The organism is Nonomuraea jiangxiensis, assembly GCF_900099965.1.
Lineage (GTDB): Bacteria > Actinomycetota > Actinomycetes > Streptosporangiales > Streptosporangiaceae > Nonomuraea > Nonomuraea jiangxiensis.
Map to the genome: position 1 here is coordinate 1 of NZ_FNDJ01000007.1, position 57,671 is coordinate 57,671.

Below are 57,671 nucleotides of genomic sequence, written 5' to 3' on the forward strand. Positions count from 1 at the left end.
GGGCCTTTCCGCTCGACTTGCATGTGTTAAGCACGCCGCCAGCGTTCGTCCTGAGCCAGGATCAAACTCTCCAAACAATGTCTGGAGGGATTTGAAAATCCCAACCTCAAAAAGGAATCCGTCAAAAATGACGGGGTCATACATGTGTCATACATGCACTGGCTTTTAACACACTGTTGAGTTCTCAAGAAACAGACGCGTTCACCAGATCCGTGAAACCCTTGCGAGTCCCGCACCCGGCGGCGTTCATTTCGTTGTGCCTTAAGTCTTTCAGCCGTTCAAGTCTCTGTCAAATTGACTCGACTCGCACAACCTGCAGAAATTAAGTCGCGCCCCGTTTCCGGGACAACCCCTCAAACTTACCAGCCCGTCCGAGTGGTCACGTAACCATCCGAACGGCCCAGAAGGGAGTGGGATTTGCCGGGGATCCGTGGAGTTCGAGGAACCCCTTGACCGCCCTGCGCGGAAGCAACTCTAGCAGCCCGCGGCACCCACTTCGCCCCACACAGGTAATCACGAGGTTGTTCCCTCGTCACCTAACGCTCAAACCTACCCATCTCATCCCAACGAACTCCCAGGACGACGCTTCGATTCAAGCCGACGGCAAGCCATCCGCAATCAGCCCTCGGTACGAAGTACCCACGAGCAGACTGCGCTCTCGGAGGTTCCGCTATGACCAGGTCAGAGTTCGACGACATCCGTGCCTTCCTCGCCGACGAGGCGACCCAAGCCGGAGACCTGTTGCGTGTCGCCAGGACCCTGATCGACGACCTGGAACATTGCCGCACGCGCGAGGCCGTCCTGCGTACCCATTACCTGCGCCTGCTCACCGCGGCGAGGGCGACCGTGGCGGCGGAGGCGGCGGAGGAGCCCGACCCGCTGTCGTTCCTCAAGCGGGAGCTGACCGAGCGGGGCCAGATGCCCGAGGACGGCGAGGCCGTGCGGCGCATTCTGTCCGACGCCCGGACGGCGGCCGCGCTGCTCGCCTGCCTGGAGCAGTCCGTGCCGCGGCGCCCGAGCGGCATGCGCCTGCGCCGGTGTGTCGGCATGGGCCGCACTCTCCCCAGGTAATCCCGGCATCCCGCTGACCCGGCGACAACTCCGGACATACTCGGCCTTGGGCAGCCGGGTGTCAGACTGCGCGTATGTTGCAGCGGGGGTTGAACTGGGCGGCAGTTGCCCTGGTCGGAATATTCGGCCTGATGTGGGCTGGCGTCGTCATTTATGCGGATCAGTCCTCCGCCTTGTGGATGCGCATCACCCAGGTCGTCTTCGGCATCCTGCTGTTCGGCTGGGCCGTGCAGAAGGCCGTGCTGATGATCACCAAGGGGTGACCACCCCGGATCAGGACGGCTGGAACCGGTAGCCCATCCCGGGCTCGGTCAGCAGGTGCACCGGATGCGCGGGGTCGCGCTCAAGCTTGCGGCGCAGCTGGGCCATGTACTGCCGCAGGTAGTGCGTCTCCTTGAGATAGGCGCTGCCCCAGACCTCGGTCAGCAGCTGCCGCTGGCTGATCAGCTTGCCGGGGTTGCGCAGCAGGATCTCCAGAAAGTGCCATTCCGTCGGCGTCAGGCGTACCCCGCCGGAGATCGTCTTGTTGGCGAGGTCGATGAGGTGGTCGCCCAGCCGTACGGAGGCGAGTTCCTCTTCGTGCTGGCCGGTGCGGCGGGTCACGGCGCGGATGCGGGCGAGCAGCTCGTCGATGCCGAACGGCTTGGTCACGTAGTCGTCGGCGCCCGCGTCGAGCGCGTCCACCTTGTCGGTGCTGTCGGCGCGCCCGGACAGGACGATGATCGGGACCGAGGTCCAGCCGCGCAGGCCCTCGATGACCTCGACGCCGTCGAGATCCGGCAGGCCGAGGTCCAGGATGACCAGGTCGGGATGCCAGTCGGCGGCCTGGCGCAGCGCCGAGCCGGCGTCGGGCGCGACCGCCACCTCGTACTGGCGCGCGGCCAGGTTGATGCGCAGGGCGCGCAGGATCTGTGGCTCGTCGTCCACCACCAGCACCCGGGTCACGGGGCTCTCCGCAGTGAGACGGTCATGGTCAGTCCCCCTCCGGGCGTGTCCTCCGGGACGAGCGTGCCGCCCATCGCCTCGGTGAGACCGCGTGAGAGCGCCAGGCCGAGCCCCACGCCGGCGTGGTTGTCGCGGTCGCCGAGCCGTTGGAACGGCATGAACACTCTTTCATGTGCTTCGGGTGGAATGCCCGGCCCCCGGTCGATGATTCGCACTTCCACGTTCTCGCCGTGCCAGCTGGCGGCGATGAGGAGTTTCTCGCCCGGGGGGTGGTAGCGGGCGGCGTTCGCGATCAGGTTGACGAGCACCCGTTCCAGCAGCGCGGGGTCGGCCATCAGATCGGGGACGTCGGGCGGGACGTCGACCTTGATCCTGTCGTACGGAAGGCCGAGGTCGTCGATGGCCCGCGGCAGGATGTCCTCGATCGCCACCGGCTCCAGGGTCACTCCGAGGGCGCCCGCCTGCAAGCGGCTCATGTCGAGCAGGTTGGAGACCAGCCGGTTCAGCTTGATCAGCGACTCGTCGGCGGTGGCGAGCAGCTCGGCGCGGTCCTCCTCCGACCAGGCGACCTCCGTGCCGCGCAGGCTCTCGACCGCCGCCATGGCCGAGGCCAGCGGGGTACGCAGGTCGTGGCTGACGGCGGCGAGCAGGGCCGTACGCATCCTGTCGGCCTGGGCCAGCGGCCTGGCCCGATCGGCCTCCTCCCGCAGCCGCTGCTGCCGCAGCGCGACCGCCGCCTGCGCCGCGAACGCCTCCAGCACCCGCCGGTCGCTGGCCTCCAGGACCCGCCCGTCGGCGGTGAGCACCAGCGAGTCGTCGATCACGACATCGATGTCCGCCATGCCCGGGCTCGTGCACGGCACCCCACCCGAGGTGGACACGATCTTCCAGACGTCGGGGAAGCTCTCGCCCTCGGCCGCGTCCCCGCACGAGCGTTCGAGCAGGGTCACCGAGGTCAACCCGAACGTCTCGCGCATGCGACCCAGCAGCGACGGCAGCGCCGACTCGCCCCGCAGCACGTGACCCGCCAGCGTGGACAGCACCTCGGCGTCGGTCCGGGCGTGCGCGGCCTCCCTGCTGCGCCTGGCCGCCAGGTCGACGACCCCGCTGACCATGGCCGCCACCAGCACGAAGATGACCAGCGCGAGCACGTTCTCCGGCCTGGAGATCGTCAACGTGTACAGCGGCGGCGTGAAATACCAGTTGAGCAGCCCGAACCCGAGCACCGCCGCCGTCAGCGCGGGCCACATGCCGCCGGTCAGCGCGACCCCCACGACCAGCAGCAGGAAGAGCAGGATCTCGCTCGGCAGCAGCAGGCTCATCGGCCGGAGCGCGATCGTGAGCAGCGGCATGCCGAGCAGTGCCAGTCCCCACCCGATCAGCCGTCGCCTGCGGGTCAGCGCGGCCTGGCTCCGCGGACGTTGCCGGCCCTTCCTGATCGCCTCGTGGGTGACCATGTGCACGTCGATCGACCCGGACTGGGACGCCGCCGTCACCCCCACGCCGCGCGAGAGCAGCTGCGCGAACCGCCCTCGCCGGGAGGCCCCCAGGACGAGCTGGGTCGCGTTCACGCCGCGGGCGAACTCCAGCAGCGCTCGCGGGACATCGTCGCCGATCACCTGGTGGTAGGTCCCGCCCAGGTCCTCGACGAGGGTGCGCTGGCGGACCAGGTTCGCCGGGTCGCCGCCCGAGGTCAGGCCGTCGGCCCGGGTGACGTGTACGGCCATCAGGTCCGCGCCCTTGCTCCTGGCCGCGATGCGCGCGGCTCGCCGGATGAGCGTGTCGCCTTCCGGGCCTCCGGTCAGGGCGACGACCACCCGTTCGCGGGTCTCCCAGGTGCCGACGATGGCGTGTTCCGCGCGGTACTGGTCGAGTTGCTGGTCCACCTTGTCGGCCACCCAGAGCAGGGCGAGCTCCCGCAGGGCGGTCAGATTGCCGACGCGGAAGTAGTTCGCCAGCGCGGCATTGACCCGTTCCAGCGGGTAGACGTTGCCGTGCGCCATCCGCCGGCGCAGCGCCTCCGCCGACATGTCGACGAGCTCGATCCGGTCGGCCCGCCGTACCACCTCATCGGGTACGGTCTCCCGCTGCGGCACCCCGGTGATCTGCTCGACCACGTCGTTCAGCGATTCGAGGTGCTGGATGTTGAGCGTGGAGACGACGTCGATGCCGGCGTCGAGGATCTCCTCGATGTCTTCCCAGCGCTTTTCGTTGCGGGAGCCGGGCACGTTCGTGTGGGCGAGCTCGTCGATCAGCGCGAGCGCCGGGGCGCGCTCGATCACCGCGTCGGGATCGAGCTCGGTGAAGGTCGTGCCCCGGTAGGACAGGGTCTTACGCGGGACGATCTCCAGCCCTTCGAGCAGCTGGGCGGTGAGGGCACGGCCGTGGGTCTCGACGAAGCCCACCACCACGTCCTTGCCGCGCTCGCGCGCCCGGTGCGCCTCACCCAGCATGGCGAACGTCTTGCCCACCCCGGGTGCCGCGCCCAGGTAAACGCGCAGCCGTCCGCGGGAAGTGCCCTGCATTACTCCAGGTTACGGCCCGTAGCGGGGCTCACGGCGCGACCCGGGAGCCGTGTCGGAAGAGCCGGATAAACGACAAAGTCCCCGGCTGCCGGATGATCCGGTGGCCGGGGACTTTGAAACTGGTAGCGGGGACAGGATTTGAACCTGCGACCTCTGGGTTATGAGCCCAGCGAGCTACCGAACTGCTCCACCCCGCGTTGGTGTGTGCTTTAACTATAACACGCTCCCAGGTTCCTTTGACCATGGGAACGATCACGTGGCCGCCGGAACGATCAGAGGCCCGGGTTCCGTTTCCGGATCCCAGGCCTCTGAAACTGGTAGCGGGGGCAGGATTTGAACCTGCGACCTCTGGGTTATGAGCCCAGCGAGCTACCGAACTGCTCCACCCCGCGTCGTTGTGTCTCAACACTATCGGTGGTGCGGGGTGGGCGCAAACTCAAGCGCTAGGACGAGCCTCCCGCTTGTGTGTCCGTCTGTGGCCCGGTCGGCGACGCGCTCGGGGACGCGCTGGGTGTGGCCGGTGGGGACGCGGACGGCGTGGCCGACGGGGCTGCCGATGGGCTTGCTGACGCCGAGGGACTCGCCGACGGCGCCGGCCGCGGCACGTTGGCCCCTTCGAGCGACTTCAGCGCGTCCTGCAGCCGCTTCTGGGCGTCACCGTAGGCCTCCCAGTCCGGCGGGTTGGCCTGCAGCGCCTTCTGGGCGTCGTTGTATGCCTGCTGGGCATTGGAGATCGCCGTGCTGAGCGCCGCGTTGGCCTGGGTGGATGTGGTGGTCTGCCCCTGCTCGGTGGTCTGCTGTTGTTGCTGCTGCTCACCCCCGAAGACCTCCTTGAGGGCCTCGTCCAGCGTGTGAGCCACACCGATCTTGCTGCCGAACGACACCAGCACCCGCTGCAGGATCGGGTACGGCTCCTGCCCGCTGCCCGCGGCCACCTGGATGTAGACAGGCTCGATGTAGACGAGCCCGCCCGCGTACGGAAGTGTCAGCAGGTTTCCGTATCGCACCGACGAGGCACCGACGCCCAGCAGGTTGAGTTCACCTGCGAAGCGGCTCTGGAAGGCATTCTGTGCCTGGCCGGGACCCGGGATGGGAGTGCTGGACGGCATGCGCAGAATGCGTAGCCGCCCGTATCCGGAACCGCCCGACGAGTCGACCGCCATGAACGCCGCCAGGTTGGGCCCCTGACGCGGCACGAACGTGGTCGTCAACGAGAACGTCGGCGTCGGCGTGCCGCCCGGCATCGTGGTGGTCAGGTAGTAGGGCGGCTGCTTGACGTTCTTGTCGCCCTGCGTCGGGTCGTTGGGGACGTTCCAGAAGTCCTGGCCGCTGTAGAAGGCGGCCGGGTTGGTGATGTGGTAGCGCGACAGCGTGTAGCGCTGCACCTTGAACAGGTCTTCCGGGTAACGCACGTGGCTGCGCAGGTCGGCGCTCATCTCCGAGACCGGGCGGATGACGCCGGGGAAGGCGTTGCTCCACGTCTTGAGCACCGGGTCGTTGGCGTCCCAGGCGTAGAGCTTGACCGTGCCGTCGTAGGCGTCGACCGTGGCCTTGACCGAGTTGCGGATGTAGTTGACCTTGTCGCTCGGCTGCTGGGCGATCACGCGGCGGTCGGTGGTCGTGTCCCGCGTCATGTCGCCGAGGCTCTCGCTCTGCGAGTACGGATAGTCGTTGGACGTGGTGTAACCGTCGACGATCCAGGTGATGCGGCCGTCGATGATCGCCGGGTAGGGGTTGCCGTCGAGCGTGAGGAACGGGGCGACCTTCTGGATCCGGTCGCGCGGGTTGCGCTCGTACAGGATCTTGGAGTTGTCGTTGATGTCGCCCGACAGCAGGATGTTGATCTCGCCGTATTTGGCGGCGTAGAGCATCCTGTTGAGGAACGAGCCGACCGGGACGCCGCCGCCGGTGTAGGTGGTGTTCTTCTGGCCGGTGCCGCCCGTCTCCGGATAGTCGAGCTCCTGCGGGTTGTTGGGGTTGCCGCCGGCGATGACGTATTCGGCCGAGGCCGGGTCCTCGCCGAAGTAGACGCGTGGCTCCTTGAGCTTGGTGCTCTCGACCAGCGGGCCGCTGACCGGCATGTCCTTGGCGTCGTAGGCGGGCAGGCCGCTGGAGTCGACCTGGTTGCCCGGCGCGGCGACGAAGCCGTAGCCGTGGGTGTAGACCAGCGCCCGGTTGATCCAGTTGTTCTGGCCGTCGGGCGGCGAGGTCAGCTCGCGCACGCCCACGATGTGGTCGACCAGCTTGCCGGTGCTGTCGGGGTAGCGGTCGACGTCGAGCGGCTCGGGGAAGCTGTAGAAGCCCCTGATGCGCTGCGTCTGCTCGTACGTCGACGACACCAGAGCCGGGTCGAGCAGCCGCACGCCGGACACGGAGGTGTCGCCGTCGGTGTGGACCTTGCTCGGGTCGGCCTGCGCGTTGTAGGTCTCGACCTCGGTGTTGGCGACGTTGTAGGCGTCTCGGGTGGCGTTGATGTTGCGCTGGATGTAGGCGGCCTCCTTGCCCTGCTGGTTGGGCTTGACCTGGAACTGCTCGACCAGCGCCGGGTAGACGCCGCCGATCAGGATGGCCGAGAGCACCAGCAGTCCGAAGGAGACCCCGGGCAGCATGCCCCCGGGGCGTACGACACCGGCGAAGAACAGCGCGGCGCAGATCAGTGCGATGATCGCGAGGATGGTCTTGGCCGGCAGCACGGCGTTGACGTCGGTGTAGGAGGCGCCGTGCACGAAGCCCCGGTCGGAGAAGACCAGGCCGTAGCGGTCGATCCAGTAGGCCACCGCCTTGAGCAGCACGAAGATGCCCAGCAGCAGCGACAGGTGCGTCCTGGCCGCCCTGGAGGCGTGCACGCCGGGCGACTGCAGCCGGAACCCGCCGTAGAGGTAGTGCGTGATCGCCGCCAGCACGATCGAGATGATCACGGCGGTGAACAGGAAGTTCAGCACCATCCGGATGAACGGATAGTCGAACATGAAGAAGGAGATGTCCATCTGGAACAGCTCGTCCCGCTTGCCGAACGAGGCACCGTTGACGAACTGCAGCCACGTCTTCCACTGCCCGGCGAACGAGGAGCCCGAGAAGAGAGCGAGCAGCCCCATGCCGACGATGAAGATCAGCTTGCGGTGGGGGTCGAGCGCCATGCGGTAGCGGTCGGCACCACTGCCCCCACCGAACGTCGCCGGCCCGAACATCGGCCGCAACCGGAACGCCAGCAGCATGTTGCCACCGGCGATGGCGACTATCAGCAGAGCTCCGACCAGGAACAGCACGATCTGGGTCAGCACCACACCGGTGAAGACCGCCGTGTAATCGGCTGCGTCGTACCACAGGTAGTCCGTATAAATGCCGGAAAAGAGAAAGAACAGCGCCACGATCGCCACCAAGGCGATCGCCACCGGCAGAAGCAATCGAGGGCGACGGGGCAAGCGCATCGCCCTGCCGGCTCCTGGGGTCCGGAAGCTCAAGGCCAACCCCTCGTCGTAATGAAGAAACGGTCCGTGTCAGGCAACCTACACTGATGTGGCAGCCCTACGGCTAACGTATGGCGGGCGCCAGAAGTTTCATCCGGCGGCGCACGCGGGCACGCTTCCCTTCCCCGTTCGCAGCGCGTCGAGCGCCAGCACGGCGTTGTGCAGCGTGTCGGCCTTGACCAGCCGGAGGCCGTCGGGCACGGCTTTCATGGCCTCGGCGCAGTTGTCGGCCGGTGTCAGGAAGACGGTCGCGCCCGAGTCTTTCGCGCCGACCATCTTCTGCGCGATCCCGCCGATCGGTCCGACCTCGCCGGCCGGGTTGATCGTGCCGGTGCCGGCGATCTTCTTGCCGCCGGTGAGCTCCCCGGGCGTGAGCTTGTCGAGTATGCCCAGCGAGAACATGAGCCCCGCGCTGGGCCCGCCCACGTCGCCGACGTTGATGTCCACGTCGAACGGGAACTTGTAGGCGCCCGTCATGGTCACGCCGACGACGGATTGCCCCTCGGTGCCGGCCACCGTCTGCAGCGTGACGTCGAGCTTCTCCTTTCCTCTGGTGATGTTGAAGACTACGTTTTCGCCTGCTTTGTGGGACTTGACCGTGTCGCTCACGATGTCGACGTTGCCCGCGGGCTTGCCGTCGACAGAGTTGATCACGTCGCCCTTCTGCAGCTTGCCCTCGGCCGGCTTGCCCTTCTCCGCTGCCACCACCGACACGGTCATGCCGTACGGGATCTTGAGCTCGTTGAGCGCGGCGGCCGTGGCGGAATCCTGGGAGTTGGTCATCTCGACCGAGTTTTCCTGCTCGACCTCTTTGGGGTCGCGGTCGGGCGCGAAGATCGTCTCCTGCGGGACCACCGCGACCGTGGGATCGATCCAGCCGCGCAACGCCGTCAGCAGGTCGATCTGGGCGGCGGGCCCGCCCTGGTAGGCCACCGTGACCAGGCTCAGCGCGCCGGCGGTGGGATAGGTCTCGTGCCCCTTGATCGAGATCACGGGCTTCTTGTCGACCTCGCCGATCGTGTTCTCGGTCGGCCCGGGGCTCAGCACGACGTACGGAACCGGCCTGAACGCGCCCACGACGCCGAGCGCGAGCACGAGAAACCCCGCGAGCAGGAGGGTCAGAGCGCGTCGTGACATGATGATGAGCTTATTCGCCGGCACCGACCCACTCGGTCGCGCCGTCGGCGAAAAGCTGGTGTTTCCAGATCGGCACCCGTGCCTTGAGGTCGTCGATCAGCCTGCGCGCGGCCTGGAACGCCTCGTCCCGGTGCGGCGCGGCGACCGCGACGACGACGGCGGCCTCGCCCAGCTCCAGGTCGCCCACGCGGTGGACGGCGGCCAGCGCCGTCACGGGGAAGTCGGCGGCCACCTTCTCGGCCACCTGCCGCAGCTCGGCCTCCGCCGAGGGGTGCGCAGAGTAGGAGAGTTCGGTGACCTGCTTGCCATGGTCCTGCTCGCGCACGGTGCCCACGAAGAACACGGTGCCGCCGGCGGCGTGGTCGCCCACGGCGGCCAGCACCTCGTCCACGGAGAGCGGGGTGTCGCGAATGCCGAGCAACCGGATGACGTCCACGCAAAGAGCCTACCAACATCAACGCCGCCCGCCGCCTTGCCCCTTGCCGTCATGCCTGGTCAAGGGCATGACTGCAGCCCAGCCGGCAGTTCGCGGCGGGCTTACTGGCGGCGCTTCTTGCGCACCTGGCGGACGATCGCGGCGGTGCCGATGACGGCGACGGTGGCTCCGGCGGCGGTGAGCGTGGCCTCCTTGACGGGAAGCCGGCGGCCGACCACGGTCGTCCTGTTCTCGCGCAGTTCGAGCAGCTGCTCGAACGCGGCCTCGTTGGTCCAGACGGGCTTCCAGCCGGCCTCGCGGAGCGTCGTGCATTCGACGACCCACGGGTAGACGACGTAGTGCAGGTCCGTGGCCGGGGCAGGGGTGATGCCGAGCCGGTGCAGCCGCTGCGCCGTGCCGAACGTCAGCCCCGCGGGCAGCTCGAACCTGCGCAGGCCCGACATCTCCTCGACCTGCTCCTGCTCCATCCACCCGTCGGAGCCGACCGCCACCACGCCGGTCACGACGCCGCGCGCGGCCAGGTCCAGGGCCGAGACCAGGTCCTCGACGTGGCAGAACTGCCAGTGCGGGTTGCAGCCCTTGACCGTCAGGAGCCGGGGGGACTCGAAGTGCCGGGTGATCACCGTGTCGACGCCGGGACCGACGACCGCGGCCGGGCGCAGCACGGTGACCTCCAGGCCGGGGTGGCTGCGCAGTGACCTGCGTACGAGGGACTCGATCTCCAGGAAGTCGCCCACGAGCCCGGTGTCGGGCTCGGCGGCCACCGGGGCGTCCTCGGGCAGCGGGATCTCGTTGTCGGGCGCGGCGCCGTACACCATGGCGCTCGTCACCAGCACGACACGCCGCACGCGGGCGGCGGCGCTGGCCGTCAGCACGGTCTGGGCGGCCCGCAGGTTGTACGCCCGGCGCTCCCCCGGGTCGGAATCGACCGCGTAGTCGCCCGCCAGGTGGACGATGACGTCGATGTCGGAGATCCGGTTCGCCAAGAGCGGATCTCGTACGTCGATGACTCTCCACGTGGCTTCCCGAACGTCGCCGCGCTGATCGTCGATGGCCACCACTCTGCGGAAATCCGCGGCCGATACGAGCTTCGTGAGCAGCTCGCGGCCGATTCCTGAGGCCGCCCCCGTGACAGCTACGACGGGTTGGCGCGGGCGTTTCGAGGTAGGCACCAGGTCCTCACTTTGCACTGATCCGCCGTAGGACGACTAACGTGGCGGATGTGGACTCCTCCATCCTGCACGAGGTAGAGCGGTGACTGACCTGCCAGGTCGCGAAAACGACCCTAACGAGAACCCGTTCGCCATGTTCGGCGACCCTGAGCAGATGGCTCAGGCGATGCGCCAGTTCGCCGACATGCTGTCGGCGCCTCAGGGTTCCGGCCCTGTCAACTGGGACATGGCGAAGAACATCGCCCGGCACGCCGTGGTCGCCCAGGGCGACCCGAGCGTCATGGAAGGCGAGCGACGCCAGATCGTGGAGGCGCTCAGCCTGGCCGACCTGTGGCTCAACGAGGCGACCACGCTGCCCAGCGGCGTGTCCGCCCCGCAGGCCTGGAGCCGGTCCGAGTGGATCGAGAACACGGTCCCGGTTTGGCGAAAGCTTTGCGAACCCATCGCCGCGCGCATGGTCGAGACCATGGGCGGCGCCCTCGGCGGCTCCGGCCTGCCTCCGGAGGCGCAGCAGATGGCCGGCCCGCTGATGGGCATGCTGAGGCAGATGGGCGGCATGATGGTGGGCCAGCAGATCGGCCAGGCCATCGGCTCGCTGGCGCGCGAGGTGATCGGCACGACCGACATCGGCCTGCCGCTGTCCGACACGGCCGCGCTGCTGCCCGGCGGCATCGCCTCGTTCAGCCAGGGTCTGGAGATCCCGGCCGACGAGATCAGGCTCTACCTGGCGCTGCGCGAGGCCGCGCACCACCGGTTGTTCCAGCACGTCCCGTGGCTGCGCTCGCACCTGCTGGGAGCGGTCGAGGAATATGCCAAGGGCATCACGGTCGACACCTCCGCGCTGGAGGAGCAGATCCGCGGTCTCGACATCAACAACCCGGCGGCCATCCAGGAGGCGCTGAGCGGGGGCAACCTGCTCAAGCCCGAGGAGACCGAGCGGCAGAAGGCCGCCCTGTCGCGCCTGGAGACGATGCTCGCCCTGGTCGAGGGGTGGGTGGCCACGGTGGTCGACCGGGCCGCCGAGGGCAAGCTGCCCTCGGCCATGGCGCTGGCGGAGACCGTACGCCGGCGCAGGGCCACCGGTGGGCCGGCCGAGGTGACGTTCGGGACGCTGGTGGGGCTGGAGTTGCGGCCCCGGCGGTTGCGCGAGGCGGCGGCGCTGTGGCGGTCGCTGGAGAGCGCGCGCGGGATCGACGGGCGCGACGCGCTGTGGGGTCACCCCGACCTCATGCCGACGGCCGACGACCTCGACGACCCCGAGGCGTTCGTACGCGGTGAGGCGGCCTGGGACATCTCGCAGCTGGAGGACAAGCCCGGCGAGGACGACGAGAGTTGAGCCTGCACCGCGACGCGGTGGCGGTTCTGTCCGCCTGGACCGCGCCCACGCCCGAGGAAGAGGGCCTGCGGACGGAGTTCTTGCACCATTTGCGGTCGTACGAGAATGCGATGTTGCGGGAGTGTGTGCCCGGGCATCTGACGGCGACGACGGCAGTGTTGTCGCATGACGGCTCGCAGGTGCTGCTCACGCTGCATCCGAAGGCGAAGATGTGGCTGCCGATGGGTGGCCACTGCGAAATTTCCGACATGTCGCTCGCGGAGGTGGCTCTGCGGGAGGCACGGGAGGAGTCGGGAATTTCCGGCCTTGAGCTGCTGCCGGGACCGCTCGCGGTGGACAAGCACGCCGTGTGGTGCCATCCGCCGCGGAGCTGGCATCTCGACGTCGAATACGCGGCCGTGGCTCCCCCTGGGGCCGAGGCGGTGATCAGCGACGAGTCCCTGGACCTGCGCTGGTTCCCGGTCGACGACATCCCCGAACCCTCCGACGAGGCGACGCGGCGCCTGGCCTCACGTGGCCGGAGCCTGCTTATTACGGGCTCACACGCGTACGGCTAGAGTCCGCTTGCGTCGTTCCAAAATAGGGGGTTGCGTGGAGGAAACTGCCGTTGGCGGCACGATCGTGACGCCCGTCCGGAAGCGACGCAAGTTTCCCGCTGCCACGGTGACGTGGCTGGCCGTGACGCCCTTCGCGGCGTGGGCGGTGGCACGGGTGGCCGGGCTGGAGCGGGGTTCGCTGCCGACGCAGCTCATGACCGCGACCCCGTACGCGGCGGCCGGCTCGCTGGTCCCCCTGCTGATCGCCGCGGTCGGGCGACGGCGTGCCGCCACCGCCGTCGCGCTGCTGGCCACGGCCGCGCTGGGGTTCAGCGTGCTGCCCAGGGCGCTCGGCACGGCGGAGGCCGCGACCGGCAGGCCGTTCCGGGTCATGACGATGAACATGCTGTTCGGCCGGGCCGACCCCGCGACCATCATGCAGCTGGTACGCGAGTTCTCCCCGGACGTGCTGAGCACGCAGGAACTGACCCCCGGGGCCGTGGCCGACCTGGACGCGGCCGGGCTCAAGGAGCTGATGCCGTACCGCGTGCTGCAGGACGAGTGGAACGCCAGGGGGAGCGGGCTCTACTCCAAGCACCCGCTGCAGGAGATCGCGAACGTGATGCCGCCGGTCGGGCACCACATGCCGGGGGCGATGATCTCGTTGCCCGGCGGGGATCCGATCGAGTTCATCGACGCGCATCCGTTTCCGCCGCTGGGCGGGCAGGTCGTCAACTGGAACGAGGCACTGGCGGCGTTCCCCTCGGCCTCGCCCGACCGGGTGCGGGTCATCGCGGGTGACTTCAACGCCTCGCTCGACCACGCCGCCATGCGCGGGCTGCTGTCGCGTGGCTACAAGGACGCGGCCGACCAGGTGGGGGCCGGGCTCATTCCGACGTGGCCGGCCAACAAGCGGGTGCCGCCGATGATCACCATCGATCACGTGCTGGTGGACCGGCGGGTGGGGGTGCAGGAGGTCAGCGTGCGTGACGTGCCGGGGACCGACCACCGGGCCGTGCTGGCCGAGCTCACCGTGCCCAGAACCGTGTAGCTCTATCGGGACGTGAGCAGGGCTCTGGTGTTGTCCCAGCCTTCGAGACCGGGGTCCAGGCGCTGGACGTCTTCGTGGGTGCGCAGGCGGTGCCAGCCCGGGGTGGTGGCCACCCTTCTGGGGCCCGGGGCCTGGGCGCGCAGTGTCGCCACCAGGTCTCTGTCGTCCAGGTCGGGGTCGGCCCAGGAAGGGGCGGGGAGCGCGCAGGCCAAAGCCACGGCGCCGCCGTGCTCCGCGGGGCAGACGGTGATCTCGGCCCTGCCGAGCTCCCTGAACAGCTTGCCGACCAGCAGGGCCGGCAGGTCGGGGGCGTCGGCGGCGATGACGGCGACCTGGTCGGCCTGGAGGCGGGCCAGGGTGACCTTCAGTGGCTCGTCGTCCTCGATCGCGATGATCTCGGTGCCCGGCCAGACGATCTCGTCCAGACCGGGGACGCTGGTGATCAGGACGGGGGTGACGAGTTCGAGGCCCGCGACCATCTCGTAGGTGTCCTCGGCCACCGCCTCCAGGAACTCCCCCGGGTCCACGCCTGGGGGTGCGGCTTGTGCCATGTGCTGTCGTACGAGGACCGCGGCGATGCGCGTCAACACTCCTCCGGTGCCGTGTGGGCCGCCGCGGAGAAGCCTTCGAGAAACCCGCGTGCCCGCTCCGCCTTGGGATACTGTTCTACCAGCGCCCAGAACTTGGCCCCGTGGCTGGGCACCAGCAGGTGCACGAGCTCGTGGATGATCACGTAGTTGATGACCCATTCGGGCAGGCCCTTGAGCCTGGTCGAGATCCTGATCGTGCCGTTCTCCGGGGTGCACGAGCCCCAGCGGTGCTGCTGGTTGTCGACCCAGCGGACGCTGACGGGCTCCGGCTCGCCGTCGAGATATCTGGCCGAAAGCTCCCTTGCCCGCTCCAGCAGGGCCTCGTCGGTCGGGCGTCGCCGGCGTTCCTTGGCTGCCAGCCGATCCAGCATCCGGCTCACCCATTCATCCGCGTCTTCGCCACTTAGCCAGGCGGGCAGGAGCACGATCGTTTTGTCGCCGTCGCGGTAGGCGGAGACCGTACGCCGGCGACGAGAACTGCGACGAACCTCGACTGTCTCGGGGGGCACATATGCACGTTAGCCGAGACTGACGGAATTCCACAGGGGGCGGACGTTGTATCTGCTGGTCAGATGATTAAGAGCCGGTGAATTTGGGCATGCGCCTTTCCCGATGGGCGGCGAGGCCCTCCATCATGTCAGATGATGCCATGGTCACGGGCTGAGCCAGAGATTCCCACCTCAGCGCGGCTTCCAGGTCTTGATGATCCTGGTTCAGGGCTACTTTGGTGAGCCTTGTGGCAATGGGGGCGTTGTGGGCGATCTTCCCGGCGATCTCCCGTACTTGCGGCATCAGATCATTTCTGGGGAAAGAATCATTTACCAGACCTTTAACGGCGGCTTCCGCTCCCGTGAAGGCGCGCCCCGTCAGGAGCATCTCCCGGGCCAGTCCGGCGCCCGCCCTCCTGGGCAGCAGGTACGTCGCCGCCATACCCGGGTGCAGGCCCAGCGACGTGAACGGGGCCAGCAGCTTGGCGTCGTCGGCGGCGTACACGAGGTCGCAGGCCAGCGCCAGGCACAGACCCGCGCCCACGGCCGGGCCGTTGACGGCGGCGATCGTCGGGATCTCGAGCTCGGTGATCGCCAGCCAGGTGCGGTAGAAGGTCAGCATCCGGTCACGCAGCGGGGACACGACCTCCGCGCCGCGCTCACCGATCCACGTCAGGTCGCCACCCGAGGAGAACGCGGTCCCCGCCCCGGTGACGACGACACAGCGGGCGTCGCGGTCGGCGGCGAGATCGGACATGGTCTGCCGCCACTGGGCGGTCATGGCGTCGGTCATGGCGTTGCGCCGGTCGGGGTGGTTGAGGGTGAGGAGTACGACTCCGTCGTCTGCGCGGTCAACCAGGAGCTCGCTCATGCGGGGAAGCGTATCCGGGGGTGGTGAACGGTGGCTTGCCGGCGTGCACCCCTCGAAACGCGACCTCAGCCTTTCGCTTGGTCGTATCGATGTGTCCCGGTGTTCGTCCACAGGGCGAGCCATGTGGGCGGAGTTATCCACAGCACCGGCCGAACCGGCTCGGGATCTTGCTTTGACGTGGAAACCTTCCCGCCATGAGGCCACGTGTGAAGCCCGCCCTCCGGCGCATCATCCGCGACGAACACACCGTGCAATACGGCGTGCACCCTCTGAGGGCCGTCATGCTGAGCGGCCTGACGCAACCTGTCCGCCAGTGGATCGAGCGCCTCGACGGGACCCGGGATCTGAAACGCGTCCTGCGGGATGCGAGCGACGCGGGTCTCGACGAGCTCCGCGCCCGCTCCCTGCTCGATCAACTCGCCGCACAAGGCGCCTTGCACGACGCCGCCACCAGCAACGCGCCCCTCAGCGACCTTCCCCTGGCCGAGCGGGATCGCCTGAGACCGGACCTCGACGCCCTCGACCTCGCCTCGACCGCCCCGGACGGCGGGATCGCACTCCTGGCCCGCCGCAGGAAACTGCGGGTGCGGGTCTATGGCGCGGGACGGGTGGGGGCACAGATCGTGACCCTGCTCGCGGCCTGCGGAGTGGGCAACATCCGGGTCATCGACCCGGGCCAGGTCCGCCCGTGCGACATCGCCCCTGGCGGGCTGACCTGGGCGGAGATCGGCCTGACCAGGGAGGACGGTGCGGCGGCGGTCGCGAGGAGGCTCGCGTACACCGGCCCCGAGCCCACCGAAAGCGACGAACCCACCTACCCCCACGAATCCGCCGACTCCCCCCAACCCGCCGAACCGTCCCAACCGACACCCCCACCTCCCCGGACCGCCGCCTCCATCCGAACACCCACCGCCACCCGCAGTCCCACACCCAGCGCCACCCGCCGCCCCAGCGCCACCGCCACCGCCACCGCTAATGGCAGTCCCAGCCCCGATGCCAAGGGGCAACTCGCCGGCACCGACGCCGGGCAGCCCTCCAGCGCGTTCACCACACCGGCTCCCTCATCGCCAGCCGCCGTGCGAAGTACGGCCCTCACCACACGGGCCGCTTCCGCGACGGCTGGCGTGCGGCCCGCCTCTTCGGGGTCCAGCGGCGTGCGGACCGCTGCGTCGTCGTCCGTGGTGCGTTCTTCCGGCCCACCCGATCAAGCAGCTCCAACCACAGGTCCGACCGAGCCGGCGATGGATCGAGGCTCGAAGCGTGGGCAGGAAGGGGGTCGTAAGGTCCGCACCCGCGCTGTGGGCAAGCCCGGGACCGACCTAACCTCCACCTCTCGCCCCGACCGCGCTTCGAGGCCCGCCCTTGGGGCAGATCCCGGTCTCGGGAGTGAGATGGAGGAGCTGATGACGAGGCCGTCGTCCGTCAACGTGCTGGCGGGTGGGTCCTACCTGGGTGACAGGTCGGAGACGATCGATCTCGTCATACTGGCTCCCGTCGGCCCGCTGGACGGAGTGCTGGTCAACGAGCTGACCGTCCTGGGGATCCCCCACCTGCTCGCGTCCGCCTTCGAAGGCCACGGGATCGTCGGCCCACTGGTCCTGCCGGGCAAGACGGCGTGCCTGCACTGCCTCGACCTGACCCGCCGGGACTACGACCCCGCCTGGCCGATGGTGACGGCCAGGCTGGGCGGTTACCCGCCGGGCGAGATCGCCTGCGACGCGACCCTGTCGGCCCTCGTAGCCGCCCAAGCGGTCGGCCATGCGCTGGCTCACCTGGACGGCAAGGAGTCCGTTGTGACCAACGGCACAATGGACGTAACCCCTGATTGGCGCTGGAAAAGACGGTCCTGGAACGTTCACCCGCAATGTCGTTGTATGCGAAACAATCCATATTCGCTAACAATGGTTAGTGCACCTAACCACGACTGACGTGCTCAGGGACTACCGCGAGGGGGGGAAGCGGCATCTCCGTGGAGGTACCGCGCATCAGTGTGAGCGATCTTCCGCGTCGAGCTGTCACGCGTTCGGTGAAGCTGGCCACCCTTCCGCTCGGTTTCGCCGGTCGTGCCGCCCTGGGGCTGGGCAAGCGTATCGGGGGCAAGTCCGCCGAGATCGTGGCGCAGGAGGTTCAGCAGCGTACCGCGGAGCAGATCTTCAAGGTGCTCGGCGAGCTCAAGGGCGGCGCGATGAAGCTCGGGCAGGCACTGTCGATCTTCGAAGCGGCGCTGCCTCAGGAGATCATCGGGCCCTACCGCGCCACGCTCACCAAGCTGCAGGACGCCGCTCCCCCACTGCCCGTCTCCACCGTGCACAAGGTGCTCACCGAGCAGCTGGGCGACGACTGGCGGGAAAACTTCCTGTCGTTCGACGACCAGCCGACGGCCGCCGCCTCGATCGGCCAGGTGCACCGGGCCGTGTGGCACGACGGCCGGGAGGTGGCCGTCAAGATCCAGTATCCGGGGGCGGGCAAGGCCCTGCTCGGCGACTTCGCCCAGCTGTCGCGGCTGGGCAAGCTGTTCGGCGTGCTGTTGCCCGGTCTGGACATGAAGGCGGTGCTGTCCGAACTGCGCGAGCGGGTGGCCGAGGAGCTCGACTACCTGCGTGAGGCCGAGGCACAGCACGCCTTCGCCCTTGAGTTCGACGGCGATCCCGACTTCCACATCCCCGATGTGGTCGCCGCCAACGAGATGATCCTGGTGTCGGAGTGGATGGACGGCACCCCGTTGTCACGCATCATCACCGAGGGCACCAAGGAGGAGCGCGACAGAGCCGGGCTGCTCTTCGTACGGTTCCTGTTCTCCTCGCCCGCGCGGGTCGGGCTGCTCCACGCCGACCCGCATCCCGGCAACTTCCGCATGCTGCCCAACGGGAAGCTCGGCGTCCTCGACTTCGGTGCCGTCAATCGTCTGCCCGACGGTTACCCCAAGGTGTTCGGGCAGTTGATGCGCATCTTCAACGAGGGCGACATGGACAACGTCATGACGGGCCTGCGCCGGGAGGGCTTCATCCGCGACGACATCGAGATCGACCCGGACGCCCTGCGCGCCTTCCTGGCTCCTTATGTGGAGCCGACGGCGGTGGAGGAGTTCACGTTCAGCCGGGAGTGGCTCCAGGCCCAGGTGGCCAGCGTCACAGATCTCCGCCCCACCAACGTGGTCCGGCAGCTCAACCTGCCGGTCTCGTACGTGCTCATCCACCGGGTGCACGCGGCGGGCGTGGGCGTGCTCTGCCAGTTAGGGACAACGGCCCGCTTCCGGGACGAGGTGATCCGCTGGGTCCCGGGTTTCGCCGACGACACCAACGACGAGCCGCTGCCCATCAGCTGACGGCAGCCGGCTCCGTCGCTGGCTGTCGTGAATGTGGGTGTTCGGGCTGATGCGGGACTCCATGACGGCGGCGAATTTTGGAACGCGCCATACCTGACGACTACTCTGTGTAATTATACGAGTGCAAGTCGTTACTCTCTTGGGAGGATCCCCATGCATCGATCCGCGCGCCTGCTCGCCGTCGTACTGGCGGCCGGAGGTCTCCTCGCTGTTGCCCCCGCCGCACACGCCGTCGTCGATCCCGCCATCATCGCCGAGTGCCTGACCGCCAGCATCGGAGAGGTCCCCACCCTTGTGGACCCGGCCGCGCCCTCACTCCCTGCCGAACTCCCCGCCGTTCACTGCCTCGCTCCCTGATCGTCCTGCTCATTGAGCACACCCCCTGCCGTGGTGCCGAGCTTCGTCCCGAGCGGGTCCCGTTCAGCGGGGTCGTGGGCATGACATAGGCACGTACACACCGAGTGACCACACGGGACTGCCCGCCGACCCTCTTCTTGGATGTTCGCCGCCCTACACGGGGCTGCGGGGGGAGGGTCGGCGGGCAGCGCTGTGGAGGGGCAAGGTCGGGTCCGAAGGTCAGGTGGAGTTCGGGTCCGAGGCCCGGGAACCGCGGTCGTGGTCGCGGGCGGGGGGCCGCGGGGTTGGGGGTGGTGTTCGGGATCGCGGAGGGGGTGTGCGTCGTGGGGGTGGTGGGGGAAAACGGGAGCCGGGCGCTTGTGGGCGCCCGGCTCTTTGAGGAGGGTCTGCTGCGTTGGTGGCGGGTGGGCCGGGTTAGAGCTGGTGGTTCAGGGCCCGGTGGAGGCGGTCGGTGGCCTGCTTGAGCTTGCGCCTCGCGCGCGCCACGCGGGCGACGCGCTGGATGAGGCGTTGCTCCTCCGCCTCGCGATGGAGGGTTTGTATTCGGTCGTTGACCAGTTCATGGATGAGATCCGGCACTGCGAGGCTCCTGGTCGGGTGAGTTCTCATTGGTTTTCGCTTTCTTGCTCGTAGGTACGGGTGATCAGGCAGCGACCGGGTGCTTGCGGGGACGCCCGCGCGGACGCTTGCGGGGAACGATGGTTCCCCTGAGGATCAGTTCGCCGCCCCAGACGCCCCAGGGCTCCTCGCGCTCAAGCGCGCGGGCCAGGCAGGCCTCCCGGATCGGGCAGCCGCCGCAGAGTGCCTTGGCGAACTCGACGTCCTCCGGCGACTCGGCGAACCACAGGTCAGGGTCGGTACGACAGGGGATCTTGGCTTCGTCGATCAGGTCCATGATCGTCTTCGCCCCCATCTGCTTTCTCCTTCTGATCGAGCTTTTGATCGTTGGGTCGGACACCTCGTGGGTGGTTGGGGATCACGGACAAACAAGAAGGCCGCGGATCCTGTCTGTGGATCCGCGGCCTGGGGGCTGCTGTTGCCGGTCAGGTTATGACCGGTGCATCCCTCCAGGGTTGCGGACCGCACAGTCCACCCTTGGTGAGCTGGTAGGCCGGCAGTTCGATACGTGCTCCGTTGACAGGAGCTGCTTGCGCGCTGAAGTGGGCTCGCGCAAAGAAGGCGGCGGCCTGGCTACGGGCAGACTTCTGCTGCCGTGGCTTGGCCGGGCCATCGACGAGCCTCACCGAGTCACGGCATGCGGAAGCGAGCCACTGCATGGCCGGCATCTTGATGCTGATCACAGGGACTCACCTCCACTCTCGGGATCGTCGGAACAGTAGTGCCCGACTTGCTTGACCAAGACCCTAACCGGGAACTTCGGAAGGGGCAACATATTTTCTACCTGCGATTTTGTAACAACAGGCCGGGTTCTTCAGGCCCGTCCAAGGGCCGGATTCGGGGCCTGCGGTGGACCGGATTCGGGCCGTGCGCGGAGGCTGGTTTCCGGGTCCGGGTCGGCCGCTGTCACGCCTACTTCGTGAGGCGGATCATGGCCTCCTGGACGACGGAGACGACCAGATCGCCCGACGCGGTGAACATCTCGCCCCGCGCGAGTCCCCGCGCGCCGCCGGACCAAGGGGACTCGTGCGCGTAGAGCAGCCAGTCGTCGGCCCTGAACGGGCGGTGGAACCACATGGCGTGGTCGAGGGAGGCGCCCACGATGTTCGAGGCGCCCCAGGCCATGCCGTGCGCCAGCAGGATCGTGTCGACCAGCGTGAAGTCCGAGGCGTACGCGGCCAGGACCACGTGCAGCAGCGGGTCGTCGGGCAGATCGGCGTCGTAGCGGAACCACACGTTCGTCTCGGCGCTGCGCAGCTCCGGGTTCTGGTGCGCCTCCCAGGTGAGCGGCGAGGCGTACCGGGCCTCGACCGGGCGCGGGCGTGACAGCCACTCGCGCAGCTCCGCGTTGTCGCCCACCAGCTCGTACATCCTGTCCTGGAACGTGGGGAGCGTCTCGGGGTCCGGCACGACGGGCATCACCGAGGCCTGGTGGGCGACGCCCTCCTCCTCGATGTGGAACGACGCGGACATCGTGAAGATCGCCTTGCCGTGCTGGATGGCGACGATCCGGCGGGTGGTGAACGAGCGGCCGTCGCGCAGGCGTTCCACGTTGTAGACGATCGGGACGGAGGGGTCACCCGGGCGGATGAAGTAGGCGTGCAGGGAGTGGACGTTCCGGTCGCCCGGCACCGTGCGGCCGGCCGCGACGAGGGCCTGGGCCGCCACCTGGCCGCCGAAGACGCGTTGGATGCGCTCTTCCGGGCTCCTGCCGCGGAAGATGTCGAGCTCGATCTGCTCGAGGTCGAGCAGGTCGAGCAGCTCCTTCAGCGCCTCGTTCACAGGTCTGTCCCCCTCGTGGTGTCCGGTTTCTGGGACAAGTGTGACGTGTCTTCCTTACACCGCCAAAGGCGCCCTCCATCGCCGTGGGTCAGGCGTCGTTGCCCTGGCAGAGGGAGAGGACGGCCTGGCCGTAGCGGTCCGCCTTGACGCGGCCGATGCCGGGGATCGACAGGAGCTCCTGCTCGGTCGCCGGGGCGCGCTCCGCGATCGCCTGCAGGGTCACGTCGGTGAAGATGACGTATGGCGGGATCTTGGCCTCCTTCGCGGTGGCCGTGCGCCAGGACTTGAGGCTCTCCAGGAGGGCCTCGTCGTAGTCGGCGGGGCAGGTGGTGCAGCGGCCGAGCTTCTGTTCGGCGGCGGCCACCAGGGTCTTCGCGCACACGCGGCAGCTCACCGGGGCCGCCACGGGGCGGCGCTCGCGGTTGGCCGGGGACAGGCGGGGCGGGGCGGAGGTGCGCCCGGTGAGGCCGTCCAGGAAGCGGGAGGGGCGGCGGGACTTGCGGCCGCCCGGGGCGCGGGCCAGGGCCCAGGACAGGGAGAGGTGCTCCCTCGCCCTGGTGACGCCCACGTAGAGGAGGCGGCGCTCCTCCTCGATCTGCTCCGGGGTCTCGGCGTAGATGATGGGGAGCATGCCGTCCGTCAGGCCCACCAGGAAGACGGCGTCCCACTCCAGGCCCTTGGCCGCGTGCAGGGAGGCCAGGGTGATGCCCTCCACCGGCGGGGCGTGCTGCTCGGCGGCCCGGCGTTCGAGCTCGGCCACGTAGGCGAGCAGGTCGGCGCCCTCCGCGGCCATGTCCTCGGCCAGGTCGGCCAGTGCCTTGAGGGACTCCCACTTCTCCCTGGCCTTGCCGCCGCCGGGCGGGGTGGGGGTCAGGCCGATGCCGGCCAGGATGTGGTGGACCTCCGAGGCCAGCGGCTCGCCGGCGGCCGAGCGGGCGGCGCCGCGGAGCAGGACGACCGCGTGGCGCACCTCAGGGCGGTCGAAGAAGCGCTCGGCGCCGCGCAGCATGTAAGGGATCTCGGCCTTGGACAGGGCCTCCTCGTAGGACTCCGACTGGGAGTTGACCCGGAACAGGATGGCTATCTCGCGCGACGGGACGCCCTTGTCCAGGAGTTTCCTGATCGCGCGGGCCACCCCGGCGGCCTCGGCGGGCTCGTCGTCGTAGTCGGTGAAGACGGGCCTCGGGCCGTCAGGGCGCTGGGCCACCAGCTCCAGGCGGTGCGGGGACCTGCCCTTGGCGATGACAAGGTTGGCCAGGTCGACCACCTGGGGGGTCGAGCGGTAGTCGCGGACCAGCTTGATGACGGCCGCCTGCGGGTGCTCCACGGCGAAGCTCGTCAGGTAGCGGGGGCTGGCGCCGGTGAAGGAGTAGATCGTCTGGTTGGGGTCGCCGACCACGCAGATGTCGTCGCGACCGCCGAGCCAGGTGTCGAGCAGCAGCTTCTGCAGCGGGTTGACGTCCTGGTATTCGTCGACCACGAAATAGCGGTATTGCTGGCGGATCTGCCCCGCCACCTCCTGGTGCTCGGTCATCACGGCGGCGGTCAGCTCCAGGATGGTCTCGAAGTCGACCAGGTGGCGCTCGCGCCGGAGCTGCTCGTAGGCCTCATAGAGGCGGGCCACCTCCTCCGGCTGCACGGGAGGCGTGCGGTGGTGTTTCGCGGCCGCCTCCACGTAGTCCTCCGGGCCGATCTGGGTGACCTTGGCCCACTCCACCTCGGCCGCGATGTCCCGCAACTCGGACCGCTCGTGATTTTTCCGGAGCCGGCGGGATGCCTCCCCGAGGACCGGCAGCTTCGACTCGATGACCGACGGCGCCTCCCCACCGATCACCCGCGGCCAGAAGTAGGTGAGCTGGCGCAGCGCCGCCGCGTGGAACGTGCGGGCCTGCACGCCGGGCGCGCCGAGCGCCCGCAGCCGCTGGCGCAGCTCCCCCGCCGCCCGGGTGGTGAAGGTCACGGCCAACACGCTCTGGGCGTCCACGACGCCGCTGCGGACCGCATGAGCGATGCGGTGGGTGATCGCCCTCGTCTTGCCCGTCCCCGCGCCGGCCAGCACGCACACCGGCCCGCGCACGGACTCGGCCACGGCCCGCTGCTCGGGGTCGAGGCCGATCAGGACGTCTTCCACTTTGCTCACCACTACATCCTCCCAGCCGCTCGCGCCCCGGCAACTTATTCTGGCAACACGAGGGCGGACGTATCTTCAGAGCGTTCGAGATGCGAAGAACTGGTCTCTTCCCCCACAATGGGGCCCGACCATCGTGCATGGGTGAAAGGAAGGCCGTGCGAACTGCGGTTTCCGCGAGCGTACTCGCGCTCGCTGCCGTTGTGCTCACACCGATGGCCGCGACCGCGGCCAAGGAGCCCACACCGGCTCCCCAGGTGCACAACCTGATCGGTCCTGACGGGCTCGGCGGAATCTCGATGGAGACCGTCTCGTACGGCGCCCACAAGCGTCAGGCCATGGACGTCTGGTGGACTCCCGACGGGCAGCAGCGGCCCGGAGTCTTCCTGATCCACGGCGGCTGGTGGTCCGGCGGCGACAAGAAGTACATGAAGGAGATCACCCGCAGCTTCGCCAACCTCGGTTACACGGTCTTCAACCTCAACTACCGCCTCTCCGGCGACGCGCCGTGGCCCGCGCAGCGCACCGACGCGCTGGACGCCATCACCACGGCCCGCAAGAACGCCGCCAAGTGGGCGTTCGACCCGGCCAACTACGTGGTGGTCGGATTCTCTGCCGGGGGGCACATCGCCGCGTCCGTGGCCACGTACGGGGACGGGATCAACGGCCTGAAGGGTGTCGTGGGCCTGTCGCCGATCATCTCGCCGCTGCAGGCCTACAACGACGGCGCCGACTCCGCCGACCCCAGCAAGCGCAAGCTCCGTACGGCCGCCATCAAGCTGGCCGGCGGCTGCTCGCCCCGGGGCAAGTGCTCGCGGGTGTGGGCCAGCATGGAGGTGGCCTGGCACGCCAGCCGCAACGACGCGCCGATGCTGACCGTGCACTCGAAGGACGAGTTCGTGCCGCCGGCGCAGAGCCTGCTCATGAAGAAGATGCTGGGCCAGGTGGGCGTGCCCGTGACGGTGCTCACGAAGCCGGGCATCAACCACAGCAACCCTCTCTACCGCGAGCCCGGCGTGGCGGAGCAGGTGCAGGCCTGGATCGCCCAGCGCGTCGGTTAAGGGATTAACCACGGGGCCGCCGTTGTTGCACGTGGCGCATGTTTTCCTGATCTCGGAGGGATTCCCCAACATGGCGCTCACGGTTTACAGCACTACGTGGTGCGGCCCCTGCAAGCGGCTCAAGTCCCAGCTGGCCCGCGAGGGCATCAGTTTCAATGAGGTCGACATCGAGCGGGACCCCGCGGCCGCCGAGTTCGTGATGAGCGTCAACAACGGCAACCAGGTGGTGCCGACCGTGGTGATCGAGACGCCCGGCGGACGGGTCGTTCGCACCAACCCGTCCGCCCGCGAGGTCAAGGAACTGCTCGAAGCCGCCTGATCACCAGTCGCCGGTGAGCTCGCCGCCGTACCACGTCTCGATGAGGCGGCGGGCTATCGACACCGGCGGCGGCAGGCGCAGGTCGCCCGACTCCAGCGCCGCCGCGAGCTCCTCGCGGGTATACCAGCGCGCCTCGGCGATCTCCTCGGAGTCGGGCGTCAGCGTGGTCGTGGTGGCTTCGGCGAAGAAGCCGAGCATCAGGCTGCGCGGGAACGGCCAGGGCTGGCTGCCGAGGTAGCGGGGGTTGACGGCGGTGACGCCGACCTCCTCCGCCACCTCGCGCACCACGGCATATTCCAGCGACTCCCCCGGCTCCACGAACCCGGCCAGGATCGACAACCGCCCCTCGGGCCACTGCGGGCCGCGGGCGAGCAGGCAGCGATCGTTCTCGTCGCGGACCAGCATGATCACCGCGGGGTCGACGCGGGGGAAGTGCTGGCTCTGGTCGCGCGGGCAGATCCGGACGTGGCCGCCCGCCACGACGTCGGTGCGGCTGCCGCAGCGCGGGCAGTATTCGTGAGTCGTGTGCCATGCCTCCAGCGCCACGGCGTAGACCAGCAGCCCCGCGTCGCGGTCGCCGAGCAGGCCGCCGACCTGGCGCAGCCCGGCCGCGACCGGCTCGCCCTCGGGCGTGTCGCGCAGGCTCATCGGAACCGTCACGCGGCCGTTGACGTCACCCTTGGGGGTGTCGGGCAGCGGCGCCGCCACCGCGAAGTAGGCGACGCCGGCCTCGACGCCCAGCAGGTAGCGCTGGCCCGGCGGCGCGTCCGCCGTGGTGAACAGCACCGCCTCCACCTCCTCGCCCACCCGGCGCACCAGGGTGTGACCGTTGTCGATCACCAGCACCCTGGTCGCGGGATCGGACCAGGCCCGCTCCAGCCACCGCTCGTCGGTGCGCAGCGCCGAGGATCTGTCGATCGTGCCGCGGGCCAGCAGTAGAGGCCCTATGAGTTGCTCTTCAGCGGTGGTCTCCACTGGCCGCCCCCTCCAAAGTCCGATGTCATCCTATGACCTCGCAGTTAGCCGCCGATTACGGTATCCGGGCCCCACAGTGATCGCTCCGAGGTTAAGATCATCGAGTTAGGTTAGCCTTACCTGATTCTTCTTCGGGGGTGCCATCGCAGTGCGGCTCTACGTGACGGCGCTCAAGCCGACCGACTCCGTGACGGACGGCTTCCTGCCGGCGGCTCGCGCGCTGGGGTGCGAGGTGACGATCCTGACGGATCGGCCGGAGCGGCATCCGCACGCGGTGCGGTGCGACGTGCGCGACCCGCGGGCCCTGATCGACGCCATCGAGGACCTCGGCCGGCCGGACGCGATCTTCTCCAACTCCGACCACCTGCAGGTGGAGACTGCGCTGGCGGCGTCGTATTTCGGGCTGCCCGGCAAGGACTGGCGGGCCTGCGCGGCGGCCAAGAACAAGTTCCTGATGCGACGCCGGCTCCTCCAGGCGGGGGTGGAACAGGTCTTCTCGGTACGGCTCGCGCCGGGTGACCCGGTGCCGGCGCGGGTGCCGTACCCGGTCGTGTTGAAGCCCCGCGAGGGGGTGGCCAGCGAGGACGTCATGCTGGTCGAGCGGGACCTTGCGAGCGCCGTGGCCGAGGTCGGGCGGCGGCGGCCGGGCGAGGCGCTGGTCGTGGAGGAGTATCTCGAAGGGCCGCTGCGCACGCTGGAGACCCTGGGGGACGCCGACGGGGAGCGGGTGCTCGGGGGGTTCCAGACGACCTTGGGAGCCCTGCCGTACTTCGTGGAGGAACGGCTGGACTGGGCGCCCGACGGGCCGCATGAGCACGTGCTGGCGGCGTTGCGGGCGTTGGGGGTGGGGTTCGGGGCCTGCCACACCGAGTACGTGGTCACCGCCGGCGGACCTCGCGTCGTCGAGGTGAACTACCGGGCGATCGGGGATCATTGCGACTTCCTGCTGGGGGAACTGCTCGGGGTGCCCTTGTTCGAGTGGATCCTGCGGGTGCATCTCGGAGAGCCCGTACCTCCGATCCCCGAAATATCCGGGCATGGGAGCGCGGTCAGCGTGCTCGCGGACCGGCCGGGCACGGTCAAGGCGGCCCCGGGGCACGAAACCGCCGTCAGCGGTGACGTGCGGTTGTGGCACCGGCCGCTGCTCGGCGTGGGCGACCCGGTCTCCATCACCCATACGAACCGGGACTATCTGGGCGTCGTACGAGCGGTCGGGCCCGATCGGGAGCGGGTGGACGCGGCCATCGAGGATTACCGGGCCGCCCGGCCCTGGGTGGTCGAATGAGCGGCCGCGAGGCCTATCTGGCGGCCCGGGTGCTGGACGCCCTGCTGCGCGAGAACTACGGCGGGCTGGCCGCGCGGATCACCAGGACCAGGGACGGCGTCGGGCTGCCGCTGGCGGACGGGCGGTGGGTACGCCTGTCGCCGGGCGTGCTCTTCCAGGACTTCGTGGTCGCGCAGGACGAGCGGCTCGGGCTGGAACAGGTCCTGGAGACCCTGGTGGAGGTGGCCGACCCGGCCGACGCCGACGGGGTGGCCGCCTTCTTCGAGGAGTGCCTGGCGGCCCTGACGGCCCTGGAGCTGCACGACGCGCGGGCGGGTGAGGTGCTCGGTGGGCGGCCCTCCTTGGAGACGCTGGCCGCGTGCCTCGATCATCCGGTCTACCCGACCTCCCGGGCGCGGGTGGGGCTGTCGGAGGACGAGCTGCTGGCCTACGCGCCCGAGTTCGCGCCCACGTTCCGGCTGCGGTGGGCGGCGGTGCCGCGGCGGGCGCTCGCGCCGGGCTCCGCCGACCGCCTCCCGGACGACGTGGCGCCGGGTTGGGCGGTCGGGGACGACGAGGTGCTGTTCCCGGTGCATCCGCTGGCCGTGGCCGAGGTGCGGAAGATCGCCGGGGTGCGGGTGCTGACGGAGGCCGCGGTCGGCGTGCGGCCCACCCTGTCCATGCGTACCGTCGAGGTCGGGCCCCGCCTCCACCTGAAGCTGCCGCTGCCGATCAGCACGCTGGGGGTCCGCAACCGGCGCTCGATCAGGCCGGGCACGCTTGCGGACGGGGCCAGGGCGGAGTGGCTGCTGCGCGAGCTGGCGGACCCGGACGTGCTGGTCGCCGACGAGCAGACATATGCGCAGGCCGGGCACGAGTTCCTGGCCTGGATGGTCCGGCGGCTGCCCGAGGGGCGGATCGTGCCGGTCGCCGCGCTCAACGCCCCGGGGGTGCTCGACGAGCTGAGCGACGTGCTGCCCGGCTACCTGCGGCTGCTGCTGCGCTGGAACGTACGGCTCTTCGTGCGCTACGGCGTGGCCCTGGAGGCGCACCAGCAGAACCTCGCCCTGGTCCTTTCCGGCGACCGTATGCGGCTGCTGGTCAAGGACAATGACGGGCTGCTGGCCGCGCCGTCGCGACTGGCCGCCGCCGGGATCGCGGTGCCGGAGTTCGCGGACCGGCGGATGCTGAACGACGACCCGCACGCGCTCGCCGACGTGTTCGTCACGATCACGCTGCACCTGGCCGCGGCCTCGGTGGTGTTCGGGGCGATGCCGCGGGCCAGGGCGGCGGCGCTGCTGCGCGACACGCTGGCCGAGGCCCTCGACGAGTACGGCGACGACCCCATGGCCAGGCTCCTGCGGGCCAGGACACTCGACGCCGCCCGGCTGACCGGCAAATCGATGATCACCGCGGGGACCCTCGTGGCCAAGGAACGTTCGGGCGCGCGCGACGTCAACAAGTTCTACGGCACCAGCGGGCCCAACTACCTGAGGAGAGCTTGAATGCCTGGACTGGCCATCGACGCGCCCTCCGCCGTGGCCGAGGAGGCGACGCTGGCGGCCCTGCTGCGCTGTTGCGTGCGGGAGGTGGCCGGGCCGCGCGGCCTGGTCTGGCCGGCGCCGCCGTACGTGCTGCTGCGGGTGGCGGGCGTGCTGCTGCGGGCCCGTACCCACGGCGGCGCGGCACTGCGCTTCGACGGCGCGCCGGAGCGGCTCGACGGCGGGGCCTGGCGGCCGCTGACGACCGGCGAGCTGATCGGATTGGCCGAGACCGACCTGCGGGAGACCACGGGGCACAATGCGGAGTTCGCCGGGCAGGTGGCCGCCAGCAGGGACGCGATGGCCGCGATCCTGTCGGCCCGCGCCGGGCGGATGCCGCCGGCCGATCCGTGGCTGGCCTCCGAGCAGGCGCTCGTGTTCGGGCATCCCTTCCATCCCAGTCCCAAGGCGCGTGGCGGGGACGGCTGGTTGCGGTACGCGCCCGAGACCCATGCCGAGTTCCCCCTCAGGCTGCTCGGCGTGCGCGAGGACGTCGTGGCGGCCGACGGGGACGTGTCCGCGCTGGACGCGCTGGGGGACGCGCCCGCCGGGTTCCGGGTGCTGCCCGCGCATCCCTGGCAGCTCGAACTGCTGCGGCCCGCGCTCGGGGCCGAGCTGGTCGATCTGGGACCGGGGCCGGTGGCGCGGCCGACCTCGTCCGTACGGACGGTGTACGTGCCGGCGGCGGAGGTGTGCCTGAAGTTCTCCCTGGACGTGCGGATCACGAACTGCGTGCGGAAGAACGCCTGGTACGAGCTGGCCGGGGCGGTGGACCTGACCGCACGGCTCGAACCGATCTTCGAGAAGGTGGCCGGGGTTCATCCCGGGACCCGCTGGCTGCCCGAGCCCGGCTACCGCACGGCGGCCCTCGGCACGAGGCTGCACGAGGGTCTCGGGGTGATCGTCAGGCGGAGCCCCTGGTCGGTGTGCGGGCCCGGCGTCACCCCGGTCCTGGCCGCCGCGCTCACCCTGGACGCCCCGGCCGGGGAGCCGTTCGCCTGGTGGTCGGCGTACGTCACCGTGGTGGCGTTGCCGGTGCTGGAGCTGTACTTCACGCACGGTGTCGTGCTGGAGTGCCATCTGCAGAACGTCCTGGTCGGCCTGGACCCGGCCGGGATGCCGGCGCGGGCCGTCTTCCGTGACCTGGAGGGCGTCAAGCTCGTCGCGGGCCGCCACGACCTCGGCGGCCTGCACCCCGACGTAGCCGGAGCCCTCACCCACGACGCCGAGCGCGGCTGGGCCAGGGTGGTCTACTGCCTGCTCGTCAACCACCTCACCGAGATCGCCGCCACCCTCGCGGGCCCCGACGACGAACTGCTGCGCGAATTGTGGCGGATCGCCCGCGGCCTGCTCTCCCGGCAGGCCGACGCGCTGGGCCGGCCGCCGTGGCTGCTTGACCTGCTGGCCGGGGCGCCACTGCCGGCCAAGGCCAACCTGGGCGTGCGCTGGGCCAGGGCGGCCGATCGGACCGCCGGTTACGTGCCGATCGGGAATCCGCTCGCATGATCGGCCCGCGCGTCCTGGACGCGGCTTTGCGCCTGCCCACGGCCCCCGCCTACCTCTACGACCTGCCGGCGCTGGACGAGCACGCCGCGGCCGTGCGGCGGGCGATGGGGGCGACCGAGCTGTACTACGCCGTCAAGGCCAACCCGGACGCCGAGTTGCTGCGGGTGCTGGCCGCGCACGTGGACGGGTGGGAGGTCTCGTCGGGGGGCGAGCACGCGCACGTCACGAGCCTGTTCCCGGGCATGCCGGTGGCGCTGGGCGGGCCCGGCAAGACCGACGCCGAGCTGCGCCTGCCACACCACCGCATCCACGTCGAGTCCCCGAACGAGCTGCGCCGCCTGGTCGCCACCGGCCTGCGGGCCGACGTGCTGCTCCGGCTGAACCCGGACCTGCCCGTCGAGGGCGCGGCGCTGACCATGAGCGGGCCGTTCGGCATGGACGAGGACGGCGCGGCGGAGTGCCTGGCGCTCTTCACCGACCGCGTACGGCTGCGCGGCCTGCACACCCACCTGGCCAGCGGTCTGGACGCGGGGCAGCTGATCGGGCTGGCGGGCGCGTTGCTGGACGGCGACTACGAGGAGGTCAACCTGGGGGGCGGCATGGCGGTCTCGTATGCCGCGCCCGACACCCGGTTCGACTGGGAGGCGTACGGGGCCGGGCTGGCGGCGCTGCGCGGCGGGCGGCGGCTGCGGATCGAGCCGGGCCGGGCGCTGACCGCCTACTGTGGCTACTACGTCACCAAGGTCGTGGACGTGAAGCGGGTGCGCGGCCAGGCGTACGCGGTGCTGCTCGGCGGCACCCATCACCTGCGGACCCCGGTGACCAAGGGCCACGACCAGCCCGTCACCGTCGTCCCCACCGGCCTGGGGCGGGGGCCGGCCGACGAGCCGGTCACGTTCGTCGGCCAGCTGTGCACCCCGAAGGATGTTTTCGCCCGAAATATCGTGACGACTGTCCGCGTCGGGGACACCGTGGTCTTCGAGATGGCCGGCGCCTACGCCTGGAACATCTCCCACCACGACTTCCTCATGCATCCGAAGCCGGCGTTCCACTATCTAGCGGGGTGACCGCCTCGATGAGCGCGACCAGGCCGTCGGCGTCGAGCAGGTCGACCGGGCGCACGGTCCGGTTGGCGCGGACGTAGTGAAAGGCCGCCCGCACCTTCTCCAGCGGCACGCCCGCCAGGTGCGACCAGGCCAGCCGGTAGGCGGCCAGCTGCACGGTGGCGGCCCTGGCGGCCTTGCCCCTGGGCGGGGTCCCGGTCTTCCAGTCGACGACCTCGTAGCCGCCGTCGGGCAGCTCGAACACGGCGTCCATCCGGCCGCGCACCACCCGATCGGCGATCATGGTCTCGAACGGCACCTCGAGATCCACCGGCCGCTGGTCGGCCCACTCGCTCTCCTCGAACCGCTCCTGCAGCTCCGCCAGGCGTACGTCGGCCTCTTCGAGCTCGTCGTACAGCTCGATGTCGTCGATCAGCCGCTGCTGGTCCCAGCGCGTCTCCAGCCACTTGTGGAACGACGTGCCGCGGCGGGCCAGCGGCGCGGGCTTGACCGGGACCGGCCGGCGGATCCTGCGGGCCAGCTCGCGCGGGTCGGCGGCCAGCGTGACCAGTGACGACACGGTCAGCTTGGCCGGCAGCTCGACGATCGTGGCGGGCTTGCGGCGGTGCATCTCGCGCTCGCGCAGCAGCAGCTCGGTGTCGCGTTCCCAGGCCCGCAGGCGCTCCTCTTCGTACGCCCGCAATGGCTCCTCCTCGTCACCGGTCGCGAGCGTGCCCGCCAGGGCGTCCTCGACCAGCCGGGCGCCGTCGAGCACGGACTCGTAGCGCAGGCCCTCGGGCGTGACCGGCCAGATGGCCTCGGCGGGCTCGGCGAGCAGCGGGTTGGTGGCGCCCTCCGCCAGGTCCTCGGCCCAGAACGCGACCCGGTCGGCGGTGTCGCGGATCTCCAGCAGGAAGTCGGAGGGCTCCAGCGGCTTGGTGGCGGTGCCCCAGCGGTAGCCGGAGGCGATCAGGTGGTAGTGGGCGCGGGTGACGGCCACGTAGGCCAGCCTGCGCTCCTCCATCAGGTCGCGGTCGCGGCACTGTTCGTCGAACGCGGCCAGCTCTTCCTTGCTCAGCCCGGCCAGCCGGGGCAGGTCGGCGGCGTCGCCGCGCAGGGCGTAGGGCAGCTTGCGGGGATTTTCGGTCCAGCGGCTGTTCATCACGGGGGTGGCGGGGAACATGCTGCCCGTCGCGATCGTCCCCTTCGAGCTGACGAGCTGCGACAGGCCCGGCACCACCACGATCGGCCACTCCAGGCCCTTGGAGGCGTGCACGGTCATCAGCTTGACGCTGTTGCTCTCTCCCACCCGGCCCGCCTCCAGGCCGAACTCCTCGGTCTCCGCCGCCTGGAGATAGGCCAGGAACGCCCCGAGCGTCGGATCCTCCGCGTCGCCCGCGAACCGGGAGGCGGAGTCGAGGAACGCGTCGAGGTCGGCCCGCGCGGCGAACGCGCCGGCGTTGCCGCTGCGGGCGGCCACCTCGACGTCCAGGCCGAGCCTGCGCTCCACCTCGGTGATCAGGTCGGGCAGCGGCTGCGCGGTGTGGGCACGCAGCTGGCGCAGCTCGTGGGCGAGCGGGACGAGCCGGGTGCGGGCCAGCGGCGAGAGCGGCTCCAGCCACTCCGCCCGGTCGGGCAGCTCGTCCAGGGCGTCGATCAGGCTGCCGCGTTCCCCGGCCATGTCGGCCACCACCTGGTCGAGCGGGTCCTCCTCGCGATGGCTCTCGCTCAGCTCGCGGGCCAGCTCCCTGGCGTGCTCGCCCAGCACCCGCAGGTCGGCCGGGCCGATCCGCCAGCGCGGCCCGGCCAGCAGCCTGGCCAGCGCGTCGCCGGCCGTCGGGTCGTACAGGACGCGGAGCGTGGCGACGATGTCGTTGACCTCGGGCACGGTCAGCAGGCCGCCGAGACCGACCACCTCGACCGGGATGTCCCGCGCTTCGAGCGCCCGGCGCAGCGCCGGGAACTGCGAGCGTTTCCTGGCCAGGATCGCCACGTCCTGGGGCTGGACGGCGAGCGTCTTCTTCCGCTCCTTCTCGCCCCACGGCATGCCGTCGGGGGCGACCTCCTGGCCGAGGATCCTGGCTATGCCGTCGGCGATCCAGCCGGCCTCGTCGTCGGCGGTCTCGTGGAAGGCGCAGGTGACGCGGCCACGCTCCACCCGGTTGGGGCCGGGGACCAGGACGGGGACCTCGCGGGCCTCCATGCGGAGCGGCAGCTGCACGCGGGCGGCGACGTCGAGGACGCGGTCGCCGTTGCGGAAGCTGACGCTGAGCTGGCGCACCTCCGCGGGATCGCCGGTGCTGGTCCGGAAGTCCCTGGGGAAGCGCCGCAGGTTGCCGGCGGAGGCGCCGCGCCAGCCGTAGATCGACTGGCACGGGTCGCCGACGGCCGTGACCGGGTGGCCGCCGCCGTAGAGGGAGCGGAGCAGGACGAGCTGGGCGTGGCTGGTGTCCTGGTATTCGTCCAGCAGGACCACGGAGTAGCGCGAGCGTTCCATCTCGCCCACCTCCTTGTGGTTCGCGGCGATCCTGGCGGCCAGCGACATCTGGTCGCCGTAGTCGATGACCTCGCGGCCGCGCTTGAGCCGCTCGTACGCCTCCACCAGCGGCAGCAACTGCTCCCTGGCCGCGTGGACGCTGACCGGCCGGCCCTGCGCGGCCACCCGCCGGCCCGGCAGGGCGTCGTAGCGCTCCCGCAGCCACTCCCCCACCCGGCGCACGTCGGAGGCGGTGCGCAGGTGCTCGGACAGCTCGCCGGCCAGCTCCAGCACGGCGGCCGTGACCGAGGGCGGGCCCAGCTCGATCTTGTCCATCGGCCCGTCGTACATCGCCACCACCCGCGAGGCGAGCTGCCACGACACGGCCGGGGTGACCAGGCGCATGGTGGGCTCCAGGCCCTCGCGCAGCGCGTGGTCGGTGACCAGGCGGGCGGCGTAGGCGTGGTAGGTGGAGACGGTCGGCTCGTTGTCCACCGTGCCGGGCTCGGCCAGACCAGCCTCCGCCAGGCCGTTGAGCCGCTCCCTGACCCGGGTGGCCAGCTCGGCGGCGGCCTTGCGGGTGAACGTCAGGCCGAGCACGTTTTCCGGCTTGACCAGGCCGTTGGCCACGAGCCAGACCACCCGTCCCGCCATGGTCTCGCTCTTGCCCGAGCCGGCGCCCGCCATGACGACCATCGGCTCCAGCGGGGACTCGATGACCTCGGCCTGCTCGCGGGTGGGGGGCAGGATGCCGAGCTTGTCGGCGAGCTCGACGGGGGTCAGCACACCTGGCCCCCGTTGTCGTTGACCGGGCAGCTCGCCCTGGCCGCGCACGTGCGGCAGCCGTCGTTGACCTTGGCCTGGAAGAACGGGCCCGACATGCCGGTCGCCACCGTGTCGACCAGGTCCTTGGCCCAGCCAGGGTCCCTGTCCTCGGCCAGCGCGCCCTGCGTCTGCTCCAGGGCGGCGTTCTTGCCCGCCGCCTTGCCGAGCTGCACCAGCGCGGCACCGCCCGGCTCGGTCATGCCGTGCCGGGCGAAGGCCCCGAGCAGCGCGGCGAGCTGGTAGACGCCGAGCTGCGGGTGGCGGTCGAGATCTCCGGCCTTGGGCTTGGAGCCGCCGGTCTTGAGGTCGATGATCACCGCGCGGCCGTCCTCGTCGCTCTCCACGCGGTCGACCCGGCCCTTGATCTGCACGCCTTCGGAGACCATGGCGATGAAGGACTCCTCCAGGGCCTTCAGCTCGCGCGGGTTGTCCTTCTGCCAGCGCAGGAACTTGCCGATCATCTGCTCGGCGACCTGGCGCTGCTTGCGGTTGTACCAGGTGCCGCCGAAGTCGAGCTCGCCCCAGATCCGGTCGAGGCGGTCGCCCAGCAGGTCCTCGCTGGGCAGGTCGGTGGCGGCCAGCACGGCCAGCGCGTGGATGACGTTGCCCAGGCCCTGCGCGGTGCTGGTGCCCGCGGCGCCGACCGCGGTCTCCAGGAGCCAGCGCAGGCCGCACTTGGTGAAGCTCTCGACCGCCGAGGGCGAGATGCTCACGATGTCGTCGGGCCAGCTCAGCGGGCGGTCGTCGGAGATGGGGGTCAGGGCGTACCAGTCGTTGGGGTGGGCGCCCTGGACGCCGGCGGCGGCCAGGCGGGCGAGCTGCCGCGCCGCCTCGCGCCGGACCGTCGCGGGCTTGGTGGGGTCGGTCACCGCGCTGCGGAGGTCGGCGACCAGGGCCGGCATGTTCAGCCAGCGCGCCCGGTCGTCGACCGTGGCCGACTCGACGGCGCCCGGCATCAGCTCCGTCAGGAACCTGGACGGCCGCTCGTCGGTGTCCTCGCCGCCCACCGCCGTCACCACCAGCCGGCGCCTGGCCCTGGTGACGGCCACGTAGAACAGCCTGCGCTCCTCGGCCAGCAGCTTGGAGGTCAGCGACGCGGCGCTCGGCTCCGCGCCCTCGACCACCTCGACGAGGTCCTCCACACCCAGCATCGACCCGCGCAGGCGCAGGTCGGGCCAGACCCCTTCCTGCACGCCGGCGACCACCACGACGTCCCATTCGAGGCCCTTGGAGCGGTGGGCGGTCAGCACGCGTACGGCGTCGCCGTCGGGAGCCCGGTCGGCCAGCGTGTCGCCGGGGATCTCCTGGGCCGCCAGGTCGTCGATGAACACCTCCGGCCCCGCCTTGGGCATCCGGTCCACGAACCTGGCCGCGTGGTCGAACAGCGCCACCACGGCGTCGAGGTCGCGGTCGGCCTGGGCGCCCCTGGGGCCGCCCGACAGGCTCAGGTCGGTCCAGCGCTGGGCCAGGCCGCTGCCGTGCCACACGGCCCAGAGCAGGTCCTCCGCGGTGCCCTGCTCGCGAACGGCCTCCTTGGCGGCCTGCAGCAGCCTGGCGACGCGTTCGGCGGGCAGGGCGACGTGCGGCTCGATCCGGGTGAGCTCGCGCGGGTCCTGCACGGCCGCGACGAGCAACTCCCCGGACGACCGCGCCCCGGCACGGGAACCACCGTCGCCGGGCAGCGGCGCGGCCTGGGAGTCCTCGGGGGGCTGCGGCGCGGCCTGAGAGCCGTCGGCAAGCTTCGGCGGGGCCTCGGAGTCCCCGGGGGGCTGCGGCGCGGTCTGGGAGCCGTCGGCAGGCTGCGGCGGGGTCTCGGGGCCGTCGGCGGGCTGCGGGGTGGCGGTGGGGGGGTCGGCGTTCGTGGCCTCGTTCTCGGCGATCTTGAGGGCGCGGCGGAGGCGGCGTACGCCGATCATGTCCGTGCCGCCGAGCGGGCCCGTCAGCAGCTCCTCGGCCACCCCCTCGTCGAGCTGCGCGGGATCCATCGCCACCTTGAGCATCGTGAGCAGCGGCCGGACACCGGGCTCCTGGGCGATCGGCACCTCGTCGCCCGCGATCATCGTCGGCACGCCGGCGTTGACCAGCGCCCGCCGCAGCAGCGGCACCTGCCGCCGGGCCGAACGGACCAACACCGCCATGCGGTGCCACGGCACCCCGTCGATCAGGTGGGCACGGCGCAGCGTGTCGGCGACGATGGCCGCCTCCTGGCTGGTGCTGTCGGCCAGCAGCACGCGCGCCTCGCCCGCCTCGACCTCCGGCAGCGCCACCAGGTCGCGGTGACCATGCTCGTGGCCGTAGACGTGGTCGGGCCGGGGCGCGACGGGCAGGCGGGCGGCCACCCGGCGGGAGGCCTCCAGCAGGTCGGCGCCGCTCCTGCGGCACACCCGCAGCGCGAGCACGGGGGCCTCGCGGCCGTCACGGGTCGGGAAGCGCTCGGGGAACTTCATGATGCCGTGCACGTCGGCGCCACGGAAGCCGTAGATCGACTGGTCGGGGTCGCCCACCGCGACCAGGTCGCGCCCGTCGCCGGCCAGCTGGGCCAGCAGCAGCTCCTGCGCCGGGTCGGTGTCCTGGTATTCGTCCACGAAGATCGCGTCGTGCGCGGCCCGCTCACGCGCCCGCACCTCCGGCCTGGCCAGCAGCGCGGAGGCGGCCGCGACCAGCTCGGCGTAGTCGTAGGTCTCCTCCGGAGCAAGGTCGAACCTGTCCTGGTAGCGCTCGAAGAAGCGGCCGGCCGCCACCCAGTCGCTCCTGCCGTGCTGCCTGCCGAGCGCGACCAGGCGCTCGCCGTCGAGCCCGCGCTCGTTGGCCCTGGACAGGAAGTCGCGCAGCTCCTCGGCGAATCCGCGGGTCTTGAGCGGCTCGCGCAGCGACACCGGCCAGTCCAGCCCGCCGTTCTCCAGCTCGCCGTGGAGCAGCCGGCGGATCTCCAGCAGTTGCTCAGGCCCGGTGAGGAGCCGGGGCGGGGGCCTGCCGTCGAGCACCGCCTCGCGGCGCAGGAGCGCGTAGGCGTAGGAGTGGAAGGTCAGGGCGAGCGGGGTGCGGGTGGTGCGGCGCAGCCGGCCGGTGACGCGCTCGCGCAGCTCGCCCGCCGCCTTGCGGCTGAAGGTGAGGATGAGGACGCGCTCGGGGTCGAGGCCGCGGCGCTCGATCCTGTCGACCACGCTCTCCACGATCGTGGTGGTCTTGCCGGTGCCCGGACCAGCGAGGACGAGGAGGGGGCCGCTCTGGTGCTCGACCACGGCACGCTGGTGCTCATCCAGCACAGGGGGCTCAACTGGGCCGCCGCTGCCACGGCGCACCAACCGCCAGGTCTGACCACTCACAGCACTAGATTCCACCAGACCACAGGGGTAGATCGTGCCGACTTGCCCGGTCTCCCCACGCGAATCCGCCAACGTTACCCAGCTAGATATCAGGATTCTTCGCGACACGCCGGGCGCGTTGTTCGCCAAGGGCGTGGCCGCGCCTGGGGGCATCACGGCGACCTCTCCCCCAATCCGCGATATATCTTGACATGAGAGACACGAGATATATCGTGTTGGGCGTAGACCCGAGAACCGAGGGAGAGCGCGATGACGAGGACCGACAAGGGATACCGGGGCGTCGGCATGGAAGGCCCGATCGCCCGCTGGTACGCGACCAGCACCGCCAAGGACACCTCGAGGTTCGAGGCGCAGATCGACGCGGTCCGGCGGCTCGCCCCCGCCGGCGCGGAGATCCTCGAAGTGGCCCCGGGGCCCGGATACCTGTCCATCGCCCTGGCCGCGACCGGCGACTACACGGTCACGGGGCTCGACATCAGCGAGACCTTCGTAAGGATCGCCGGGGAGAAGGCCGCCGAGGCCGGGGTGGCGGCCGACTTCCGGCATGGGAACGCGTCGGCGATGCCGTTCGACGACGAGAGCTTCGACTTCATCGTCTGCTGCGCCGCGTTCAAGAACTTCTCCGACCCGGCCGGAGCGCTCCGCGAGATGCACCGGGTGCTGCGGCCGGGTGGCCGCGTGCTCATCAACGACTTGCGCAAGGACGTGTCCAAGGAGGCCGTGGCGGCCGACGTGGCGCGGATGCGGGCGGGGGCGCTCTCCAAGGTGTTCATCCGGTACGCGCTGCAGTCGTTCCTGCCGCGGCGGGCCTACCTGAAGGGCCAGTTGGAGGAGCTCGTCTCGCGTACCGACTTCCGTACGTGTGACATCCGGCAGTCGCCGCTGTCGCTGGACGTCGAACTCCAGAAGTGAACCGGCGCAGCTCCTCGCCCACGGAGTGTCGGCCCTTGTAACGTAGCGTCACGACACGCCCCACCGCGCGAGAGGCTGATCGCATGCGCTGGCTGGTCCACTCCGAGCGGACGCTGTACGCCGACCAGTGGCTGGACGTCCGGGTGGCGGATGTGGAGTTGCCCGACGGACGACATCTCGATCACCGCCTCGTACGCACCGCGCCCGGCGCCGGGGCCGTGGTCACCGACGACCGGGATCGGGTGCTGCTGCTCTGGCGGCACCGCTTCATCACCGACAGCTGGGGGTGGGAGATCCCGATCGGGCGCGTCGAGGACGGCGAGATGCCGGAGGCGGCGGCCGCCCGGGAGTTCGAGGAGGAGACCGGCTGGCGGCCGGGAAGGCTGCGCCCGATGCTCGCCATCCAGCCGACGAACGGCCTGTCCGACAGCCTGCACCACATCTACCGGGCCGACTCGGCCACCCGGATCGGGCCGCCCGCCGACCCCCACGAGGCCGAGCGGGTGGAATGGGTGCCCGTGGCCAGGATCCGCGAGCTGATCGACGGCGGCCACGTCGTGTGCGGGACCAGCCTGTCGGCCCTGCTCTACCTCCTGGTCGACCGCGTGCCCTGCGACGAGGCCCCGCGCGACCGGGACGGCCTCCCCGCCGCCGACCACGACCCCGGCCGCCGTTTCCTCCTGCCCGACCTGCCCGATCTCATCTGACCCGGCCCCTCACGCGGAGGGGCCGGGGTCAGGAGAAGACGTGGTCGACGACCCGGGCCGTGGCCTTGCCGTCGTCGCGTGGGGCGAACGTGGCGCGGAAGGCTTCGTAGCGGTCGGCGTGCTCGGCGGCCACCTGGTCGATCGAGCGCAGCGCCTCGATCACCTCCGCCGACGTGGACAGCACCGGACCGGGGGCCTGCTCCGCGAGGTCCAGGTAGACGCCCCGCTTCGTGGAGTATTTCTGCAGGTCGTAGCCGTACAGCACGATCGGCCGGCCGGTGCAGGCGAAGTCGAACATGACCGACGAGTAGTCCGTGACCAGGACGTCGGCCACCAGCAGCAGATCGGTCATGTCCGGATAAGTGGTGACGTCGCGGGCGATGTCGGGAACGGCGGGCATGGCCTGCATCGGGTGAGCGCGGACCAGGATCTCGTGGTCGGCCCCCAGCACCTGCCTGGCCTTGGCCAGGTCCAGTTTGACCATGGCGTTCTTGCGGTCGTAGTCCCGCCACGTCGGCGCGTACAGGATGACCCGCTTGCCCTTCACCAGGCCCAGGCGCTCGCGCACCGCCTCGGCCAGCTCGTCCCGGTCGGGCGAGTTGAGGACGTCGTTGCGGGGCAGCCCGCTCTCCAGGATCTCGCCCTTGTAGCCGAAGGCGCGCCGCAGCACCGGCGTGGCCCACGGGGACTGCGACAGCAGCAGGTCCCAGCCGCGTACCTCCGCCGCCTGGCGGTGCCAGATCGGGGGCTTGGGGTCGCGGGCCATGTGGGGCTGGTCGTTGCCGATGCGCTTGACCGGGGTCCCGTGCCACGCCTGCACCACGACCTGATCCTCGCGCGCCCTGAACCAGGCGGGCAGGAAGGAGTTGGTCACGATGTAGCGGGACCTGGCCAGGGCGGCGTGGTGCTCGCGGCTGCCGGCGCGTACGACGGTCGCGTTGCCCGGCGGCACGAACGCGCCGTCCTTGACGATCCAGATGTGCTCGCGGTCGTCACCGCGCCGCAGCCGCTCCTCGTAGATGGAGCGCACGCTGTCGGCGTAGAGGCGGCCGTCGTTGACCACGTAGACCGTCGCGTCGTTCAGCGGCTCCGTGCGCTGGGCCGGGTAGAAGACGCGGCGCAGGACGTGGGTGCCCGCCACGCCGCGCTCGTCCGCCGGCCTGGCCTCCTCGACCGTGATCACCGGCACGTCGAACCGCGTGGAGATCATGCGGTACGTCCGCTCGGCGAACGTACGCGGGTCCTCGTCGAGCCCCGGCAGGGCGGCGTGGTCCATGCGCAGCGGCACGATCTCGCCGGACGGGTGGCGGAGCGACATGTTCCAGGTGCCGGAGGCCAGCGGCACGGCGTCGCCGAAGCGGTCCATGGCCGCCGGCTCGACGCGTACGGTGAAGTCCGCCCCGGAGCGCTCCATCGGCAGCAGGTAGGACAGCCCCGAGCGGTGGCGCAACGTCAGCGTGCGGGGGCCGGGGCCGTCCGGGTAGTCGCCGCGCAGGACGAGCGTGGAACCTTCCCACACCGCCGAGGTGATCACCGGGCGGATGCGGTGGGCCGAGACGACGACGCGGTCGCGGCGGTCGCCGAGCACGGTGATCTCGCGGTCCCCCACGGGTGTGCGGGTCTCGACCAGGTCGGCGAGCATGACGGAGGCCGCCGGGTCGCCCTTGGGCTCGACCCAGAGCCGCCGCCCGTCCTTCTCCTGCAGCAGGGTCGGCACGGCCAGCCCCACCACGACCTCCGTGCCGCCCTCGACGGGCGTGAAGTCGGCGGCGATGCGGTGACCGCCCAGCCGGGCGTGGCCCTTGGTGACCGAGCGCCCGGGCAGGAAGATCTTGAGTTCGAGGCGCTCGCCGTCGACCGACACGCCTGACAGCTCGGCCCTGTTGGGCTGGAGCACGACCTGCAGCGCCCGGTCGGACGTCCAGACCGGCCTGACCCACCAGCCCGGCTTGAGCTTGCGCCCGGCGGGACGCTCGGGCCGGCCGACCGAGGAGCCGCGCAGCAGGCCGGTGGCCCGCGCCCCGCGGCTCCAGAACACGATCTCCGCCCGCCACGTCGTCGCGTCGGGCACCGAGGGCCGGTGCCGCATCCGGCGGCGCACAGCGGACACCGCACCGCGCACGCCGCCGCGCCAGCGCAGCGGCCACGGGCTCAGCTCGGCGGTGAAGCCGGACCAGTCGTAGTTGCAGCCCGGCTCACGCGCGCCGTGGGTGGCCTCGGGCGCGAGGACGCGGCGGGTGCGCATGCGGATGGGCGGCAGCCAGCGCGGCCCCCGCAGCACTACGGTCGCCCAGTTGAACCTGCGGCTGCGGACGGAGAGCCCGGCCAGGTAGGCGAAGCCGGTGACGCGCAGCTTGCCGTTGACCCAGACGATGTCGTCGATGTGGGTCACCGGCACCATGTCGGCGCGCCGCAGGCGGTAGAGGTCGGTCGGCAGCTCGTCGCGGAAGGGCAGGTCGGCGTACCAGCGCAGGCCCTTGCGGATGCGCTTGGACGGCTCGGCCGCCGCGGCCACGACCTTGGCGAGGGTCTCGCCTTCGACGAGCTCCTCGTCCGGGCGGTGCTCGATGAGGTGGCAGACAAGGCGCCGGGCGACCGGGAGGTCGCGTTTGACGCCCGCGTCCACCGCCGCCAGGTACGGGCGCACGAGGTCGAGCAGTTCGCGCCGCCGCGCGGGCCCGCGCTTGATCGCGAGGTCCATGCGCGCCCCCAGGGGGCCGCTGAGCACCTCGGCGTCGAAGGCCGCGTCGCGACCGCCGGGGCCGAGCGCTCGCATGACCGCTTCCAAGGGCTCGCCACGATCGCAAAGATCCTGGACAGCCTTCAGGCGGTCGGCGCGCGCATCGCCGCCCTGGCTCTGGGCTGGGACGCCGGTGGCCATAGGGAAGGCACCGCCTTTCGGGCCGCCGTCAGTGTTCTGCCCATGGTAATAGGAGTCACATGTCACGGATTCGCACGTTCTGCGAATGCGCAGGTCAAATGCCTTACTGAAAATCGCCTGAACGCCCGTCCCAGCGGGCCAGGCGCATGTCCACCCGCTCGCCGCGCAGCGGAGTGCCCTCCTCGCGCCAGTGGTCCAGGCAGCGTTGTACGTGGTCAGGCGCGGCACCGGTGCCGTCGGAGTGCACCACCCGCCACCACGGCACGCCGCCACCCCAGGTGGACATCACCTTGCCCACCTGGCGGGGGCCGCCCTCGCCCAGGTATTCGGCGATGTCGCCGTAGGCCATGACCTTGCCGGGCGGGATGCGCTCGACAAGGTCCAGCACCCGCTCGACGAAGGGGTTCACGGGCTCCATGCCGACGGCCCAGCGTCGATGATCTCGTCGAACTTGCCTATCTCCACGGCGCTGCCGCCCGTCAGGGCCTCGATGACGCCGTCGCGTACCGCGTAGACCTCGCCGTCCTCGCCCACGAGCCGGGCGCCGAGCACGGCCGACAGCCGCAGGAGCTGGGCCAGTTGCCAGTCGGAGCCCGGCTCGCCGACCAGCTGGCCCCGCCAGTGGGCCACCGCGTGCCGGCCGCCCCCATGCGGGGCCACAATCTCGTCAGATCCGCGCAGCTCGAAACCGGCCGGCGCGATGGCCCTCGCGAGCTCCGCGAAGGCGAGTGGCGATTCCCGCACCACCCGCAGCTCGTATCCCATGACGCGCGACCATAGCGGATCTTTACTCGTTGCGCTGACGGTGTTCGTCACTCTTGCGTTGGTTGAGGATGACTATCGCCCCGCAGAACGTGACGAGGGCCAGGAGCACGCCACCCCCGTACAACCCCAACCGCAGCGGGTCGGGGCCGGGGCGGCTCGGCATGGGCGAGTCCTCACCCTGCCCGAAGTGCTCCATCCCCGGCTCGACGGTGCGCCGCGCGCCGGTCAGCCGGTCGGCGGCGTTGAGTGCGGCGGCGGCGTCCACCACGCCGTATCCGGTCTGGTCGTCGTAGCCGGCGGCCGGCCTGCCCCTGCCGCTCATGGCCAGGGCCTGGGCCACCTGCTCGGGCGGCAGGCCGGGATGGCGGGCCTTGATGAGCGCGGCCACGCCCGACACGAGCGCGGCGGCCGAGCTGGTGCCCTCCGACAGCTCGTAGCCGGTCCCGCGCTTGACCACCGGCACCTCCATGCCGGGCGCGGAGACCAGCACGGACAGGTTGTCGCTGCTGAACGGGGCCCGCCGGCCCTGCTTGTCGGTGGCCGCCACGCCGATGACCCCCGGGTAGCCCGCGGGGAAGCTCCAGTAGGAGGTGGACTTCTCCTTGGCGTAGGTGGTCTGGCCGTCGTTGCCCACCGCCGCCACCAGGACCACGCCCTTGCCCAGGGCGTAGGAGACGGCCTCGCGCTCGGACCTGAGCGCGCCGTACGAGCCGATCGACATGCTGACGACCTGGGCGCCGTGGTTGGCGGCGTAGCGCAGGGCGCGGGCCAGCGGGCTCTCCGCGGTGGGCTGCTCGCCCTGCAGCGGCGCGTTGCCCAGATCCGGCTCGCCGTCGACGACCAGCGGCAGCGACAGGATGCGGGCCTCGGGGGCGACGCCGACGAACCCGTTCTCCGCGCCCGAGCCGGCGATCAGGCCGGCCATGGCGGTGCCGTGCCGGCCGGGCGCCACTACCCGGCTGGTCACGCCCGAGCTCATGTCGGGGCCCTCGGTCACGCGCCCGCGCAGTTCCTTGACCTGGCCGTCCACCGCGCTGTCCACGACGGCGACGGTGACCCCGGCGCCCTTGGTGACATTCCACGCCTGCTCGACGTTGAGCGCGTCGAGCACCCACTGCTGCTGGTCGCGGATGGGTTCGGCGGCGGGTCCCGCGAACACCAGCAGCGCGGCCGCCAGCGTGCGTACGACGGTCAGCACACGTTCCCCTGAGTGCAGGGCGGCACCTTGGGGGGGTCCGCCAGGAAGTAGGCGATCTGGTTGCCGATCGACTTGGCTGTCGGCCACAACTCGCTGTGCAGGATCTCCTCGGGCGGGATCGCGGCCCTGGTCCGCCCGTCGGCGTAGCCCGCCGTCGAGAACACCAGGTACGGTCCCGCGCCCACCCAGCCGGTGCGCTGGCGCTGCTCGGGCCCGAACCGCTCGGTCACCGTGCCGGGGAAGGCGACGGGCAGCACGCCGACGCGGTCGTCCTGGCCGAGCTCCTCGCCCGCCGAGACCCTGGACTCCTCGTCCTTGAGCACCGCCACGCCGACCGTGATGACGAACGAGGCCGTCTGGTCGACGTACGTGGCCCGCAGCATGGTCACGCAGCCGTGTTCCTCCAGCACGCCGGCCACGGAGGCGTCCACGCCCTTGCCGCACTCGGTCTCGGGTGCGATGCCGACGCGCCTGGCGTACTGCTGGGCCCGGTCGAGCCCGAGGTATTTCACCTCTTCCGGGAAAACCCCGGTGGCCGGCCAGGCCTCCCAGCGCCGGGCGATCTCCTCCTGCTTGTACTGGTTCTGCTCGTCGGGGGTCAGCGGGCGGGAACGGGTCTCGGTGAACAGGCCGACGGTTCCGAGTAGCACGACGACGGCCGACACGACCACGACGACGGTGAGCAGCGACACGAAGATGCGCCGGTAGCGAACGCCCTGTTCGAGCTGGAGCTGCTCGGCACGTTGCGCGGCGGCCGTGCGCTTGCGGGAGTCCGCCGCGGGCCAGGAACGCACCCGCGATCGGCGGCCGGTGGTGGCGCCGAGCGGGTTCTTCCGTTCCGGGGTGGACTCGTCCCCGGCGCGTGGTAGCCCTGAGGTCGACCTACGTGCGTTCACCACCGCCTCGTTCCGTGCTCCGTCGCCTCACCCGTGAGACGGCGCGGACGCCGGGGTCCGCCGCCTTCCGTGGCCGCTCGGCTCCCGCCGCCTTTCCGGGCGACGGCACTCCCTCGCCTTCGCATTGTGTCTATTTCGTCCCCCTTGGTGGACGGATCATGCGTCCTGTGCGCCGGACTCCCTGCGTACGCGTCTGACCAGGATGAATATGACCGCCAGGGACCCGAGCGCGCCGGCGGCCGCCGTGGCGGCGATGGCCGCGTAGACCGCGACGCGCCTCTCGTCCCTGGTGACGACCTTGATCGGGCCTGTCCGGCGGCGCGCCGCGGGCACGGCGGGGTCCTGGACCTGGGCGCCCGTCGCGGTGTCGGTGTGCCTGGCCAGCTTGCCGGCCTCGGCCAGGGCCCTGGCGGCGTTCACGACGCCGAAGCCGGTGCCGGTGTCGTAGCCGCCCGGCGGGCGGTCGACGGCACCGGCGGCCAGGGCGCGGGCCACGAGCGGGGGCGACATTTGCGGAAACTTTGCCCTGATGAGAGCCACCACCCCGGACACCAGCGCGGTGGCCTGCGAGGTGCCCCGGCCGACCCAGTACTGGCCGCCGGGACCGGCGCCCATGATGTCGACGCCGGGCGCGGCCACCAGCACGGAGGAGTTCCAGTTGGAGAACGTGGCTCTCCGCAGCCGCCGGTCCGTCGCCCCCACCGAGACCACCCCGGGAAAGGCGGCCGGATAGGAGTAGGGCGCGTAGTCACCGGAGATCTTCCTGTCGCCCTCGTTGCCCGCGGCGGCGACCAGCACGACGCCCTTGGCGATGGCGTAGCGGATGGCCGCCCGCTCCTCCCGGGTCGCCAGCTCCTTGGAGATCGACATGTTGATGACGTCAGCCCCCTCGTCCACCGCGTAGCGAATGCCGCGGGCCACCACGTCCTCGAAGCGCTCGGCCGAGTTGAATTCCCGGAAACCCGGCTCCTCGTCCTCAAGGATGACCCTTACTGACAGTACGTCCGCTTCGGGCGCCACGCCGATGATCCCCCGTTTTCCCTGATCACCGTGGCCGTGCCCAGCGATCAACGAGGCCATGTACGTGCCGTGCAGCCGGCGCGGCCTGGTCCCGGCGGGGTTCGCGCCTTCGGTGAAGTCCCGGCCCACCCGTACCGAGCCGACCAGGTCGCGGTGGCGGGGATCGACGCCCGAGTCGAGCACGGCCACCGTCACCCCGGCGCCCTTGCTGACCCGCCAGGCCTGGGGCAGTTGCAACGTCCTGATCACCGGCTGCTGCCCGCCGCGCACGTCGTCCGCCCACGCGGGCCCGGCGGACAGGAACGCGGTGGAAAGCGACACCGTGAACAGCGCCGCGACCGCCCGGCCCCGGCTCAGCACTGCCACTCCGCCGCCGTGCAGTCGGGCACCCTGGGCGTGCTCAGGTCATGCAGCACGCGCTCGGACATCTCGGTGGCGAAGGCGAACATGGCCGGCCGTGCCTCGCCCGCCGCGTCCGTGGGCCTGCCGTCCACCTGCCCGGCCGTGGTCAGCACCAGGTACGGGCCCGCCTGGCGGACCGACCCCGCCTGGCGCACCCCCGGAGTGAACCGGTCGGCCAGCGTGTCCTGGAAGGCGAGCGGCCGCAGGCCCGGCACGGGCTTGCCGGTGTCGGAGAAGGCGGACTTGGCGCGTACGGCGTCCGGCTCGCCGGGCAGCGCCACGACACCGATCGTGACGAGCACGCCCCGCAACGCGTCGATGTAGGTCGCCCGCAGCACGCCCCTGCACCCCGCCCTGCGCAGGGCCTTGACCGCCGTGGCGTCCACGGCGTCGCAGGCCGTCCGCGGGGAGATGCCGATCCGGCTGGCCTGCTCCTGCCCGCCCTGCTCGGCGGAGTACGGCAGTGTGGCGGGGAAGATACGGCCGGTGGGCCAGGTGCGCCAGCGCTCGGCGACCTCGCGCCTGGCCGCCGCGTTCAGTTCCGCGGCGCTCGGGCCGCGGGTGAGCTCGGTGCCCGCCACATCGGCCGCCACTCCGGCGGCCACCGCGCAGACCAGGGTCAACGCGGAGGCCACCACGAGCGTGGGCCAAGGACGGGCTGAGTTCACGCCATCGACCTTAATAGGGGCGTCCTGGGAGCTTCCCCGGAAACCCTTAGTAGCTGGGCAGGCTCGGGTCGACGGTCTTGACCCAGCTCAGCACGCCGCCGCCGACGTGCACGGCGTCGGAGAAGCCGGCGTTCTTGACGATCGCCAGCGCCTCGGCCGAGCGCGCACCGGACTTGCAGTGGAGCACGATGCGCTTGTCCTGCGGCAGCCGCTCCAGGGCCGAGCCGTTGAGGAACTCGCCCTTGGGGATCAGGGTGGCGCCGGGGATGGAGACGATCTCGTACTCGTTGGGCTCGCGGACGTCGACGAGGAAGATGTTCTCGCCGTTGTCCTGCATGGTCTTGAGCTCAAGGGCGGTGATCGTGGAGCCGCTGACGGCCTCCGCGGCCTCGTCGGAGATCGCGCCGCAGAACGCCTCGTAGTCCTCGAGCAGCTCGGTGACCGTCGGGTTCTTGCCGCACAGCACGCACTCGGGGTCCTTGCGGACCTTGACGTCGCGGTATTTCATCTCCAGGGCGTCATAGATCATCAGCCGGCCGACCAGCGGGTCGCCGATGCCGGTCAGCAGCTTGATGGCCTCGTTGACCTGGATGGAGCCGATCGACGCGCACAGCACGCCGAGCACGCCGCCCTCGGCGCACGACGGCACCATGCCGGGAGGCGGGGGCTCGGGGTAGAGGCAGCGGTAGCAGGGCCCGTGCTCGGCCCAGAACACGCTCGCCTGGCCGTCGAAGCGGTAGATCGAGCCCCAGACGTACGGCTTGCCGAGCAGCACCGCGGCGTCGTTCACCATGTAGCGGGTGGCGAAGTTGTCGGTGCCGTCGACGATGAGGTCGTAGCCGGAGAAGATCTCCATGACGTTGTCCGTGGTCAGGGCCTCGTTGTGGAGGATCACCTGAACCAGCGGGTTGATCTCGCGGACGGTCGCGGCGGCGCTCTCCGCCTTCGGCCGGCCCACGTCGGACTGGCCGTGGATGATCTGGCGCTGCAGGTTGGACTCATCGACCACGTCGAAGTCGATGATTCCGAGGGTGCCGACGCCCGCCGCCGCGAGGTACATCAGCGCGGGCGAGCCCAGGCCCCCGGCGCCCACACACAGCACCTTGGCGTTCTTCAGCCGCTTCTGCCCCGCCATTCCCACGTCGGGGATGATCAGGTGGCGCGAGTAGCGGCGCACTTCGTCGACGGTCAGCTCGGCGGCCGGCTCGACCAGCGGTGGCAACGACACTTTCTACGCTCCCGTTCCAGGGGTCTTGTCTCTCTGTGAAACCTAGTAGGTCAGTGGGGCATTCCCCGAGCCGGTCTCACCGATCAGCCGGCGTGCCTCCGCCGCCACGACCCGCGGGGTCTCCATCATCGCCACGTGTCCCGCCGTCGCCAGCAGCAGCAGTCTGACCTGCCGGAACGTACGCGCGGCCTTGGCCGCCATGGCGGGGCGGACGATGCGGTCGTGCCTGCCGTGCACGATCAGCGTCGGCGCCCGCACCTGGGCCGCCTGGTGCCAGAGGTTGTCCCGGCCGCGGCGGAAATACTCGGCCACGATGCCGCGGGCCGAGCCGACCATCGCCTCGCCGGCGTAGGGCAGGTCGTCCCGCCTGCGGAGCTCCTCGATGGCCTCGCGCATGCGCAGCGGGTGCACGCCGTTCGAGTCGGCCCAGACCATCGCATATGAGGCGGTGATCCGGTGCTCGGCCGGGACCAGGCGGAGCCTGCTCGCCAGCCATTCACCGAGTACGGGCACCGCGGCGGCGGCCACCCGCACCGGGCCGTACCTGGGGCGCAGGTCGGGCAGGGCCGGGGAGATGAGGGTGAGGGAGCGGACCAGGTCCGGGCGGGCGGCGGCCACCTTGACGGCGATGGCGCCGCCGAGCGAGTTGCCGAACAGGTGGGCCGGACCGGTGTATTCAAGCAGCTCCAGCACGGCCTTGGCCTGCCCGGAAACCGAGTAGTCGGCGTCCTTCGGGGCCGGGGAGAAACCGGCGCCGGGCAGGTCGATGGCGTGGCCGGTGACGACGTCCTTGAGCTCGTCCATGAGGTCGGTCCAGTTGGTGGCCGAACCGGTCAGCCCGTGGACGAAGACCGCCTGCTCCCGGGGGCCGGGCCGCTCCAGGAGACCTGCCGGTTCCTGGTGATCTGCCCGTTCCCGAGGGGTCGGACCGGTGGATCGGACGTACACCGAGCCGAGCATGCGTCCCGGCCAGTGCGGGATCGGCTCTCCTGCCATGCTTCAGCCTCCTTCCTCCCTCCACGATAAGCATCGCGCCCGAGCGCCCTGGGCAATGGACAATCTGGCCAAAGGGGGGCATATAGGCATGTTCCTCTGCATAGATCCCTAATGGATCTCATCACTGGCCAAGGGTGCGGCAAAGGCTGCCGTTCACCGTTTATGGCAGTCACGGCCGGAAAGTATCTCCACCAGCGGTACCCGGCGTGACACCGCGGCCACTCACCGTCAACGGTGAGACAGGCCAGAAATTCGGGCACGGCCGGGCACCGCGCAATGCAGCCGGCATCTTTCAGGGGGGTGACGCGACGCCATCCCTCCAGACAATGATGGCGCCGCCGCGCCCGAAAACGCATCTCGCCGAACATGCCGCTGTGCGCCGGCATGCCATGACGAAATCGACGGCGAGTACGAATGCCGCCGGCCTGACAAGCAGGCCGACCAATGCCGCCGCCATGCAGGTGTTCCGTGAACGTACGCGCCTGGAGCGACTCCACAGGCGACGTCCGAAGACTCCACTTATCCGGCGACTCCGATAAAGAACTACGGTCGGGCGAGACGATCAACGCCACCGCGATCGCCGCACCAATTGTGACACAATCGGACATATCATGCCATTTCATTTGATAGATGTTTAACGCAAGCAATAAGATCGTTAATGCATAGCAAAATAGGATGATTCCTGTTTGCTCGACCGGTGCCTCGGAAATGACATTCAGCGGATGACTCCTCAGTAGCCGTCCAGGACTTGTTTCGGAGTAAATCCGGAAACGTCGAGAACGGGGCAACCGATCCTTTAGGGGGAAAACGCAATGCCCGAGCTCAAGAGTGTTATGGCAGGCCTCGCCATCAGTACGCTGCTGACCGGCGGCGTGGTCGGCATGGGCGCGACCGCGGCCGGTGCCACCACCCAGTTCACCACCGGTACGTCTGTCCTCGCCAGCGACGGCGACGACGACTTCGGCGACGACTTCGGCGGCGACGGCTTCGGTGACATCGTCGACTTCGGCGACTCCGGCCGCCGCAACAACGATGGCATCGGCTTCGGCGGCTTCGGTGGCTTCGGCGGCCACGGCTTCGGCCACCGCTGCCACCGTGGCGGTTGGGGTGGAGGTGGATGGGGCCGCCGCGGCGGGCACCACGGCGACATCTGCGTCAACGTCACCAACGACAACATCAACGACACCCGCTCCGACCGGCGTGACTTCAGGCACGACGACCGGCGCGACCACGAGAGGCGCAACTTCAAGAACAAGCACACCAGGCACCACCACCACCGGTAAGTCGCAGACTAACCATGTGCTGAGGAAACAGGGATGAGTTCCCGCATCCCCCGCGTGGTCGTTGCTCACGAAGGCGTGGATTCGACCGGTGGATGTCGGGCTTTCGGGTACGACCCGCGTTCTAGGCGCGGTTCAGCCTGAGATTCATTTCTGCGCGTCTCCACGGCAATTCCGGTGAGGGCCCCGCTGGCAAACCGCCAGCGGGGCCCTCACTGTTTTTTTGTCCCAAGTCCGCGCGCCCCTTTCTCCGAGTGCTCCGCGGCTTTATCCCATGAACACACCTACTGCTGGGCAAGTCTGAGCAAGTCCGGTTAGTGGGTCATTCACCCGGATATATGCACGGTACGGATGACCCGATAACGGTCGTCTGAGACATAACCCGACAAATGGCTATCGGCCACTCGTCGGGGAGCGTCGAAAACGGGGCAATCGATCCTTTAGGGGGAAACGCAATGCCCAAGCTCAAGAGTGTCATCGCAGGCCTCGCCATCAGCACCGCCATGGCCGGCGGAGTGGTCGGCCTGGGCGCCGCGACGACCGCCACCAGTGCCAGCGCCGCTCAGATCAGCACCGGAACGTCCGTCCTCACCGGCGGCGGCTGCCACCGGCGCCGCTGCGGCTGGGGTGGTGGTGGCTGGGGCGGCCACCGCAGGCACCACAACCGGATTCACATCCACATCTTCAACCACAACCTGAACAACAACATCAACGAGAACCGCCGTCACGAGCGTCGCTTCGACCGGTTCGACCGGCGTCACCGCGACGACTTCGACTTCGGCGATCGTGAGCGCGACTGGTGACAGAGCCCACGCGGTGGCGTGAGCTGGTGGCGCCGTTGAGAGCGCCGCTCGGGAGCGCGCTGACGCGCTGAACTCCCGGTCACCCGGTGAGTGCCCGTATTCGCACGGACGACGTCCTCCGAGCAGGAGCGACGCCCCACCCGGCGGATACGGGCACTCCTTTTGCCACGACCCCCGACTCTCACCGAACAGCACCCCTGACCCACCCGGCTTCCCGCCGGGACCGCCCCCGTCCCCCGTCGCGTCCCGTCTAGCGGGTGGTGGGGAGGGACCAGCGTTTGTTGGTGTCGTTGACCGCCAGCTCGGCCGGCGTGAGGTCGACGTGGACCGGGATGCCCGGCCTGCCACCGACCTTGACCAGGAAGTTCCCCCGCCCCGGCGGCTCGCCGTCGCGATCGCGGGCACCGTCCCAGCTGGGCGGGGTGGACCAGTCCACGATCATGCGTTGTTCGTGGGCCGACATCCGCACGACCTGGGTGAGCGTGGCCAGCTCGGCCTCGGGCAACCCGCCACAGATGATCATCCCGGCGCGTTCGGCGAACCCCCGGGCCTTGAGCCGGTCGGCCTCCTCCGTGAGGGCGAGCAGGTCGCTCATGGTGTGCGTGATCATCGCTTGGCCGACGCCTCTCTGCCTGTTCAGGCGGGTGAGCGCGTCGACCCGGTCGACCAGGCCGCGCCCGGCCCGCAGTACTCGCCACAACTCGTCCAGCACCACCCAGAAGCGACGCTGCGGTGCCAGCCGGGCGTCCGCCAAAGCATGCGCGGCCTCGATCGCGCCGAACCCCTCCGACCAGCAGGCCAACAGCACCGCCGCCTGCAACTCCTGGTCGGCCTCATCGATGCCGGAGATGTCGATGCAGGCCCCAGCCGGGTTGTCCAGCCGGATCGGGGTGGTGGTGGCCCGGGCGAAGGTGTCCCCGAGCGGCCCGTCCAGCAGCCCGAGCAGCGAGGCGTGCAGGGGATCGACGACCTGCCGATAGCGCTCGTCACTGCCGCGGGCCAGGGTGACCGCCCGCACCGGGTCGGGTCCCGCGTCGATGACCTGGATCAGGTCGGGCAGGATCGGTACGCCGTGGTGGCGCTCGTCCAGCACCCGCAGGGCCGCCGACAGTACGGTCCGCTCGGTGTCGGCCACGGGCCGGCCGCGCACGATGGTGATCAGGGCGGCGACGGCGTTGAGCCGCCTGCCGTGCGCGTCGGCCAGCAGCCGCTCGCGGTCCAGGCCGGACAGCCGCGCGGCGGCGGCGCCGACCTCGCCGGGGTCCAGCACGTTGAGCGCGCCGAGCCCACGGCCGAGCTTGATGATCTGCCCTCCCATGGCGGCGATCAGATCGGTGTAGTCGGGCTTGAGATCGCCCAGCACCAGCGGGATCACGCCGTAGCCGGCCAGGCCGACGACCTGGCGGCGTACCAGGGTGGACTTGCCCAGCCCCGGCTTGCCGAGGACGAGCTCGGACGGGTTGTGGATCAGTCCGGCGCGGGCGAACCACGAGATCGGGTCGCAGCACAGGGTCGCGCCGCCGGTCAGCTCGCGCCCGAGCGGCACGCCGATCGCCGGCGTGCTGAACCCGACCCCGAACGGCCACAACCCGCACACCTGGACGGTGGTGCCGCGCCATTCCGGCGGCGCCTCCACGTACGGTACGCGGCCACCGCCACGACCGCCGTACCCGCGCGCGCCGAGCCGTCGGCCGGAGGGCGAGGAGGAGTGGGTCGCACCTGGCATGATCGTCAGCTCCAGACTGGGTCTCTTCCGCGCCGCGGACAAGGTGACGCGAGTCCTTGGTCCCGTGCCGGGGAGGTCAGATCGTCTCCCTGACGAATGCGGGGATCCGCAGGTGGTCGGGCAGGACCAGGCCGAGGGGCAGCGCGGCGGCGAAGGCGGCGGCCTGGGCGCCGTACATGCGGCGCAGCCGTACCCGGGCCGAGGGGGCGAGGGTGTCGATCGCGGCGGCGGCCGCGGGCAGGTCCGCCGGCTGCGGGACGGTGGCGGTGACGAGCATGGCGAAACGCACCAGACCAGCGCCCTTGGCCTCCTCGCGGGCGCTCTGGTCGGCGGCGGCCACCGCCACGGTGTCGCGGGCGGCGGCGTTGGCGCCGCCGAGGCGGAAGCGGGCGTCCTTGCGGTCGCGTTCGACCAGGCGGGCGGCCCCGGCCGGGTCGTAGGGCCGGTACAGCAGGGAGACACGCTTGCGGGCGATGTCGCGGTGCGGTGCGAGCAGGTCGGTGAGCACCGGCGAGAGGACCTCGCCCCTGGGGGCTTCGCTCATCCCCCAGGTGACGGAGATCCCGGAGTCGTGCCGGTAGTGGTCCCAGGCCTCCTGGGCGGCGGCCGGGCCGACCTGGTCCCAGGACTGGGCGGGTGACACGCCCTCCGAGCGGGCCGCGTCCAGCAGCCGCCGGCTGTCGGGATCGTAGGCGACGCGGATCGCCTCGGCGATCTCGGCGCTGGTCATGGGCCGGGCGACGCCGGCGCCGGCCATGCCGAGCCCGGCGGTCAGGCCGGGCAATCGGGTGGCGATCTCGCGGGTCACGGCCTCGGTGGTACGGGGGCGTCCGCCGCCGCGTGCGTTCGCCGCGTAGGTGACGGCTATCCGGGTGAAGACCTGCGCGGATCCGGCGGGGTAGGTGCGTACGACGTCGTTCAGGACGGCCGCCGCCAGCTCGGGGGCGTCGGGTGAGAGGTTGCCTGCGACCTCGCGCTGGAGCCGGGTGCCGAGGTCGGGCGCTGTCTCGATGGTGACGGTGGCGGCCACCAGGGACGGCTCGTAGGCCAGGCCGGCCAGCCACTGGCCCCAGTGCGCCACCCAGGTGTCGACCTGGTCGGCGTCGACCAGCGCGGCCCCGTCAGCGGACGCCTCGAACACCGCGGTGTGATGACCGGTCGTCGGCACGACGATCAGGCCGAACTCGCGCTCGCAGGAGTCGGTGGCGTCCACGACGTACGAGCATGCGGCCAGGCCGGGCAGCTGGAAGGAGCCGGCGTGGGCGAAGCCGAGCGGCCCGGACCGGTACAGGTGCCGGCCTCTGCCGCGGCCGCGCAGCCAGGACAGGCGGGCGGTCGCGGTCTGCAGGCCGGTACGTCCGTGCCGGTCGCGCAGCAGCAGCATCGGCGCCAGTACGAAGGCGAGGGCCGCGGCGAGAACGAGTGCGGCCCGCAGCGAGACCATCGTGGTGATCACGCAGGCCACCAGCCCTCCCAGCAGCAGCAAGGTGCCCATCAGGCCCAGCTCGCCGATACCGGGGCTGGTGGGGCGGCGCCAGTTGCCGTAGGTGCGCTCGGACTCAGCGGTCGCCATCCGGTCCTCCTTGTCGTCGGGGTGACTGGGTGCTGCCGTCGGCACGGCGGTACGTCGCGCCGGCCCTGGTGGTCGTCTGGTTGGTGGCCGTCGGATTGACGGTCGCCGCGTTGGCGGTCGCCGGGTCGGTGGCCGTCGGGTCGGTGGCCGTCCGGTTGACGGTCATCGCGTTAGTGGTCGACGCATTAGTGGTCGCCGCGTTGGCAGTCGCCGGGTTGGCGGGAGCGGCTGCCGCGAGCCCGGGGTCGCGATCCGTGGCGTTGGCCAGGGGGTCTGGGGCGGGTGCGGTGGTGCGTGCGCCGCAGGGTCCGGCGGGGGTGCCGCCTCTGCCCGCGTCCGCGCCGGGGGCGGCGGAGTGGCTCCAGCCCGAGGCGGGCAGGACCCGGGCTCCGGTGGCGACGCCCGTACCGAACGTGGCGGCACCGGAACCGCCCCCGCCGGAGCCGACAGTACTGATCGCCGGGGCCAGCAGCCGCATCAGCGCGGGCAGCGCCACGACCGCCAGGGCGATCACCACCAGGCCGGACATCTGCGCCAGCTCGGAGGCGGGGGTGCCCATCGCCAGGAAGGCATAGCTGTAGACCGTCGCGGCGGCGGGTTTGTACAGGGCGAAGGCGAGCCCCCAGACCGCGATGCGGGTCAGCCAGGTGCGCCCCGCCTGAGTACCGCTCAGGGCGGCCGCCATCGGCAGCAGGCCGGTCAGCAGCCCGAGCAGGGCGACGCGCGCCAGCATCAGCATGATCTGCAGGACGCAGGAGATGATCGAGACGAACGCCAGGATGATCATCAGGCCGGGAGGCAGCGTCAGGGTCTGGAAACCGGCCAGCCGGGTGATCGCGCCGGTGAAGTCACCGCCGTCGAGCGCCTGGCCGACGATCCAGGTGGAATAGGCGTCCCCGGCCTCGACCAGCAGCGACATCGCCGCCGTCGCGCAGCCGGTGACCACTGTCAGGGTCAGCAGGCCCGCCGTGGCCCGTATCGCGGGCTCGGCCCGCCGCCGCAGGGCGAGCTGTCCCGCGGCGATGATCAGCCCCAGGACCGCCAGAAGGCCGACGTACCAGTGCGTACGCTCCTGCAGCCAGGCCACCGGGCCGACGCTGTCGGACAGAGGCGGTGCCGGCGTGCGCGCCCAGAAGCCGGCCATCATGCTCAGGACCTTGACCTGGGCCTCCTGCAGCGCCGCGGCGAGCTCGTCGAGCATCCCGCCGGCGGCGACACTCTCGGCGGCGCCGCCGACCCCCGCGCAGATCGCGTCGGCCCCGGGCAGGTCGCACAGGCCCGTGCCCCGCGGCGGGTCCGGCGTGCCCGGGGCAAGGGGCATCGCGGCCGTCGCCGACCTCACCGCGATCACACCCCGCCCCACGGCACGAACCCCGCCAGCGAGCTCACCGCCTGCAGACTCGGACTGATCGACCCGTCGGGCTGCAACCGCAGCCGCCAGTCGTCCCCGCTCCACGCCACGGTGACGGTGTTGACCTGGAGCTGCCCCGTGGCCGCGAAACGGGAGACGAGCTGGACGGTGGCCACGTCAGGCGTGTACGAGGCGATCGCGAAGGCGGCCAGTTGCCCGTAGCCGCCGGCGGCCCGGCCGGTGTCGGCCCGCACTTGAGCCCGCTGGGCGACGTAGGCGTCCCGGCCGGGGCCGGGCATCACCTGCGACTCGACGACGCGCCGCCAGTCGTCGGCCAGGACGAACCTCGTGGCGATCTGCCAGGCGGCGATCAGCGCGCCGGTCGGCGTCCGGGCGAAGCAGCGGTGCACGTCCGCCTCGTGGCGGTGCGGGCCGTGCTCGCGGGAGGCGGGTTCGGCGACCCCGTGGAACACCGTCCACGCCACGTCCGCCGGCGGCCGCGTCGGCAGCGCCTGGGAAGCCGCCTCGGCAGTGGCCGGACACTGCCCCGGCCCCGGGGTGGACGGCGTGTCCGACAAGATCGGCAGTGCAGCCGGTGAGGCCGATGCCGACGGCGGCCCGGTCGAACCGGAGGAAGCGGGTGGCAGCCCGGACGAAGCCGATGGCAGCGGCCGATCGGCGGTCGAGTCGCGGTCGGGCCGCACGAGCACGACCACGGCCAGAACCGCCAGCGGAGCCACGAAGACAACGGCCGCCCAGAACGCCGGGCCACGCGAAAGCCCGGGACCACGCGAGGACCTATGAGCACGCGAAAGCCCAGAACCACGGGAAGGCCCAGAACCGCGCGAAAGCCCAGGACCACGTGAGGACACCGGATCGCTCGAAGGCGCCGGGCCGGCCGAGGGTCCTGAGGTGGTGGAGGCCGGTGGTTCGGGGGATCGTGGGCTGGTCGGTGTCATGACAGCAGGGCGCCCACCAGGCCGGAGGCCGAACCGAGGAGCACACAGGCGGCCATCACCCACGCCAGCCCCGCCGCGTGCCGGCCGCCCTCCCCGCGGTGATGGACCAGGGCCATCCGGGCGGCCACGCCCATC

General features: G+C 70.6%; 50 protein-coding genes, 2 tRNA genes and 1 rRNA gene (1 of these 53 running past the window's edge). 19 read left to right on the forward strand and 34 right to left on the reverse strand.

Features of this window, described 5'->3' with window-relative positions:
* Positions 1–77: ribosomal RNA gene (locus BLS95_RS16525) — 16S ribosomal RNA — on the reverse strand; the annotation flags it as partial.
* Positions 78–672: 595 nt separating this feature from the next.
* On the opposite strand from BLS95_RS16525, the gene BLS95_RS16530 reads away from it, so the two are divergent.
* Together BLS95_RS16530 and BLS95_RS16535 are read left to right on the forward strand one after the other, a co-directional pair.
* Positions 673–1,071 carry a hypothetical protein gene (locus BLS95_RS16530; RefSeq protein ID WP_090932097.1) on the forward strand — a complete coding sequence of 133 codons (399 nt, stop codon included), beginning with the start codon at positions 673–675 and terminating at the stop codon, positions 1,069–1,071.
* 74 nt (positions 1,072–1,145) lie between these two features.
* Positions 1,146–1,334 (forward strand): hypothetical protein, encoded by a 189-nt coding sequence (locus tag BLS95_RS16535; RefSeq protein ID WP_090932099.1) that lies wholly within the window; start codon positions 1,146–1,148, stop codon positions 1,332–1,334.
* 10 nt (positions 1,335–1,344) lie between these two features.
* Here BLS95_RS16535 and BLS95_RS16540 read toward each other — a convergent pair whose 3' ends face one another.
* From BLS95_RS16540 to BLS95_RS16575, 8 genes are all read right to left on the reverse strand, one after another.
* On the reverse strand, positions 1,345–2,016 hold the full coding sequence (locus tag BLS95_RS16540; RefSeq protein WP_090932101.1) for a response regulator: 672 nt from the start codon (positions 2,014–2,016) through the stop codon (positions 1,345–1,347).
* Complete coding sequence (locus BLS95_RS16545; RefSeq protein WP_090932103.1) at positions 2,013–4,541, reverse strand: sensor histidine kinase; 2,529 nt, start codon at positions 4,539–4,541, stop codon at positions 2,013–2,015. Before BLS95_RS16545 ends, BLS95_RS16540 begins: the two co-directional genes overlap by 4 nt.
* A 120-nt stretch (positions 4,542–4,661) precedes the next feature.
* Positions 4,662–4,738 (reverse strand) — tRNA-Met (locus BLS95_RS16550).
* Positions 4,739–4,856: 118 nt separating this feature from the next.
* Positions 4,857–4,933, reverse strand: a tRNA-Met gene (locus BLS95_RS16555).
* 51 nt (positions 4,934–4,984) lie between these two features.
* The gene (locus BLS95_RS16560) at positions 4,985–7,969 is read right to left on the reverse strand and encodes a UPF0182 family membrane protein (protein ID WP_090932105.1); all 2,985 of its coding nucleotides are present in this window, start codon (positions 7,967–7,969) and stop codon (positions 4,985–4,987) included.
* Between the two features lie 129 nt (positions 7,970–8,098).
* The gene (locus tag BLS95_RS16565) at positions 8,099–9,145 is read right to left on the reverse strand and encodes a YlbL family protein (RefSeq protein ID WP_090932729.1); all 1,047 of its coding nucleotides are present in this window, start codon (positions 9,143–9,145) and stop codon (positions 8,099–8,101) included.
* Positions 9,146–9,155: 10 nt separating this feature from the next.
* On the reverse strand, positions 9,156–9,581 hold the full coding sequence (locus tag BLS95_RS16570) for a molybdenum cofactor biosynthesis protein MoaE (protein WP_090932107.1): 426 nt from the start codon (positions 9,579–9,581) through the stop codon (positions 9,156–9,158).
* Positions 9,582–9,682: 101 nt separating this feature from the next.
* Positions 9,683–10,756, reverse strand: coding sequence for an NAD-dependent epimerase/dehydratase family protein (locus BLS95_RS16575; protein ID WP_090932730.1), 1,074 nt, complete (start codon positions 10,754–10,756; stop codon positions 9,683–9,685).
* Between the two features lie 130 nt (positions 10,757–10,886).
* Between BLS95_RS16575 and BLS95_RS16580 the strand changes: the two genes are divergently transcribed.
* The 3 genes from BLS95_RS16580 to BLS95_RS16590 are packed head-to-tail and all read left to right on the forward strand — an operon-like array spanning position 10,887 to position 13,676.
* On the forward strand, positions 10,887–12,089 hold the full coding sequence (locus BLS95_RS16580) for a zinc-dependent metalloprotease (RefSeq protein WP_090932109.1): 1,203 nt from the start codon (positions 10,887–10,889) through the stop codon (positions 12,087–12,089).
* Positions 12,086–12,646, forward strand: a complete 561-nt coding sequence (locus tag BLS95_RS16585; RefSeq protein ID WP_090932111.1) for an NUDIX hydrolase — start codon at positions 12,086–12,088, stop codon at positions 12,644–12,646. The genes BLS95_RS16580 and BLS95_RS16585 overlap by 4 nt, the downstream gene beginning before the upstream one ends.
* 34 nt (positions 12,647–12,680) lie before the next feature.
* Positions 12,681–13,676 (forward strand): endonuclease/exonuclease/phosphatase family protein, encoded by a 996-nt coding sequence (locus tag BLS95_RS16590; RefSeq protein ID WP_090932113.1) that lies wholly within the window; start codon positions 12,681–12,683, stop codon positions 13,674–13,676.
* Between the two features lie 2 nt (positions 13,677–13,678).
* On the opposite strand, the gene BLS95_RS16595 is transcribed toward BLS95_RS16590, so the two are convergent.
* The 3 genes from BLS95_RS16595 to BLS95_RS16605 form a co-directional block, all read right to left on the reverse strand.
* Positions 13,679–14,263 carry a glycosyltransferase family protein gene (locus BLS95_RS16595; protein WP_090932115.1) on the reverse strand — a complete coding sequence of 195 codons (585 nt, stop codon included), beginning with the start codon at positions 14,261–14,263 and terminating at the stop codon, positions 13,679–13,681.
* On the reverse strand, positions 14,260–14,775 hold the full coding sequence (locus BLS95_RS16600) for a M48 metallopeptidase family protein (protein ID WP_176993226.1): 516 nt from the start codon (positions 14,773–14,775) through the stop codon (positions 14,260–14,262). Before BLS95_RS16600 ends, BLS95_RS16595 begins: the two co-directional genes overlap by 4 nt.
* 67 nt (positions 14,776–14,842) lie before the next feature.
* The gene (locus BLS95_RS16605) at positions 14,843–15,625 is read right to left on the reverse strand and encodes an enoyl-CoA hydratase/isomerase family protein (protein WP_090932119.1); all 783 of its coding nucleotides are present in this window, start codon (positions 15,623–15,625) and stop codon (positions 14,843–14,845) included.
* Positions 15,626–15,819: 194 nt separating this feature from the next.
* On the opposite strand from BLS95_RS16605, the gene BLS95_RS57905 reads away from it, so the two are divergent.
* From BLS95_RS57905 to BLS95_RS16625, 3 genes are all read left to right on the forward strand, one after another.
* Positions 15,820–17,553, forward strand: a complete 1,734-nt coding sequence (locus tag BLS95_RS57905) for a ThiF family adenylyltransferase (protein ID WP_245765094.1) — start codon at positions 15,820–15,822, stop codon at positions 17,551–17,553.
* Between the two features lie 98 nt (positions 17,554–17,651).
* The gene (locus BLS95_RS16620; RefSeq protein ID WP_425434730.1) at positions 17,652–18,950 is read left to right on the forward strand and encodes an ABC1 kinase family protein; all 1,299 of its coding nucleotides are present in this window, start codon (positions 17,652–17,654) and stop codon (positions 18,948–18,950) included.
* Between the two features lie 153 nt (positions 18,951–19,103).
* Positions 19,104–19,307 carry a hypothetical protein gene (locus tag BLS95_RS16625; protein ID WP_090932121.1) on the forward strand — a complete coding sequence of 68 codons (204 nt, stop codon included), beginning with the start codon at positions 19,104–19,106 and terminating at the stop codon, positions 19,305–19,307.
* Between the two features lie 414 nt (positions 19,308–19,721).
* Here BLS95_RS16625 and BLS95_RS55705 read toward each other — a convergent pair whose 3' ends face one another.
* From BLS95_RS55705 to BLS95_RS16640, 5 genes are all read right to left on the reverse strand, one after another.
* A complete protein-coding gene (locus BLS95_RS55705) occupies positions 19,722–19,886 on the reverse strand; it encodes a hypothetical protein (protein WP_176993227.1) in 165 nt (54 codons plus the stop codon).
* 64 nt (positions 19,887–19,950) lie between these two features.
* Positions 19,951–20,220, reverse strand: coding sequence for a WhiB family transcriptional regulator (locus tag BLS95_RS16630; RefSeq protein ID WP_090932123.1), 270 nt, complete (start codon positions 20,218–20,220; stop codon positions 19,951–19,953).
* A 130-nt stretch (positions 20,221–20,350) separates the two neighbouring features.
* Positions 20,351–20,608 (reverse strand): hypothetical protein, encoded by a 258-nt coding sequence (locus tag BLS95_RS54190; RefSeq protein ID WP_143043737.1) that lies wholly within the window; start codon positions 20,606–20,608, stop codon positions 20,351–20,353.
* A 229-nt stretch (positions 20,609–20,837) separates the two neighbouring features.
* Complete coding sequence (locus BLS95_RS16635; RefSeq protein WP_090932125.1) at positions 20,838–21,707, reverse strand: acyl-CoA thioesterase; 870 nt, start codon at positions 21,705–21,707, stop codon at positions 20,838–20,840.
* Positions 21,708–21,795: 88 nt separating this feature from the next.
* On the reverse strand, positions 21,796–23,838 hold the full coding sequence (locus tag BLS95_RS16640; RefSeq protein ID WP_090932127.1) for an ATP-dependent DNA helicase UvrD2: 2,043 nt from the start codon (positions 23,836–23,838) through the stop codon (positions 21,796–21,798).
* Positions 23,839–24,050: 212 nt separating this feature from the next.
* Between BLS95_RS16640 and BLS95_RS16645 the strand changes: the two genes are divergently transcribed.
* Both BLS95_RS16645 and BLS95_RS16650 read left to right on the forward strand, forming a co-directional pair.
* Entirely contained in the window at positions 24,051–24,896 is an 846-nt protein-coding gene (locus BLS95_RS16645; protein ID WP_245765095.1) for an alpha/beta hydrolase, read from the forward strand.
* Between the two features lie 70 nt (positions 24,897–24,966).
* Positions 24,967–25,215, forward strand: coding sequence for a mycoredoxin (locus BLS95_RS16650; RefSeq protein ID WP_090932734.1), 249 nt, complete (start codon positions 24,967–24,969; stop codon positions 25,213–25,215).
* Here the strand turns inward: BLS95_RS16650 and nudC are convergent, their stop codons facing one another.
* Positions 25,216–26,190, reverse strand: a complete 975-nt coding sequence (gene nudC, locus BLS95_RS16655; protein WP_090932130.1) for an NAD(+) diphosphatase — start codon at positions 26,188–26,190, stop codon at positions 25,216–25,218.
* A gap of 148 nt (positions 26,191–26,338) precedes the next feature.
* Here nudC and BLS95_RS16660 point away from each other — a divergent pair, with 148 nt between their 5' ends.
* From BLS95_RS16660 to BLS95_RS16675, 4 genes are read left to right on the forward strand one after another with little or no spacing between them, the layout of a single operon-like run.
* Positions 26,339–27,475: an ATP-grasp domain-containing protein gene (locus BLS95_RS16660; protein WP_090932132.1), complete on the forward strand. Its 1,137-nt coding sequence runs from the start codon at positions 26,339–26,341 to the stop codon at positions 27,473–27,475.
* Positions 27,472–28,959 (forward strand): IucA/IucC family protein, encoded by a 1,488-nt coding sequence (locus tag BLS95_RS16665; protein ID WP_090932134.1) that lies wholly within the window; start codon positions 27,472–27,474, stop codon positions 28,957–28,959. Before BLS95_RS16660 ends, BLS95_RS16665 begins: the two co-directional genes overlap by 4 nt.
* Positions 28,960–30,501 (forward strand): IucA/IucC family protein, encoded by a 1,542-nt coding sequence (locus tag BLS95_RS16670; RefSeq protein WP_090932136.1) that lies wholly within the window; start codon positions 28,960–28,962, stop codon positions 30,499–30,501.
* Entirely contained in the window at positions 30,498–31,568 is a 1,071-nt protein-coding gene (locus BLS95_RS16675; protein ID WP_090932138.1) for a type III PLP-dependent enzyme domain-containing protein, read from the forward strand. Before BLS95_RS16670 ends, BLS95_RS16675 begins: the two co-directional genes overlap by 4 nt.
* Here the strand turns inward: BLS95_RS16675 and BLS95_RS16680 are convergent.
* Together BLS95_RS16680 and BLS95_RS16685 are read right to left on the reverse strand one after the other, a co-directional pair.
* Entirely contained in the window at positions 31,528–34,806 is a 3,279-nt protein-coding gene (locus BLS95_RS16680) for an ATP-dependent helicase (protein ID WP_090932140.1), read from the reverse strand. The two genes, BLS95_RS16675 and BLS95_RS16680, sit on opposite strands and share 41 nt — an antisense overlap.
* On the reverse strand, positions 34,800–38,111 hold the full coding sequence (locus tag BLS95_RS16685) for an ATP-dependent DNA helicase (RefSeq protein ID WP_090932141.1): 3,312 nt from the start codon (positions 38,109–38,111) through the stop codon (positions 34,800–34,802). Before BLS95_RS16685 ends, BLS95_RS16680 begins: the two co-directional genes overlap by 7 nt.
* A gap of 309 nt (positions 38,112–38,420) precedes the next feature.
* Here BLS95_RS16685 and BLS95_RS16690 point away from each other — a divergent pair, with 309 nt between their 5' ends.
* Together BLS95_RS16690 and BLS95_RS16695 are read left to right on the forward strand one after the other, a co-directional pair.
* Entirely contained in the window at positions 38,421–39,083 is a 663-nt protein-coding gene (locus tag BLS95_RS16690) for a class I SAM-dependent methyltransferase (protein ID WP_090932143.1), read from the forward strand.
* 83 nt (positions 39,084–39,166) lie between these two features.
* Positions 39,167–39,790, forward strand: a complete 624-nt coding sequence (locus BLS95_RS16695) for an NUDIX hydrolase (protein WP_090932145.1) — start codon at positions 39,167–39,169, stop codon at positions 39,788–39,790.
* A 28-nt stretch (positions 39,791–39,818) separates the two neighbouring features.
* Here the strand turns inward: BLS95_RS16695 and BLS95_RS16700 are convergent, their stop codons facing one another.
* From BLS95_RS16700 to BLS95_RS16740, 9 genes are all read right to left on the reverse strand, one after another.
* Entirely contained in the window at positions 39,819–42,566 is a 2,748-nt protein-coding gene (locus BLS95_RS16700) for a CDP-glycerol glycerophosphotransferase family protein (RefSeq protein ID WP_090932147.1), read from the reverse strand.
* A 208-nt stretch (positions 42,567–42,774) separates the two neighbouring features.
* Positions 42,775–43,089, reverse strand: a complete 315-nt coding sequence (locus BLS95_RS16705; protein ID WP_090932149.1) for an MGMT family protein — start codon at positions 43,087–43,089, stop codon at positions 42,775–42,777.
* Entirely contained in the window at positions 43,077–43,436 is a 360-nt protein-coding gene (locus BLS95_RS16710) for a hypothetical protein (RefSeq protein ID WP_090932151.1), read from the reverse strand. The genes BLS95_RS16705 and BLS95_RS16710 overlap by 13 nt, the downstream gene beginning before the upstream one ends.
* Positions 43,437–43,458: 22 nt before the next feature.
* A complete protein-coding gene (locus BLS95_RS16715; protein ID WP_090932154.1) occupies positions 43,459–44,634 on the reverse strand; it encodes a S8 family peptidase in 1,176 nt (391 codons plus the stop codon).
* Positions 44,628–45,530 (reverse strand): hypothetical protein, encoded by a 903-nt coding sequence (locus BLS95_RS16720; protein ID WP_245765096.1) that lies wholly within the window; start codon positions 45,528–45,530, stop codon positions 44,628–44,630. The genes BLS95_RS16715 and BLS95_RS16720 overlap by 7 nt, the downstream gene beginning before the upstream one ends.
* Before the next feature lie 156 nt (positions 45,531–45,686).
* Positions 45,687–46,916, reverse strand: coding sequence for a S8 family serine peptidase (locus BLS95_RS16725; RefSeq protein ID WP_245765097.1), 1,230 nt, complete (start codon positions 46,914–46,916; stop codon positions 45,687–45,689).
* A complete protein-coding gene (locus tag BLS95_RS16730; protein WP_245765098.1) occupies positions 46,904–47,620 on the reverse strand; it encodes a hypothetical protein in 717 nt (238 codons plus the stop codon). The genes BLS95_RS16725 and BLS95_RS16730 overlap by 13 nt, the downstream gene beginning before the upstream one ends.
* 46 nt (positions 47,621–47,666) lie before the next feature.
* Positions 47,667–48,848, reverse strand: coding sequence for an adenylyltransferase/sulfurtransferase MoeZ (gene moeZ, locus BLS95_RS16735; protein ID WP_090932162.1), 1,182 nt, complete (start codon positions 48,846–48,848; stop codon positions 47,667–47,669).
* Positions 48,849–48,890: 42 nt separating this feature from the next.
* Positions 48,891–49,844 carry an alpha/beta fold hydrolase gene (locus tag BLS95_RS16740; RefSeq protein WP_090932164.1) on the reverse strand — a complete coding sequence of 318 codons (954 nt, stop codon included), beginning with the start codon at positions 49,842–49,844 and terminating at the stop codon, positions 48,891–48,893.
* 833 nt (positions 49,845–50,677) lie between these two features.
* On the opposite strand from BLS95_RS16740, the gene BLS95_RS55710 reads away from it, so the two are divergent.
* Together BLS95_RS55710 and BLS95_RS16750 are read left to right on the forward strand one after the other, a co-directional pair.
* Positions 50,678–51,127, forward strand: coding sequence for a hypothetical protein (locus BLS95_RS55710; protein WP_090932166.1), 450 nt, complete (start codon positions 50,678–50,680; stop codon positions 51,125–51,127).
* 386 nt (positions 51,128–51,513) lie between these two features.
* Positions 51,514–51,927 carry a hypothetical protein gene (locus tag BLS95_RS16750; RefSeq protein ID WP_143043738.1) on the forward strand — a complete coding sequence of 138 codons (414 nt, stop codon included), beginning with the start codon at positions 51,514–51,516 and terminating at the stop codon, positions 51,925–51,927.
* A gap of 250 nt (positions 51,928–52,177) precedes the next feature.
* Here BLS95_RS16750 and BLS95_RS16755 read toward each other — a convergent pair whose 3' ends face one another.
* The 4 genes from BLS95_RS16755 to BLS95_RS16770 form a co-directional block, all read right to left on the reverse strand.
* Positions 52,178–53,653 (reverse strand): ATP/GTP-binding protein, encoded by a 1,476-nt coding sequence (locus BLS95_RS16755; protein WP_143043739.1) that lies wholly within the window; start codon positions 53,651–53,653, stop codon positions 52,178–52,180.
* A 76-nt stretch (positions 53,654–53,729) separates the two neighbouring features.
* A complete protein-coding gene (locus BLS95_RS16760; protein WP_090932172.1) occupies positions 53,730–55,226 on the reverse strand; it encodes an SCO6880 family protein in 1,497 nt (498 codons plus the stop codon).
* Positions 55,213–56,568 (reverse strand): hypothetical protein, encoded by a 1,356-nt coding sequence (locus BLS95_RS16765; protein ID WP_218135810.1) that lies wholly within the window; start codon positions 56,566–56,568, stop codon positions 55,213–55,215. Before BLS95_RS16765 ends, BLS95_RS16760 begins: the two co-directional genes overlap by 14 nt.
* Before the next feature lie 5 nt (positions 56,569–56,573).
* On the reverse strand, positions 56,574–57,155 hold the full coding sequence (locus BLS95_RS16770; RefSeq protein ID WP_143043740.1) for a DUF8175 domain-containg protein: 582 nt from the start codon (positions 57,153–57,155) through the stop codon (positions 56,574–56,576).
* On the opposite strand from BLS95_RS16770, the gene BLS95_RS54200 reads away from it, so the two are divergent.
* Complete coding sequence (locus tag BLS95_RS54200) at positions 57,145–57,381, forward strand: hypothetical protein (RefSeq protein WP_143043741.1); 237 nt, start codon at positions 57,145–57,147, stop codon at positions 57,379–57,381. The two genes, BLS95_RS16770 and BLS95_RS54200, sit on opposite strands and share 11 nt — an antisense overlap.
* Before the next feature lie 151 nt (positions 57,382–57,532).
* On the opposite strand, the gene BLS95_RS16775 is transcribed toward BLS95_RS54200, so the two are convergent.
* Positions 57,533–57,671, reverse strand: the 3' portion of a protein-coding gene (locus tag BLS95_RS16775; protein ID WP_090932178.1) for a hypothetical protein. The gene runs 152 nt beyond the window's last position; the window shows 139 of its 291 coding nt (coding positions 153–291); its start codon lies off the right edge, out of view; its stop codon occupies positions 57,533–57,535.

What these genes read in the sequence shown, in the direction of transcription:
- BLS95_RS16530 (WP_090932097.1), top strand. Translation starts at nt 673, where the DNA reads ATGACCAGGTCAGAGTTCGACGACATCCGTGCCTTCCTCGCCGACGAG.
- BLS95_RS16535 (WP_090932099.1), top strand. Translation starts at nt 1,146, where the DNA reads ATGTTGCAGCGGGGGTTGAACTGGGCGGCAGTTGCCCTGGTCGGAATA.
- BLS95_RS16545 (WP_090932103.1), bottom strand. Translation starts at nt 4,541, where the DNA reads ATGCAGGGCACTTCCCGCGGACGGCTGCGCGTTTACCTGGGCGCGGCA.
- BLS95_RS16560 (WP_090932105.1), bottom strand. Translation starts at nt 7,969, where the DNA reads ATGCGCTTGCCCCGTCGCCCTCGATTGCTTCTGCCGGTGGCGATCGCC.
- BLS95_RS16565 (WP_090932729.1), bottom strand. Translation starts at nt 9,145, where the DNA reads ATGTCACGACGCGCTCTGACCCTCCTGCTCGCGGGGTTTCTCGTGCTC.
- BLS95_RS16580 (WP_090932109.1), top strand. Translation starts at nt 10,887, where the DNA reads ATGTTCGGCGACCCTGAGCAGATGGCTCAGGCGATGCGCCAGTTCGCC.
- BLS95_RS16605 (WP_090932119.1), bottom strand. Translation starts at nt 15,625, where the DNA reads ATGAGCGAGCTCCTGGTTGACCGCGCAGACGACGGAGTCGTACTCCTC.
- BLS95_RS57905 (WP_245765094.1), top strand. Translation starts at nt 15,820, where the DNA reads ATGAGGCCACGTGTGAAGCCCGCCCTCCGGCGCATCATCCGCGACGAA.
- BLS95_RS16625 (WP_090932121.1), top strand. Translation starts at nt 19,104, where the DNA reads ATGCATCGATCCGCGCGCCTGCTCGCCGTCGTACTGGCGGCCGGAGGT.
- BLS95_RS16630 (WP_090932123.1), bottom strand. Translation starts at nt 20,220, where the DNA reads ATGGGGGCGAAGACGATCATGGACCTGATCGACGAAGCCAAGATCCCC.
- BLS95_RS16645 (WP_245765095.1), top strand. Translation starts at nt 24,051, where the DNA reads ATGGCCGCGACCGCGGCCAAGGAGCCCACACCGGCTCCCCAGGTGCAC.
- BLS95_RS16650 (WP_090932734.1), top strand. Translation starts at nt 24,967, where the DNA reads ATGGCGCTCACGGTTTACAGCACTACGTGGTGCGGCCCCTGCAAGCGG.
- BLS95_RS16665 (WP_090932134.1), top strand. Translation starts at nt 27,472, where the DNA reads ATGAGCGGCCGCGAGGCCTATCTGGCGGCCCGGGTGCTGGACGCCCTG.
- BLS95_RS16670 (WP_090932136.1), top strand. Translation starts at nt 28,960, where the DNA reads ATGCCTGGACTGGCCATCGACGCGCCCTCCGCCGTGGCCGAGGAGGCG.
- BLS95_RS16675 (WP_090932138.1), top strand. Translation starts at nt 30,498, where the DNA reads ATGATCGGCCCGCGCGTCCTGGACGCGGCTTTGCGCCTGCCCACGGCC.
- BLS95_RS16690 (WP_090932143.1), top strand. Translation starts at nt 38,421, where the DNA reads ATGACGAGGACCGACAAGGGATACCGGGGCGTCGGCATGGAAGGCCCG.
- BLS95_RS16695 (WP_090932145.1), top strand. Translation starts at nt 39,167, where the DNA reads ATGCGCTGGCTGGTCCACTCCGAGCGGACGCTGTACGCCGACCAGTGG.
- BLS95_RS16700 (WP_090932147.1), bottom strand. Translation starts at nt 42,566, where the DNA reads ATGCGAGCGCTCGGCCCCGGCGGTCGCGACGCGGCCTTCGACGCCGAG.
- BLS95_RS16705 (WP_090932149.1), bottom strand. Translation starts at nt 43,089, where the DNA reads ATGGAGCCCGTGAACCCCTTCGTCGAGCGGGTGCTGGACCTTGTCGAG.
- BLS95_RS16710 (WP_090932151.1), bottom strand. Translation starts at nt 43,436, where the DNA reads ATGGGATACGAGCTGCGGGTGGTGCGGGAATCGCCACTCGCCTTCGCG.
- BLS95_RS16740 (WP_090932164.1), bottom strand. Translation starts at nt 49,844, where the DNA reads ATGGCAGGAGAGCCGATCCCGCACTGGCCGGGACGCATGCTCGGCTCG.
- BLS95_RS55710 (WP_090932166.1), top strand. Translation starts at nt 50,678, where the DNA reads ATGGCAGGCCTCGCCATCAGTACGCTGCTGACCGGCGGCGTGGTCGGC.
- BLS95_RS16750 (WP_143043738.1), top strand. Translation starts at nt 51,514, where the DNA reads ATGGCTATCGGCCACTCGTCGGGGAGCGTCGAAAACGGGGCAATCGAT.
- BLS95_RS16755 (WP_143043739.1), bottom strand. Translation starts at nt 53,653, where the DNA reads ATGCCAGGTGCGACCCACTCCTCCTCGCCCTCCGGCCGACGGCTCGGC.
- BLS95_RS16760 (WP_090932172.1), bottom strand. Translation starts at nt 55,226, where the DNA reads ATGGCGACCGCTGAGTCCGAGCGCACCTACGGCAACTGGCGCCGCCCC.